The organism is Enterococcus sp. DIV2453a, assembly GCF_050533535.1.
Classification (GTDB): Bacteria; Bacillota; Bacilli; order Lactobacillales; family Enterococcaceae; genus Enterococcus; species Enterococcus faecalis.
The window spans coordinates 1,659,730-1,717,400 of record NZ_CP172899.1; the positions used below are offsets into that span (position 1 = coordinate 1,659,730).

The following is a 57,671-nucleotide window of genomic DNA, read 5'->3' on the forward strand; positions in this document are numbered from 1 at the left end:
TCGTTCACAATAGCGCTGAGCCATTTTGACAGCTGTGCCAATTTCACTGAATGTTTGGCCATTACTTAAAAAGTTCAGTCCAAACTCGCCTCCATATAAATGAGCGCCTTTGTACAATTCACCATTGCGAAAAATCGCTCCGCCAATTCCTGTCCCAATAACGACAAAAAGCACTTCTTTTTTTCCTTTCGCCGCGCCTTCATATATCTCAGCTAAACCAGCACAATTCGCATCATTTTCGATAGTCACTGGTAAGCCAAACAACGCTTCTAATTCTTCATAAATGTTAAAATGATGAATATATGGAATGGCAGAAATCCCTAAAATCTGTTGACTTTTTTCGTCAACTACTCCAGGTGAACTAAAAGCAACACCACTAATCGACTCATTTCTTTTGTCTGCATAAACCGAATATAAATGCGCTTTCATTTCTTCCCAAGAGCCAGGTGTTGGAAAGCTCCCTTGATTTGTTAATTCTTTGCCTGTCCAAACGCCGTATTTCACGGAAGAACCGCCAAGATCAAATGCTAAAATTGCCATATTTATCCATCCTTTTCTACTTCTGTTTTCTTATTTCTTCGATACGTATACGGTCCATGATAGGTCTCATCAGGATTTTTCGTCAAGCGAAATTTCAACGGAACATAGTCAATGCCGCCTTTAACAAAAGGATGACATCGTAAAATCCGTGCTACCCCCATCGTTGTTCCTTTGACACTTCCATGTGTATGAATTGCATCAATCATATATTGTGAACACGTTGGGTAATAGCGACAACGTGCAGGCAATCCTGGAGAAATAAATCGTTGATAAAAACGAACACCGCCGATTAACGGATTTTTCATAAAGTGCCTTCTTTCTAACTAATTCTTACTAAAGAATAGCTTGTTTTTTCATGTTTGGCAAGTCCTAGTTACGAGAAATCACACCAGGTGCACCTATGACGAATTCTTACATTTCTGTTGCTATCCAAATGAAAAAAAACGTGCTACACTATAAAAAAAGGAATGGAGGCTTAGTAAATGGGATTAAAATTTGAACGTTCCAATGACTTAGATAAACTCTTCGATTCTTTCGCCGTTGATCCATTAAAGAAAGAAGTACCTCTTGAAGAACTGGCAAAACAACGACAAGAAGCAAAAAAAGAAGAAGCAAAAAAACAAGCAAAAGAGTAATTTTGCTTGTTTTTTCTATAGAAACTTTTCAATTGCTGTCCAAGCTGCTTCTTTTCCTTCTTTTGTTTCAGAAGAGAAAATAATAAAGTCATCTTGTTTATCAAAATTCAAGGCTTTTTTGATGACACTCTCGTGTTTGTTCCATTTGCCCCGCGGAATTTTGTCTGCCTTAGTTGCCACAATAATAACTGGCAAATCATAGTATTTCAAAAATTCATACATTTGGATATCATCTTGGGTCGGTGGATGACGTAAATCAATTAAAGAAACGACTGCACGTAATTGCTCACGTTGCGTGATATACGTTTCAATCATTTTTCCCCACTTCGCACGTTCTGTTTTAGAAACTTTGGCATAACCATAGCCAGGAACATCCACAAAGTGTAAGGCATCCTCAATTAAATAAAAGTTTAGCGTTTGCGTTTTACCAGGTTTGCCTGAAGTTCTTGCTAAATTTTTACGATTAATCAAGGTATTAATAAAAGATGATTTCCCAACGTTCGAACGTCCAGCTAAAGCAATCTCCGGTAATTGAGATTCAGGATATTGTTTAGGGGATACCGCACTAATCACGATTTCTGCATTATGTACGTTCATTGTTTTCCTCCGTTCTTCTGTTCAGTCTTTCATTCAAAAGCTTAACAAAAACAGCTCTTTCGGAGATCCGCCGAAAGAGCTGTTTTCAGCTTCAATCTTATACAGCTTCTTTATCTTTTTTGTTATAAATAATTGTTGGTTTACCGGTACCTTCAGCGGCCATTTTAGTAATGATAACTTTTTCAATGCTTTCATCTGAAGGAACATCAAACATTACGTCCATCATAATTTCTTCAATGATTGAACGAAGTCCCCGTGCGCCAGTATTACGTTCAATGGCTTTGGCTGCGATGGCTTTTAATGCTTCTGGTTCAAATTCTAATTTAGTGTCATCAAGAGACAATAATTTTTGATATTGTTTCACCAAGGCATTCTTCGGTTCTGTTAAAATTCGAACCAAATCATCATTCGTTAATTTATCAAGCGCAGCCATTACAGGTAAGCGTCCAATAAATTCTGGAATTAAACCAAATTTCAATAAATCTTCTGGAATAATATGTTGCATGATGCTTTCTTCTTCATTTAAAGCAGAATTAGTTTTACCAAAACCAATAGTTTTTTCGCCTAAGCGGTTTTTAACAATGGTTTCAATTCCATCAAATGCTCCACCAACGATGAAGAGAACATTCGTTGTGTCAATTTGGATAAATTCTTGATGTGGATGTTTGCGGCCCCCTTGTGGTGGTACACTTGCAACTGTTCCTTCAAGAATTTTTAGTAAGGCTTGTTGAACACCCTCACCTGAAACATCTCGAGTAATCGAAACATTTTCACTCTTACGGGCAATTTTATCAATCTCATCAATATAGATAATGCCCTTTTCCGCGCGTTCAACATTATAGTCAGCAGATTGTAGTAATTTTAAAAGGATGTTTTCAACATCTTCCCCTACATAACCTGCTTCTGTTAAACTGGTCGCATCAGCGATTGCAAAAGGTACATTTAATGTTTTTGCTAACGTTTGAGCCAAGAAAGTTTTACCTGAACCTGTTGGTCCAATTAAACAAATGTTACTTTTTTGCAATTCAACGTCATCTTGAGTTGCAGCTGTTTCTGATTGATTTACACGTTTATAGTGATTGTAAACAGCAACAGAAAGTGTGCGTTTTGCACGTTCTTGTCCAATAACATATTCATTTAAAACATTTAAAATTTCTTGGGGTTTTGGCACATCCGTTAATTCTCGGACTGCTTCATCATAAAATTCTTCATCAATAATCTCTTTACATAGATCAATACATTCATTACAAATATAGACACCCGGACCAGCAACAATTTTTTTTACTTCTTCTTGTGTTTTCCCACAAAATGAACAACGAACGGTCCCGTTATTATCCGTATTGTCGTACATGTTCGTCACCCCTCTAAAAATCAAAAAATGACTGTCATCACAGTCTCTCATCATAATAGCACAAACCACTTTAAAATGCGAACATCTCAGATAGAAAGTTTTATTGTTCTTAGACTTCTTATGGTATACTACATTATATAAAAGCACTTTCATAAAAAGTGATTGTGTTGAAACAAATTGGAGGAATTGTGATGTTAGAACAAATTTTACTAGGTACCTATACTCGAAGAGCCAGCCAAGGCATTTATAAAATTGCATTAGATACGACACAAGGTCGTTTAACAGAAGCGACACTTTTGTTAGAAGAAACGAGTCCTACCTATCTTGCTCTGAGTCAAAAGGGCGAACTTTTTAGCGTCACTAGTGTTGACGGTGAAGGTGGCACTGCCGCTTATCAACCAGAAATGGACCATTTTAACTTATTGAATAAAGTAACTGAGGAAGGTGCGCCGCCATGTTATGTAGCTGTTGACGAAAACCGACAACTTGTCTATGCAGCAAATTATCACCAAGGTATCGTTCACGTGTATCGTATCTTAGAAGATGGTTCTTTGGAAGATGCTGACAAAGTGATTCATACAGAGCCAACTGGTCCTCATGAAAACCAAAACAATGCCCATGTTCATTACACAGATTTGACGCCTGATCAACGCTTAGTCGTCTGTGATCTAGGAACCGATCGTGTGTATACGTATAATGTTAGCTTAGATGGAAAGCTTTCTGAAATCGCTCAATTCGTGACTGAGCCAGGGACTGGTCCACGTCATTTAGTGTTCCACCCAACAAAATCATTGGCTTATTTATTTGGTGAATTAGATAGCACTGTTTCAGTTCTTTCATATGATGAAACAGATGGTTCTTTCACTGAATTACAAAAAGTTTCTACTTTACCTGCTGATTATGATGCGTTTAATGGTGGGGCTGCGATTCGTATTTCTTCTGATGGCCGTTTCCTTTATGCTTCAAACCGTGGCCATAACTCAATTGCTGTCTATGCTGTTTCAGAAAACGGCGAAGCGATTGAACGAATTCAATTAATTTCAACAGAAGGCGATATTCCGAGAGATTTTGATTTAGATCCTTCTGAAGATTTCATCGTTGTCGCTAATCAAGACTCTGATAACTTAACACTTTATCGTCGGAACCAAGAAACAGGCTTATTAGAAATGATTCAAAAAGATGTTGCCGTTCCCGAATGTGTTTGTGTTTTATTTGTATAATTAAGTTGACTATTTCCTTGGAAAATAACAGGAGGTCGGGACAGAAGCGTTTAACTCCGAGAAATAAGAAGGAATTTCCGAAAATTGTTCTTTAATTTTTGGAGAATTTCGGCTTATTTCCGAAGGAGTTGCTTTTGTTCCCGCCGTTTATCAGTTTTTGAGCGTGGAGCAAAAATCCAAAGTGATTTTTGTCCCACGCTCCCTGTTTTCTTATTTTAAACGATGGATTGCTTCTCTAATTCTTTAACGTATAGATAAAAAGAGCCAAAGTCTAAGCGATTCATTTGTAAAGATTCATGAATTTTTGTGAACCCTTTACTTTCGAAAAATCGAATCATTCTATAGTTAGTATGATTAGTTTGAGCATACATTTTACGTCTTCCTTCCCAGACTGCCCGTTTCTCCAATTCATGGAACAATAAACTGCCATAACCCTTGGCAATATAATTAGGCGAAGTTGCAAAGCGCTTTAGCCAAACAAAGTCTTGTTCCTGCTCCATACAGAACGTTGCCATTGAAAAAATCATTTCTTCGTGCACTAACAAATACAATCGTTTTTTTGTAATGTCTTCTTGGATATCTCCTTGAGAAGGATAGTCCTTTGTCCACTGTGTAATGCCCACAACGTCCATGTATGCCTTTACTTCTGTTAAAAATTGAAGAATCATCGGTAACTCTTTCTCATCAGCCACTCTAATTTTCATTGTTTATTCTCTTAATAAGGTAACAATAGAATCGACAAGACAATCACACTAATAATGCCAATGATGGTCGGTACACTCGTCCGTTTTAAAATTCTGATGGGACTAACTCCTACTGTTGATGCGACAATCATGACAACTGCTGCTACAGGAGAAATCGTTCTAGTTAAATTCGCGATCATCTGCATTGGCAAGGAAATTAAAATACCATCAATCCCAGCTTTTTCGGCAATCCCAGGGATTAGTTCGATAACCGCATAAAACATTGCCAGTCCACCACCGCTTAAAATTCCAAAAAGGGTCGTTGCACCGCTGAAAATTAAGGTCGTAACGATTCCTGCTGAACTTGACGCTTCGACAGATGCCATAATACTATCAATAATTCCTAACGTTTGAATCGCAGACGTGAACAATGAACCGCCTACGACAAGCATCACGACTTGACTAAACCCTTGCCCCATTCCTTTAAACATCTCGACAGCCGTATCTTGAACCTTTTTAAAAGATTTCAAGCGAAGCGTCTCAACCAATACCGCAATGAAGAAAGAAATAAATGTAAGAACAAAAATATCCATCGTTATTCCTTTAATAAACATTCCTGCGATTCCCACTCCAACAATTAATAATAGCGGTAATATTGGCAATATTGCATAAAATTTAGGAACATCAAATTCTTTTTGTTTGCTTAAGCCCTCTTCATTTAATGAAACATAGGCAGCCTCACCTTCTTTTTTATCGCAGTATTTTTGCCAGAAGTACTGTGCAACCGCAATGATTAATAACGATGGCAGCGAAATTTTGGCATTCCATACAACATAATTTAACACATCATAACCAAGGGTATTTGCGGCGATTACGTTATCCGCGCCTAAAGGTGTTGGCATGATAGTTGCCGTCATTGCAATCACACCTGCAGCAGTTAATGATGAAATCCCCATGCTGGCTAGCATCGGATATAATATAGACATTAAAATAATCGCTAAACTTGATGCACTAGGAACTACTAGTGACATTAAATTTCCAATCAAAAAGACCACAGGGACAAATAACGATTTACGTTTAATCTTCATTAATGGTTTCACCAAAAAGTTGACAGCCATCTGATTGGCCCCGATTGCATTCATATAGCCTGAATAACCAAAAAGAATCATAATTACAATTCCTGCTGAACTCACTTGTGCAATAATTGTATCTTTAAACTTCAAGAAAATATCAAATAATCCAAAACCGGTTCCTTCTCCTGCAGGATAAATGGGATGTCCTAACATCCATGCACATGCAAGTAGAACAAGCGCACCAATAATTAAACTGAGTGCGGGATGATAATTTTTTACAATCAAATAGGCTACAACAACTAAAACGACCAATACCAATAAACTTTCAATCATACTTATCCTCCTTCAGTTAATTAACCGCTTTCATTTTTTCAACAACCCATTTTTGAAAAGCTTCAACGTTTACATCTATACAGGCAACGGCATTCGTGTTTTTATGATACTTCATTTTTAAATCCGCAACAGTAGCTCCCGCAGCTGGACCTTCCAAAGCAACTTCAATGAACGTTTCAGTTGTCTCAAATAATTCTGGTGAAGTTAAATAGGCAATCGCACAGACATCATGCATTTTCAAACCTGTAGTTAAACTGCCGCCTCTATAATGACGGAAAAGACCATAAAACATTTCCCCAACTCTACCAAGCGCTCTGATGGCTGTTACTTCATGATTCGTTAACACAGCTTGACTTGTAACATCTAATCCTACCATTGTTAGCGGGACACCTGATTGGAAAACAATTTGTGCAGCGTGTGGATCGACATACGTATTAAATTCGGCACTTGTATTTGTATTTCCCCTTGCTAATGAGCCACCCATCATGACGATTTCTGCAATATTTTCTTTGACTTCTGGATAGAGGGTCAGTAACAAAGCAATATTCGTTAATGCAGCAATTGGAACAATGGTCAAAGGAACATCACTAGACAGAATTTCTTTTCGCATAGCTTCCACTGCATGAATATCTAAACACGTAGAGATAGGTTGCGGAAACTCAAAGCCATCCATGCCAGTCTCCCCATGAATCTCAGCAGAATCTTCCAATTGAATAAGTAACGGACAATTACACCCCTTGGCTACAGGAACCTTTTTCCCAAAAAAATCGACAAGTTTCAAGGCATTATTTGTTGTTTTTTCTACATCTACATTCCCTGCAACCGTCGTTATTAAGCGAACTTCTAGGTTAGGATGATTCAGTGCAATCGCTAAAGCTACAGCATCATCAATTCCTGGGTCCGTATCAATAATGATCGGTCTTTTCTTTGTATCCATTTTTCTTCCTCCATTCACATTTAGGAAAAACATTTCCGGAAACGTTTTCTTAACTTGAGATTAACAGCGCTTTCATTAAAAGTCAAGCAGAATTTCTAAATAATAAATAATTAGGCTTTTTCTTGACTTTCTGCTTTTAGAATGCTTACTATAAAAAAGAGTTCAGTGAAAGGACGAAAATGATGAATATTAAAGATATTGCAAAATTAGCTGGCGTTTCCGCTTCAACTGTATCCAAAATTATAAATAATAAAGATCAAACTATTAGTAAAGAAACCCGTGAGCGTGTCTTAAAAATCGTTCGAGATTACAACTACACACCTTACTCAGCAAATCTCGTCACAAATAGTACTACAAAAACCTTCGTGTTATTATTAAATAGCCATGAAACTTTTGAGGCTTGGGTTACGAGCTTTATTGATAAAGCTCAAGAAAATGGCTATAACTGCTTGATTTTAAATAGTCACGGTAGTTTAGAACAAGAACTGAAAAATATTACCTCGCCAACTTTAAAACAAGCCAGTGGCATTATTTGGGACCCAATCAATGAAAACAGTAAACAATACGCGAAATTTATAGAAGAATTAACGATTCCTTACTATTTCGTCAATCACTCAACTAACGAATTGCCTTCTCTAGCGGGGCTTTATGAAGAAGCTAGTTATGTTTTAACCCAAGAATTATTACAGAATAACCATAAAAAAATTAGTTATTTCGTCACTAACCAAAAATATAAAGAAGCAATTATTGCAGGCTATAAAAAAGCCTTGTTTGATGTCAATTTACCCTTTAATAAAGAAAATATTTTGACCACTATCCCTGCTGATTTCAGTAATCAGCTTATCACAGATGGGATTACGGGTATCCTTACCGATGACTATACCCAGGCTGTTTTTTTGGAACAGCTTTTAAAGCAGAGCGGTTTGCGAACCCCCGATAATTACTCTTTACTCGCAATTAAGCGAAAAATTGATCGTTCATTTTTACCTGATCATATTTCTTCCGTCTTATTAGATACAGAGACGTTTGGCAGCCAGTTAGCCTTATCATTGCTTAACAAACGCAAAGAAAAAACAGCCTTGATTAATGAGACTGAAAAATTGGTGCTAGATCACAAAAATACATTAGGCATGTCTAGTGTTAATCCACATAGCAAAATGATTGTAGTGGGTAGTTTAAACGTTGATAATTATCTGTATTCAACAAATTTACCACATAATGGTAAAACAAATTTTTTGTCTAGCTATGCTAAATTCCCCGGCGGAAAAGGATTAAATCAAGCTGTTGGCTTAACCAAACTGGGCCATCAGGCCACTTTAATTGGTTGTTTAGGCTCAGACACAGATGCGAATTACTTATATAAAGAATTAGAAAAATACCACGTTACGACAGATGGTATCACACGTATTCAAGATACTGAGACTGGTCAAGCATATATTTATGTTGAGACAAGCGGCGACTCCATGATTTCAATCTTACCTGGTGCAAACACAGCGCTTACGCCTAAAAAAATCGCACAGCAAAAACACCTATTTATGGATGCCAGTTTTTGTCTCATTCAAACAGAAATTCCTTTGTCTGCTGTAGAGAAAGCTTGTGAAATTGCCCAACATTCAGGCGTACCGATTATTTTAAAACCAGCTGCTATTCATCATATTCCAGTGAATATACTAGAAAAGGTTGATTTTTTCATTCCCAATGAAGATGAATTATTGGAACTTCAACCAGATACTGGTACATTAGAAGAGAAAGCGGCGTACTTCTTAGAAATGGGCGTAAAAAATGTCATTGTTACTTTAGGAAAAAAAGGCGTGTTATTAAAAACACCCCAAGTGTGCCACTATTTCCCTGGAACAGAAAATATAGCTGTGGATAGTACTGGTGCCAGTGACAGCTTTATCAGCGCGCTCGCCTCCTATCTTTCGAAAGGTTATCCGACTGAAGCAGCCATTCAGATAGCAATTCAGGCTGCAGGATTTTCAGTTTCTAAAGAAGGGGTGATTGATTCTTTAGTTGACCACGTCACTTTGGAAAATTATTTGATAAAAAAAGAACCCGCTCTTTTTGCTCATCGTAACACCTGTGTCGACTGACACAGGTGTTTTCCTGCTGAATATCTTGTTATTTTCTCATAAACCAATGAGAATTGTTCTTTTTTATTACAATTTATTAGGCGAACTATTATAATAAAAGAGAAGTTATTACTAAGGAGTGAGTCTCATCAAAACACAAGATGCCATAAAAACATTTTTACTTTCAAAGAAAACACAAAAAAAATTGGCTGTCTTTTTATACTTAGCAAAACAAACGAACCTTGATTTATCTAGTGTTGCCCGAAAATTCGATCTTTCTACTAAAAATTTATCAATTTATCTTCGTGAAATTCAAGAAGACTTAGCAACCCTTCCTGAAAATACCTTAGAGATTCAGATCCATCACGGAAAAATTTCATTACATACGACTTCCAATGATTTTCTTTCCCACTATTTTTTATTATTTAATTATTACTGTGTCCATTCTACTGACTTCATTCTTTTTCAAGCAATTATCAAAAAAGAAAACAATTCTGTCTGGAAAGTGAGTCAAGAAACTAATTTTAGCTCATCTTACATTTACAAACGGTTAAATAACATTAATAAACTATTTGGTTTGTATGGAATTTCCGTCCATTTTTCCCCCTTCGCGAGTAAAGTGATTACAGGTTCTGAATTTCAAGTCCTATATGCTTTTCTTGATGTCTACTGGACCATCTTTTTAAATACCTTAGCCTTACCACGTTATACCTCTACTTATTTTGAAGATATACTGACGCAACATATTAAACCAGAAATTCTTGAACGCTTGGAACACGCTTCTCTACTAAAATTAAATTTACTTTTACACATCGCAAAATATCGCTTTCCATATACTTGTGAAGATGATCTCCAAAAAGAATTTGAAGAACATCCTTATTTAAGGCTTTTCTCAGACTCAAAACAAACTATTTTTTGTTCCCAATCAAATTTTTCAGAAGATCAACAGCGGGTTGTAGATATCATTGCACCCATTGCCATTGATAATTTTGATTCAGCAAAACGAGCCAAAGATTTACTGACTGCTCTAAATGAAATTTCTTGCCCAGAATATTTCTACGTTGATTCTTTATTAACCAATTTTTGCGAAGTTTTTCAAATTCCAAAAATGCGTGAATTTGATCGTCATTACTTCTTACTTATTTTATTTAAAAATATTATCTATAACCAATTATTTATTTCACAGCAACCAAATACCGCGATTCTAGATTTTTTAGTCAATAAAAATAGTACTTATCAAAAAGATTTACAGAAAAAAATTTATGCTTTTTATCAAAACTTTTCAGCGCATTCCCCTTATCAGTTAAGATTTAAGGATCAGGAGAACCCAATTTGGACATGTGAATTGTTGTTACGAATTTATAAGCACTATAGTCCCCGCAAAAAAATTAAAATTGGTGTTGCATATTCTCGCGATTTTTACATTGCTAGCTTTATTATGATGAAAATCAAGCAAGCATTTAGTGAGGATATTATTTTTGAACGAACCGATTTTTCTAGTTGTGATATTGTGATTACTGACTATCCCTTATTTGATTTACCAAAAGAAATAGACCGAATTTACATTTTAGAAGAAGAATTAACCCGAGAAGATTGGGAACTAATTTTCAGTAAAATAAGTATCGCCATTTTTGATTTGCAATATTAAAACAAACATCAAGCGCCAACCTGTCTCACCAGCCATAATGAAAACAAGCGACCTACAAACCACTTCTGCCAGTTTTAGTCTGACAGAAAATAGTTTGTAGGTCACTTGTATATTGCTGTTCTTTTCTACGTTACCTTCAAAGACAATCTAGTAAGTGGGTACACGTCGTACTTCAGTCCTTAAAGTGCTACGCTTCCACCGCTGATCAGTTTTTAAGCCTGAGACGAAGATCCAAAGTGTTTTTTGTCTCAGGCTCTTACATTTTTTCAACAAAGGTATTGCTAGGCGCTACTTGAAGCTGAAAACTATTTTCTCTATCGAGATTCCTCATCAGTAGACTCAAATTTAAAACTTTTTTCTATAAAAGCGACTTCTTTTGCGTATGTTTTTACAAAAGAAGAATAGTCTTTGGGATCTTTGACCTTTTCCAATTGGTCAACAGAGACTTCTAATTCAAATCCTGTTCCATCTTTAAAGAGATAATATTTTGAGATGTCTGTATATCCTTGATTCCGTTTTAAAATATAGCCGGTTTGTACATCAGCAATTTTATCAATTGGATATGCTTTGATAAACTCTTTACTTGTATCCAAATAATCAGAAAGACTGTTGACAAGATTGCCAGAAAGGTACATACCTGCCGATGTATAATAGTCTCTTTTTTCATAAAAACTGATATTGCCTAGATATTTTGTATCTGGATACTCCTCTGTAGAAGGTAAAATTAAAAAGTTCTTTCCGCCACTGGTTTCAATATCGGCATCGCCGATAATTTCTATTTGGTAGCCTTGATTAAATAAAAGTTTATTTTGTTCTATTGTGACTTTTAGTGGTTTTTCTAAATCAACAGGTCCAGTTGTGGTAAGTCCAGCTTCTTTTAAAGGATAAACATCTTCTGATGAAGCGGAGTAATCCCAATAATCATCTTTCTCCGCAAGATCAATATATACTATAAAGCCAATTGCTACAGCAATGCCTATCCAAATAATTTTTTTGTTCTTTTTTTGTTTTTTCTTTTTTTTCGTCTGTGGTTTTACCACTTTTTTATTGGGGTTAGGAAGTTGCTTTACTGTGTCTGTTCTTGTGACAGGAAAAAACGACCATTTTGGCTTTTGAAAAAGTGCATCATATGTATCATAAAAATTCTTTTGTTTAGCCATTTTTTCTCTCCACTAATTTTTTTGATAAGGAAATTTCCTCAGATGCTTCGGAGACTAATCTTTCATAATCATCTGTGATACTTTCCGACAACACTCGTATGGTACTTAAGATACCATTAGTTGCAAGTGTTATTTCTTCTGTTGACAATTTATCTTCTTTAATGCTTAAAAACCGTTCTGATGCTCGTAAAATCTCTGGTACCTTATGATATAAAAAATCACTAAAATGAGTAATTGCTTCAGGATACTTCACTAAGTGTTTAAAGATGCCTTTAGCGGAAGCAACACCCAGTTCTACTTGTTCAATTTTTTTTAAATTTCGTGACTTATTCGTTAGTTCGTTTAAATAAATAATTTGTTTTTTTAATTCGTCCATAATTCTTTGGTACATCTCTAGGTCACTGTCCGTTAGATGGTGCGTCGTTTGATATTTTTTTAGATTTTTTTTATAACGGAAATACATACGACCATTTCTATAAATAACCCAACCAATGTACCCAGTCCCCACTAACAAAACCATTATCCCTTTCAAATCATTTACTCCTTTTTAAATTAGTATATATTACTGAATAACACACTGTCCAGCTTAAAATTGACAAATAAGTATGAAGTGTTACTCCCCCAATTACTTGTGCACTTTTATTGTATCATATAGAAAAATTGTTCTGTTCCGCATTTGGACAAATTGTCTAAATGTCTAACGAAATCTTTTTTTGTTTAATATGTAGCAAAAAACACTTGCAAGAATTGATTACTTCTCACAAGCGTTTTTTATTGTCTAAAACAACTATTTACATTTCATTTTATTAAATAGTGAATAAATAAATTACTGCAGCTAATGAAGCACCTAAGATAGGTCCCACAATTGGCACCCAAGAATAAGCCCAATCAGAATCACCTTTTGTTTTCACAGGAATAATTTGGTGCGCTAAACGAGGTCCTAAATCACGTGCAGGGTTAATTGCATAACCTGTAGGTCCGCCTAATGATAGACCTAGTCCTAAGACCAAAATCCCAACAAGCATTGGGTTAATGCCAGCCGCTAAGTCGTTTTGAGAAAAGGCTAGTAAGCCAAAAACCAAGACAAATGTGCCGATAATTTCTGTTAAAACATTGGCTGGATAGTTACGGACAGCTGGACCAGTGGCGAAGGTTCCTAAAATAGCACCTTTGTCTTCTGTAATGTTCCAATGGGGTAAATAAGCTAACCAGACAACTAAACCACCAATAAAACCGCCTAGGACTTGAGCTACGATATAAGGTAAAACCATGCCCCATTCAAAGTTTCCAGTAATTGCCATCGCAACTGTTACAGCAGGATTTAAATGCGCTGGACTCATATACCCAGACATGTAAACAGCTAATGTAACAGCAGCGCCCCAACCTAAAGCAATAACGACCCAACCAGAAGCAAAGGCTTTGCTTTTCTTCAAGTTAACTGCGGCACAGACGCCATCCCCTAGTAAAACTAAAATCATCGTTCCGAAAAATTCACCGAATAATTGTGTCATCATCGAAGTTCCCATTTTTTCTTCACCCTACTTTCAAATTTTTTAAATCTGATTCTTCAATTACTTTTTCTAATGTTTCAATGTGTCGTGCTCTTTCTTCCGCTGTCCATTGATAATGCTGTGCCATTTCTTCAATGACTCCCGCTTTCACTTGGTCCAAACGATCACGCATAAATAATAAGTGGTTGGTCCGTCGCAATAAAAAATCGACGGGTGTTAAAGCCATTTCTTCTTCCATCGCATAGTTTAAAGAGACAGTTTCTGTTAAGGTTAAACCAGGAATTACTTTGGCATCATCAATCATTTCAAAAACAGTTGGTACGTTGGAGCCATATAAATGAGCTAAGTATAATGCATCCTTTTCACTTAACCCTTTAGACACGCCATGTTTTGCCAACGCTTCTAATTCTTCGTCTACCGTTGCAGGGTTCAATTTTCCGCCTGAAACTGGATAGTTTTTAGAATCTATTAAGGTGAATTCTTTCTGGTATTCTTCTGCTAAGATGGTTTGAATCATTTTCATCGCACCTTCTGCCATTTTACGATAATCTGTTAATTTCCCACCAGCCAAAGTGAGCAAGCCATCCGCTGATCTTTCCAATGAGCTGCCTCGAGAGACAGCTGAAGGATTGACTTTATTTTCCACCAAACTGTCTTCCAGATGGTTTAGGACTTCTTCAATTTCTCGTTTATCTGTTTGGTTTTTTTGGTATCTGTCAACGACATCAATGACTTCATCAATACTTTTATCTGAAAGTTTGCCATTGTTTCCCCCGTTATAATCTGAGCCACCGTTAGCAGAAATTAAAGGTCGTAAGCCAGCCCAGCTGGCTTCAATATCATCAATTGTCAATTGTACCTCTGGATAACGATTATTGACTACTTCCAATAGGTAATCCACATCACTTTGTTCTACTGTTGGATGTTGAAAGTCTCCATGGTAATCTGTATCCGTCGTCCCAAAATATGTTTTTTCTTCTCTTGGAACAACGAAGACCATGCGGCCATCTTGTTTACCTGTATCAAAATACGTTGGTTGAGGAACATTTAAACGGCTTTTGTCGACAACTAAATGAACCCCTTTGGTTGGACGCATTTGTGGTGTAAATGAATCGTTTTTGTCTAAGCCTCTTAATTTATCTGACCAAGGACCAGTAGTATTAATCACAACATCTGCGTGAATCTCAAACTGTTCGTCAGTTAGTAGGTCCTTTGCTTGAATGCCAGTAATTTTACCTTCATCATTGTATAAAAAGCCCACCGCTTGAACCCGACTCACAGCATGTGCCCCGTCAGCTACTGCTTGTTTAATATTTTCAATAACTAAACGAGCATCATTATTTCGGTAATCTAAATAAACACCGCCACCTTGTAGACCTTCACTTTTTAGTTGTGGCTCACGTGCCAAAACCTCGTCTTTTGTTAACAGATAGTTGGCGTACTTGGTACCTGTTACATCAGCTAACTGATCATATAAATCCATTGCTATTTTGACAGAAAATAGATTAAATGTTGCATTTGGCTCATCATAAATCGGCAATAACATGGGATCCGCTTTAGGGATGTGTGGCGCAATGGATTGAACGACGGCTCGTTCTTTCACTGTATCTGCTACCACCTCCACGTCAAACGTTTTCAAATAGCGGATACCACCATGAACTAATTTGGTTGATCGTGAAGAGGTGCCCTCTGCGAAATCCTGCATTTCAATTAACCCTGTCTTCATTTTAGCGGCACTGGCTTGCAGGGCAACGCCTGCGCCAGTAATGCCACCACCAATAATTAAGACATCTAAGTGTTGTGTTTTTAAAGCGTCGATTGATTGTCGGCGTGTTTCTATTGAGAAAGTCATAGAAAATTCCCCTTTTCCATTTACTTATTTTTACGTTTGAATTGTTGGGTAGCTGCTACTGCTTGTTGCCAACCTTCATATAAATCTTCTCGTTCTTCTTCCGCCATAATGGGTTCAAATTGTTGTCCTTCTTCTTGGAATGCTTTGATTTCTTCTAAGTCTTTCCAGAAGCCAACCGCTAAGCCCGCCAAGAAAGCTGCGCCTAAGGCCGTTGTTTCTAAGTTATGGGCTCTTTGAACAGCAGTGTTTAAAATATCTGCTTGGAATTGCATCAAGAAATCATTGTTTGCTGCTCCACCGTCTACTTTTAAGACAGGAATGTCTATGCCTGTATCTTCTTTCATCGTGTCAATAATGTCACGAACTTGATACGCAACTGCTTGAAGTGTCGCTTTGACAAAATCTTCTCTCGTGGTACCGCGTGTCAATCCAAAGACAGCCCCACGCGCTTGTGAATCCCAATATGGTGCACCCAAACCAGTGAATGCAGGAACCACATAAACTTCATTGTGCCCTGTTGACGCTTTGGCTACTGCTTCAGATTCCGCAGCCGTTTGCAACATTTTTAAGCCATCTCGTAACCATTGAATCGCTGAACCAGCCACGAAGATACTTCCTTCCAAGGCATAATATACTTTGCCGTTAATGCCATAGCCAATAGTGGTAAGCAGATTATTTTTAGAAAGTTGAGGTTCTTCGCCAGTGTTCATGACAATAAATGAGCCTGTTCCATAGGTATTTTTAACCATCCCAGGTTCAAAGGCCATTTGACCAAATAAGGCGGCTTGTTGGTCACCAGCCATCCCAGCGATAGGAACTTCACTTCCGTAAAAATGGTAATTTTTTGTTAGTCCATACACTTCAGAGTTCGAAACGACTTTCGGTAACATCACTCGTGGGATATTTAAAAGATCCAAAATTTCTTGATCCCAATCTAAATCATGGATATTAAACAACATCGTCCGACTTGCATTTGAATAATCAGTGACATGAGTATCTCCCGTTAATTTCCAAACGAGCCAAGTGTCAATTGTTCCAAACATCAATTCTCCATTTTCTGCACGTTCTTGCGCACCTTCTACGTGATCTAAGATCCAACGAACCTTCGTTGCTGAGAAATAAGCATCAATGATTAACCCAGTTTTTTCATGAATCATTTCGCTGTAGCCATCTTCTTTTAGTTGATCGGCAATAGGTGTCGTTTGGCGTGATTGCCAAACAATTGCGTTATAAATGGGTAACCCAGTTGCTTTGTCCCAAACAACGGTTGTTTCCCGTTGGTTTGTAATCCCAATTCCAGCAATATCTGTAGGTTTCACTCCTGACTCAATTAAAGAACCTGCAATAACGGATTGAACAGAATTCCAAATTTCATTGGCATTATGTTCCACCCAACCTGCATTAGGAAAATATTGAGTAAATTCCTTTTGTGAACTACCAATTTTGTTTCCTTTTTTATCAAAAATAATTGCACGAGAACTAGTCGTTCCTTGATCAATCGCCATAATGTATTTTTCTTCTGCCATGATAATTCCTCCTAAACGTTTTTGAAATCGTTTTCTTTATGTCCCTATCTTACAAACAAAAGAATAACTAAACATGTCAAAAACTTTTTTTATTTTAAAAAAATTGAAAGGATTTCTACTAAAACCAACAAAGATAACGCTTTCAATAATACTTTTATTATCTCTAATTTTTCAATAAAAAGAAACATTTTTGTTTAAAAAAGCCTAATTTTCGACTTTTAGTTGTAAAAAGGCTGGTGCGAGGATCAGACAATTTCCGTCACACCAACCTTTTGTTTATTTCTCCCGCAAGGTGCGTATTTTCTTTTTTAATTGTTGCACATCATAGGTCGAACTTAATTCTGACAAAACATAGACTTCCGGTGTTCCTTGATAGCTCGTTTGCTGATAATTGGTCACAATTAAATCATATGTTTGTTCAGGCTGATACCTCTCCACCAGCGTGCCATTCATATTTTTAAGACTAAGCATTAATACTTGTGTTAACGCCGCTTGATAAAGAGCATCCATTGCTAAATGAATTCCAATTTTTATTTCACCAATCATTTTAAATTCAATTAATGCCAACACGCTTAAATATTTGACCAGAGAAAGTTCATGCAAACTATCTCCTGGTTGATACGTTTCATCAAAACAAGCTAAAGCTTTTTCTAATAACGTTGTTGAAAAAGAAGCTAATTCCCGACTAGATAATTGCTGTTCTTTTTCCCAGATATGGGCCCGATCAAAAACTTCCAATTCTCCTTTAAAAAAATAGAGTTTTCCATGAATTTGTGAAAAATAGTAAGCCATGGTTTTCTCAAGAGTAGGTTCAAATTTATGGGGCCGATAATACAAGACCACATTTTCCAAGATAAACGTATCAGCTAAAGAAACAGCGGAACGACGTCCCCGAATTAAGGAATATTCATCAAAAGCTGATTCTGGTAAGACCGACATTGTGATTAGAAAAACAAAATGAATCATGCTTTCTCCTTCGTCTAATTCTAATGAATAGCGACTAGAAAAACGGAAAAACAATTGTCGAACTTGCTTAAATAACGGATCTTCTTTAAAATCAATCATTTTCTTTCTCAATTGTTGATATTTTTTTGAAGTAACCGCTAGGCGCTTTTTCGTAATACTCAACCAAAGGCTAACTTTTAACGCATTATGTTCATTAAAAGTAAAACCTAAGCCAGTTTCAATCCCTTCAATTATCCGTTTATTTAACGGGGACATCGTTTTTTTCTGGTGTGTTTCATAGGGAGTAATATACCAATACAACTGAAAGTAAAAGTAACGAATCTGCAATTCTTCTCCCTGTAGTTGTCCATTTTTTATTTGCAAATCAAAGGCGGCTAACAATTGATTGAGTTCCTTAATCTTTCGAAATAAAGAAGACTCACTAATCATAAATTTAGTCGTTAATTGAACAATAGAAAACTCTTTATTACGATATAAATAATCTAAAAGTTGAAATTTAAGAGACTCTTTTACAAATGCTTCAATTAAATGATTCAACGAAAAAAAATCCGATAAGGTGATTGATAGCTGTTGGCCATCATAAGTAAGCTGACAATCCTGTCCAAAAGGTTTCAAAAAATAATGTAAATCCTCTAAGTCTTTTTCAAAGGAGGCTTTTGTGACCGCTAAAAATGCTGTTAAATCAGAGACTGAGCAGGTACCGCCTGCTAAGATGGTTTGTTGCACCGTTAATAATTGTCGCATCGCTTTCTTTTCCAATAACGTCTCAACTTTCATCGTTCTCTCTCCAATAAGCCGAAGCACCCATCAAATTTGTAATATCATAAATATTGGTTAAGGAAGGTTGATAAAAATAATCTTTTTGTAATAGGTCTGTCAGTGTCTGACCTGTTTGGATACTTAATGCTAACGTATTTATTTTTTCTAAACAATTGTTTTTTGAACAAAGCTGTGCCCCAAGGACCCGTTGTGTCACTTTATCATAGATTAATTTGCCTAAAATTTCTGTCCCATGTTGTAGAGGCGGCGCTGGCTGTCTAACAATTACGGAAGCAAGTGTTTGCGGAAAAAATAAACCTTCCGTTTCGGTTAGACCTGTACTAGCAAGGTAATAGTCCCCCACTTTTGTTCCCATTGTTCGCAAAGAGCCAATGAATCGGTGTGTTTTTTCTTCTAAATTGTTGGCGACTACTAAGCCAGTTCGTACCGCATTGTTCACTAACGGAGCATAAAAAGTTTCCGCGACTGGTTCATTCATAACTGAAATGCAATCTCCGATGGCAAAAACATTTGGCACTGAAGTTTGTAAATAAGCATCCACCGCGATTGTCTGATCCAGATTTCGTTGAATTTTTTTATCCAAATAGGCTAATTGAGGATGTAAGTTTAAAGCAAAAATCCCACTGTCACAAGAAATTTTCTGTTCGCTTGTTTCAAGAACAATACCATTTGCTGTTTCTTCAATTCCTAGGACCGTTTCTTCAAAATGGAAAATTACTGCTTGTTTTTCCAAAGATTTTTGAACATCTGCAACCATTTCTTTATCAAAATATTTAGGCAATAGATTTTCTAAACTTTCAAAGACATGGACCGTTTTCTTCATTTTCACAAGAAAATCAATAGCTTCCATTCCAATGGGTCCTGCACCAATGACGGCTACTGTCTGGCTCTTTTCCAGTAATGGAACAGCCGCTAAAGCACCTGATAAAAATTTATATTTGAGTAATTTTTCTGTTTGACTACCACGAATTTGCGTGGAAAATTGGCTCGCGCCTGTCGCTAAAATCAATTTATCATAAGAATACCACTGTTGTTCTTCCTTTTGCGCCCAAGCAATCAGTTGGTTCTCAACATCCATTGCCACGACTTCTCTATTTAAAAGCAACTGAATCTTTTGACGACGTAATTCCTCTTCCGTTATGTAACGTGCTTCGTGTAATTCATTGATGGTATGATTAAAATACGCACTTAAGCCACCAGATAAATACCCCACTGTTGCTTGTTTGTCAATTAAAGAAATTTCTGCTTGGGGATATTTTTTCCTTGAAGCAATTGCTGCGGAAATACCTGCGAATGATGCACCAATAATCACAATTTTCATTTGTTTCCTCCTCTGTCAGGACCTATTATACTTCTCTCAGTTTATCATGATTAAAAAGAATGCTAAAGCAACAACTATAGTTTTCCCTTAAAATAATTATTTTTGCTGAGCGCATTGCTTTTCAAGCACTTTCATTTTCATTTATAATAAATGTTACTACTGTTTGAGGAGGAGTTTTCATGTCTGCAACGAAAGAGCAATTGGAACTATTTTTATTTTATTTATCTGAAACCCATACAAAAAGTTTATCTTTACATGACTTAGTTACAAGTCGACCACGCCCAGAAGAAGCGCGTATTTTATTAAATATTAACGAGGTTTTCACTTACTACCATAGCGCTCGTGTTCTCTACACAAGTGTTCCTGCTCTTGAAAACAACAAGTCTGAGCCTTTTTTCCAAGCCTTCGAAAATTTTTATTTTGAATTAAAACAACATTTTTTCAATGAAGAAGATGAAACCAATCAATTGAATGAACGTCTAGAGGAAATGAAAATTGCCTTTGAACAATTGACGGATGACTACAATGTTCTATAATAGAAGAGAACAATTCGTTGAGAAGGGGTCCTTATGAAGCAAGAAGAAGTGATTGAACGTTTAAAAGAAGAACTAAATTTGCCATTTTTTAATGGTACGCTAGAAGAAAAGAACTATTCTGAAGCAGATTATCAACAAATCAAGAAAGAGTTAATTCAATACTTTGATGATTATGTGCGAAATGTTGAAAATTAACAAGCTAAAACAACCTTTGATTTTAATAAAATCAAAGGTTGTTTTATTATCAAAATAAAAAAAATAACAAAAAAACCACCGGCAGTTTTGCCGATGGAAAAGGAGTATTTACTCAATAAGAGTAAAATGAAAAATAAAAAGGTTGTTGTTGGTATGAATTAATAATACAATACACTTTCTCTTTTGTCCATAAAAAAGACATGAAAAAAATATTAAATTCGTTAGTTATTTTTATTAGTTTTTTATTTTTTCAAAAGAATGTTGCTCATTCGCGTAATGGCAAAGGTTAATTCATCCGTTGCTTGGTCTTGCTTTTCTTCTGAAGCGTTAAATAAATCTGCATCAATGCCTGTTTCTGGATCTGTTGCTAAAATCATTTCATTGCATCCTGCTACATATTCTGTATAAGCATGTTGAAATTTTTTGTGAATGCCAAGTACTTGTGGTGTTGGTTTTAATGTTCCGACTTTTTTGAGCATTAATTCATATTTTTCAGTACCTTCTTTAAATTTTGCTTGAATTTCTGCAATTCGTTCGGCTGTTAAATCATTCACTTTATTCTTATCGATCGCTTGACGAACTTCTTCGTAATATGGATTCATGACTTCGCCAATGTCTTCTGTTGTTTTAACGATATCATTAATTGTTTGAACGTAAAATCCTAAATTTGGTCTCATAACCATCCCTCTTTTCCCTTTTCTCTTTCACTCCATTTTACACTTTTTCTATTCCATCTGACAAGTGGCACTTTTTCAGTCTTCATTCTTTTGATTTTTAACAGAGAAAACATAGTGAGGCATCGTTTTGCCACGGTATGTTTTAATGTATCGATCCCTAACAAGCATCTGGTTTCGAATAGCGACATTCATAGAGGCTAAGTTCGTATCACGAATCGTTGAAATAACTTCTGGAAAATTTAATACATCGAATGCGTACTGTTTTGCCGCTGCGGCAGCTTCAATCGCATACCCTTTGTGCCATTCTTTCACACATAAATGATAACCAATTTCTGGATAGCTCTTACCTTTTACTAATTGATTGGTGAGACCACACTCGCCGATGACTTCGCCTGTTCGCTTCTTCTCTAACGCCCATAAGCCGTAGCCGTATTCTTGATAGGACTGTAAGTTCCACTTTAGCCAGTTTGCAACCTCTTCATCAGAAAAAGCGTGTTCATAGGCATACATCACATTTTCATCTTGCAAAAATTTTTTCAATTCCACTTCATCTTCCGACTGCCATTCTCTGACAATAAGTCGTTGTGTTTCGAAAATAATTTTCCGTTTCAAGCCCTTTCACTCCTTACATAAAGAAAAATTGACTGGTTTAAGTACCAGCCAATTTTCTTTTCTTATTTATTAAGCACCTTTACCTGCTTTACGTTGGAAGAACTTCACAATTTCCACAATTGGGATGATAGCAAAAGAAGTACCTGCTACAATTGCCCATTGATATGCATCTAAATGTGTAACGCTGAATAAATCATTAAATCCTGGAATAACAATCGTTGCAGCTAATAGCAAGAACGAAACAAGAATCCCATAGTTAAATGATTTGTTGCGGAATAAGCCAACTTTGAAAATTGATTGATAAATCGACTTCACATTAAAGGCATGGAACAATTGAATTAATCCCAAAGTAGCGAAGGCCATGGTTAAAGCATCGCCGTGTTGTAAATCATACAACGCTTGCGCCGATAAGTTTGTGTTAGCTGCGGTATGTGCTGGGAACATAATTGACATTTTGTACACAATCAAAGTCAATGCCCCTTGCGTAATCCCTTGGTAAACAACACTGCTTAAAACGCCGCCAGAGAAGAAGTTCGATTTTTTACCACGAGGTTCATGGCTCATCACATCACGTTCTGCTGGTTCCACACCTAACGCAATCGCTGGGAAAGTATCCGTTACTAAGTTAATCCACAATAAGTGAACAGGTAACAAGGTATCCCAATTGAGCATTGTTGCAATAAACAAGGTTAATACTTCCCCTAAGTTAGCTGAAAGTAAATATTGAATCGTTTTTTGGATATTTGAGAAAACTTTACGTCCTTCTTCTACTGCCACAATAATTGTTGAAAAGTTATCATCGGCAAGGACCATATCTGAAGCACCTTTTGATACTTCTGTTCCGGTAATCCCCATACCAATGCCGATGTCAGCAGCTTTTAAGGCTGGGGCATCATTTACGCCATCACCAGTCATCGCAACCACTTTTCCTTCTTGTTGCCACGCTTTAACAATCCGAACCTTGTGTTCTGGTGAAACACGAGCATAGACAGAGTAGTGTCCCACGACTTGTGCGAATTTTTCATCTGACAATTCATTTAATTCAGCGCCTGTAATGACTGCATCGTCGTCGCCTTCTTTGATGATGCCTAAACGTGCCGCAATTGCTTCTGCTGTATCACGGTGGTCACCCGTAATCATAATTGGACGAATACCCGCTTCTTTCGCGACTTTTACAGCATCTGCAGCTTCTTTTCTTTCTGGGTCAATCATACCGACTAAACCAGCAAATGTTAAATCTTTTTCCACAAGTTCAGAACTCATTTCGGCTGGAATCGTCTCAACATATTTATAAGCCATTCCTAAAACACGTAAGGCTTGTTTCGCTAATGAGGTGTTGGTTTTCAAAATTTCTTGACGTTTTGTTTCATCTAATGGACTTGTTTCTCCATTTGATAAGATTTCCGTACAACGTTTCAATAATTCATCTGGTGCACCTTTGACAGAAACTAGGAAGCCACCTGTTTTTAATTCATGAACAGTAGTCATTAATTTACGATCAGAGTCAAAAGGAATCTCTGCCACACGAGGTTCAGCTGCTACTTTTTCGGTTACGTTAAACGCATGATCTAAACCAAATTGTACTAAGGCAGTTTCTGTTGGGTCACCAATTAATGAACCATCTTGAGCGATTTTTGTATCATTCGTAAAGTTCATGATTTTTAAAGCCATATTATCGGTAGGGATTTCTGTGGAAGCAGATAAAACTTGACCATCTGTATACAACGCTTCAACGGTCATTTGATTTAAGGTTAGTGTACCTGTTTTATCTGAACAGATAATATCTGTACTTCCTAATGTTTCAACGGCTGGTAACTTACGGACAATCGCATTTTTCTTGGCCATTTTTTGGGTCCCTAAAGCCAAAATAATCGTGACAATCGCTGGTAATCCTTCTGGAATTGCCGCTACAGCTAACGAAATTGACGTTAATAACATGTCAATCCATGAACGACCATTCATCATTCCTACCACAAACATCACCGCTGCAATAACTAGAATGGCAATTGTTAACATTTTACCCAATTGGTTTAAGTTTTGTTTTAAAGGCGTTTCCGTTTCTTGTTCGCTTGCTAGCATGCCAGCAATTTTACCGACTTCTGTATTCATTCCTGTGCCAACCACAACGCCAAGACCACGTCCATACGTCACATTACTATTGGAATAAGCCATATTGATTCGGTCACCGATACCAATATCGGTACCCTCTAAGATGGTTACTTCTTTTTCAACTGGAACAGATTCACCGGTTAACGCTGCTTCTTCAATTTTTAAGCTATTCGCTTCCAATAAACGTAAATCGGCTGGAACGACATCCCCTGCTTCTAATAAAACAATGTCACCTGGCACTAATTCATCACTTTTAACAGTAATGACGTGTCCATCACGGCGAACATTCGCATTTGGTGAAGACATTTCTTTTAATGCTTCAATGGCTTGTTCCGCTTTAGCTTCTTGGATGACCCCAAAGATGGCGTTCAAGATAACAACCACTAAGATGATAATCGAGTCTACCACATCATGGGAAAAGACGGCTGAAATGACCGCTGCCGCTAATAAAACAATAATCATAAAATCTTTGAATTGCTCAAAGAATTTCACGGCAAGTGATTTTTTCTTCCCTTCATCTAGCACATTTTCCCCGTACGTTTCTAAACGCTTTTGAGCCTCCTGTGCACTTAATCCATCAGTTGTTGTGTTCATTTTCTCCAAAACAACTGTGTCGTCTTGTGCGTAAAATGCTTCAGACAATTGTGTTTTCTTTTCTTCTGACATGTTCTTCCTCCTCTATTTTTTGCAGCATCCTTCAAGTACTATTTTACATTTCATCAAAAATAAATGAAAAAAAATAGACTTGTGTATGCTACTTCGTCGAACATACATAAGTCTCACCGTTTAAGACAACACCAGAAATTGCTTTCGGAGTTGGTGATGTTGTCACAGCATAAATACTGTCAGTTACTCCCTCATGAAAAAACTATTTAACATTGATTGGAGAACCAATGTTATGAATAATTACTTAATTAGTATACCGTTTTCCACTCTTTTTTTCAAATAAAAGTTCTGCTCATTTGAAAAAAACTGAAATCCTTTCATTCGGATTCCAGTTTCTTGATTTGTATTCGTAAAATACGCTGTTGTCCCCGCTTTCTCGACCAACTAATAACCCAAGAAAGTAAGAAAAGACTAATCACGGTTCCTTCACGAACAAAAATCGGCAAATGATAACTAATGGACAATCCTAGTGCTAAACTGACACAAAAAATATCAACTAAATAACGATAAACCTGAAAACTATAGCGCGTTCTTTCAGAAATAAGTGTACAAAATTTTTCAATGGGAAATTGCAAAACACCTAGTGCAACTACCTGTCCTGTCCCAATTCCTGCTATGATTGTCCCTAAAATAAATAGAACAATTTTAACCAAATAATTTTGAAAAACAAGCGAACCAAATAATTGATATAAGAAAAAATTAATGACAAAACCAAAGCCAATTAACGCCACCAAAATAATCAAATAGTCCTGAATTTTACGCTGCTGATCTAACAACCAACACGTGCCTAAAAAAGCGAAATTAATAGCTGTGGTAACAGTTCCGACTTTTAAATGAGTAAGTGTTGCAAAGGTCACATTAAACGCATTAAAACTGCTAACCCCGATGCCTGCTTGAATTGTCAAACTGATGCCCAATGCACTAATTAAATAAAAAAGAAACGATAGTACAATTTTTTTCTTCCACATTATAAAAACTCCTCTACTCTTGATACGTCTATTATGTGCTACAATAGAAGAAACAAATAGGAGATATCTCCTATTATAAGGAGAAAAAATGCTTAAAACAGCCTACCAACGATCACCGAAACAAGAATTAGCTAAAAATACGCCTTTTTTTAATGAAACTGATTTAAAACACAGTTTTATTATCGATTTTGAAAATCAAGAATTCATTCATCACCAAGCAGAGCCATTAAATTATCTTTTTTATTTAATCAAAGGAAAAGCGAAAATTTTAAAAACAGAACGCAATGGCCGCCAATCCATTGTTCAGTTTTTAACGACAGGTGATTTAATTGGCGATTTAACATTAGTTCAAGCGGAAACGATAACCAAGGACGTTATCGCCTTAGGTGAAACCTGTTGTTTGGCTGTACCTTTAGCTTACGCAGAAACTGTTTTAAAAAACAAGGTGCTTTTTATGCAGCAACTCAGCCATTATCTAGGGAAAAAAATGCTCCAACGGGTGGACCACTTTACAACGAATCAGACCTATGAACTAAGTTATCGGCTAGCGGAATTGCTATTGGTTGCTGCTAATCACGAAGATGTTTATAAAGAAAAACATACTGAGATTGCCGAATACTTAGGGGTTAGTTATCGCCATCTTATTTATACCTTCAAACAATTTCGAGAGCGCGGCTTTATTCAAAAACAAGGAACTGCTTATCACATCAACCGCTTAGCGTTACATTCTTTTGTGCAAAAAATGAAGAGTTAAAGTGGTGGATTGTTGACAAATAGTGCGCTTCCCGCTACCCTATTCTTATTAATAAGAAAGAAGTGACAGCAATGGAGCAAGCAGCATTTACTGTATCTAGTTGGCAAGAACAACCGATTGACAATCTTAATGAAAATTTCCCAGTGAATCAAGCGACCGCTACTTATCAATTGTCAGGCGCCTTATCTGGGACAGCTTCTGTGGAATACTTAATGACTTATCAAGGCTCTTCAATGGCTGATGGGCTTGAAGCTGTGGCTCAAGTGGTCGGTTTCCTACATTTCGAAGGAACTTATTTAGGAAAAAAAGGCACCTTTACTGCTTGCGAAAAAGGGACGTTTACACAGGGTCTTTTAGACTGCCCAGGTGAACTATTTCAAGCATCAGGTGAGCTTGCCGGTTTATCCGGTCGCTACACTTATGAATTTAGTCAAGAAGAAGCGCTTCTTCATTTAGACTTTGTATAATAAAAAATTTCAAGGAAAGTTGGTGACATTATTTTACTTATTTTAAATTTGGCGGTTGTAAAAGACAATGGGTGTTTTTGATTAGATTAAACTTTTAAGGAGAAAAATCATGAAAAACACCCGAAACACCGTCCCATCATTACTAATTATTATTTTGCTTGTGGGATTTCCACAAATCAGCGAGTCGATTTTCACACCTATTTTACCAGCGCTGAGTTCTGCTTTTAACATTCACGATAGCGTGGCACAATTAACCATGAGTATTTATTTTGTTGCCTTTGCCGTTGGCGTTTTATTCTGGGGAATTCTATCCGATACGATTGGACGTCGCCCAGCTATGCTATTAGGAATTTTATGCTATTTAATTGGAAATATTGGCCTTTTTTTGAGTCCGACATTTCCTTGGCTGTTATTCTTCCGTTTAATTCAAGCATTTGGTGCAAGCGTTGGTTCTGTTATTACTCAATCGATGATGCGGGAAAGCTTTAACGATCTTCAAAGAGGGAAAATTTTTGCTCAAACAAGCGCTGCCCTATCGCTATCTCCTGCCATCGGACCCTTAGTCGGCGGACTTGTTCAAACCTATTTTGGCTATCAGCATGTCTTTAGCACCTTAATTGTCATGGCTGTTCTATTACTTTTCTATAGTTTTTATCGTTTACCAGAAACCTTTCACTTAGGAAATACCTTAACGAAAGCGCCTTTTTGGTCCGTGGCGAAACGCCTTTCCTTCGACTCGAAAGTTTGGTGCTACGGCTTATTGATTGGGGGCATTAATGGTTTATTGTTTAGCTACTATGCAGAAGCTCCGTTTATTTTCATCAATCACTTTGGCTTTAGCAGTGTCCAATATGGCTTTCTTGGTTTAGTTTTAGCTGTGTCTAGTATTCTTGCTGCGGTTCTTATCAATTGGTTGCTAGGATATTGGTCAGCGGAAAAAATTGCATTTGCTGGTTTGCTGCTAAGTATCTTTGCGGCTTGCTGTTTATTAATAATGACACAATTTGAAACAATCATTGGTCTTATTTTGTTTATTTTTCTCTTTTTCTTAGGGATTAATATTACTTTGCCCAATGCCTTAAGTATGGCCTTAAAAGGCTATGAATCTGTAATTGGTACTGCCAGTGGAATTTTTAGTTTTGTCTATTACTTGTTTGTTAGTTTCTTTACCTATTTGATTAGTTACTTTCACAATGGTACCATTTGGGTCTTACCGCTTTACTTTTTAAGTTTTGCTTGTCTGTTAGCTTTCAGCTATTATGTCATTGTTTATCGTAAAACTTTAAAATAAAAAATCAAGAAACACACGAATATTTCGTGTGTTTTTTTTAGCTAAAAAATTGATTTTCTAAACTATATTGCTTCCCTGAAACAATGTCATATTGAATCAGTCGGTATTCCTCATATAGTTGTTCTTGCTTTTTATTCATTTCTACTGTTTTTTTCCATTCCCCACCGAGATAGTAATTCCCCTTTTCAAAAGCAGGCAATTGTCCTTGTACCTCATTTAACATAGCGTAAAATCCCGATTGCGGTAAACCGCTTTGTTGGAAAAGTGAGGGAGCAAAATAAAATGGACTAATAGTTGCTTGATGCTGATTTTTTTCTGTTAACTGGTTCGCCGTATCATACATTAGAAATTCTGTCTGGTGAAGGGCTGCCCCTTCATTCAACGCTTGAATGTTTTCATCATAAATACTTGGTAAGTGATCTCCCCAAAAAACGACTAATGTGCGTTTGGGCATTTTTTCGATTTCTTGTAGGAAATTTTTCAAAGCTTCGCTACTGTAGGCAATATCTTGCAAGTAATTATTGAGCGCGACTTGATTGCCGTTTCCTTGAGAAAAATAATTGGACGTTGTGTATTTATTTTCATAGGGCATATGTGTTTGCATAGTAACTAAATGAATGAATTGCGGTTGCTCTTTTTCTTTAAGCAGTGTCGTCACTTCCTGATACGCTGCTTGATCTGAAATGTAAGGATTATTTTCTAGTTTATCCGTATAGTTCATTGTTTTTTCATTGATAAATTGATCAAAACCTAAAATTTTATACACATCTTTTCGTTTATACATAGATGTATTGTACGGATGAATAGCCGTTGTTTGGTACTTTTGTTCCTTAAGTAATGAAACAATGGAAGGCAATTCCGTCATCTTAGGAATCATCATCGTATAAGGTGTAGTCATTTGGGCATTCATTAATTCCATCGAAAAACTTGTTAGGGCTTCAAATTCAATATTCGCAGTTCCGCCCCCGTAGTTTTGTGAAAGCATCTGGCCACTGTAAGTTTTATCAGCGATTTGCTGATAATCAGCTAAAGGGTTACCAATAATGGACAAACCTTTCAGATGATCTGGATTTGAAAAACTTTCACTCATGACAAACACAATATTTGGTTGCTCATTGCTCGGCACTGTTTTCGCCTCGGCCAACTTTTGATATTTCTGAGTAATTTCTGAAATAGCTTCTTTTGAATAACCCTTTGGTTGGTCCATAGCCTCTACTTTTAAATTATATAGAAAACCACCAATAAATCCTGTATTGTAGTAATTCATTTTTTGGCTGTAAGGAATCCATAACGCGGTTTTATTATAGGCTTTACGTAACAAATTTTGCGGATTGTTAAAATCACCAATATATGAAAATAGACCAATCGAAAGAACAAGACTTAACACACGAATCGTTTGTTTTTTCTTCGATAAAAAGAAACTTTTATAAAAGGCTTTTCCTAAGAAAAAAAGTGCTACACAACCTAACGCTACCACAAAAACAAACGGCCATAAACCAACCATTTCTTTTAATAAACTAACTTCTGTGATCATTTTTAAGTCGTCTGGGTAAATAGGTTCGACACGATAAAACATCTTTTGATAGTCCGCAAATCCTAAAACACCTATTATGACACTATATAAAAGAGCGCCAACTCCTAATGAGCCTGCCAAACTACATAAAAAAAGTAAAAAAACGCTTAGCACAAAACAACCTAAGAAAAACTTTTCCGTATGCCACGAAAAAGCAAACTTGAAGGCTAAATCAACAGACAAGTTATTCTGACACCATTGCAAATATAAATTACTAAAAATAATTAATAAGATGAACCCGATTCCATACAAAAGGTAGCGGTAAGGCCATCGTCTAAATTTCTCAACTCTCTTTTTCACATCGATCTCCTATTCAAAAACTAGTAATGTATTTATTTTATGCTTCTTGAAAAAGAATGTAAAGAAGTAGCTAGCAAAGAAGTCTAAGGAATGGTAAAGAAAAAATGTTATTTGTTGCAAAAATAATTTTCCAGTGGTATAGTAACAATGGAATTTCGTTATCAGTTATCGTCGCCTTTTTAGAGTACTTTATGAAAGGAGAATAACTATGACTTACAAAGTAAAAAACATTCAATACCGTATTCAATTAGACACAGACAAAAATATTTTCATTGTTTTCGATGCAAAAAATGAAAGTAAAACAGCAACTGGTCACACAATTGAAGAAGCAATTGCACACTTAAAACAATTAAACTAAGGAGTGACAAACATTTCCATGCAAGACCCTTTAGGTAGTTATTTAAGCTAAAAGCCGTTTAGTAAAGAAAAAATACTAGACGGTTTTTTTGTATCCTCTTCGCCTTTTATTTTTTACATAGTATACTGAAACAAACGGAGGTGTTTTTAGATGACCATCATTGCAAACTATATACGCCAGCAATCCCAACATCAAACACAGTTAACAGAAATCTACCAAGCAATTTTAGCGGTTGTTCCTCAGGAGACTACTGAAAAAATTGCTTATGGAATGCCGACCTTTTACTTAAATGGCAATTTAGTGCATTTTGCGGCGGCCAAGCAACATTTAGGTTTCTATCCTACGCCATCAGCCATCCAACGTTTCAGCAAAGAATTACGCCCTTTTAAAACCTCGAAAGGTGCCATTCAATTTCCCTACACGCAAGAGTTACCTCTTTCGTTAATACAGGAAATAGTTAAATTCCGTGTACAAGAAAACATGAAGAGCGTGGGACAAAAATCACTTTGAATTTTTGTCCCACGCTCAAAAACTGATAAACGGCGGGAACAGAAGCAACTCCTTCGGAAATAAGCCGAAATTCTCCAAAAATTAAAGAACAATTTTTGGAAATTCCTTCTTATTGCTGAGAAACACTATTTGCAAAGCAAATAGATGTTAAACAGTACCTACTTGGTTCTCGGAGTTAAACACTTCTGTCCCGACCTCTTCATGTTCTTAAAATTTTTTCCATCGCTTTTCCCTTGGCCAACTCGTCGATTAACTTATCTAGGTAACGGATTTTTTGCATTAAAGGATCTTCAATTTCTTCCACGCGATAGCCACAAATTACGCCTTTGATCAATTGGGCGTTTTCATTAAAATTGGGTGCTTCTTCAAAAAATGTTTCCATCGTTACTTTTTGAGCCAATTGTTGTTGCAAGCCTTTTTCATCATAACCAGTTAACCAGTAAATAATTTCGTCAACCTCCGCTTGCGTTCGATTTTTACGTTCTGCTTTTTGGATATATAGCGGGTAAACACTGGCAAAGGTCATTGTATAGATTTTCGGTTTTGTCATTGGTTTTCCTACTTTCTGAAAAAATAACTCCTTCTCATTATACTATACTTCTCTTAAATTTAAACTTTAATACATGTTAAAAGAATAAGTGCCGTAAAAAATTTTTAAAAGCAGTAAAATTGACTCTTCTAGTAAAAATTTCTTTTGTTATTTTTCTTTATATAAGGAGCCCATTTTTTATGTTATTTAATCACAGGAACCTGATTCTATCATTGCAGAATAGGCTTTCATTCAGTATACTGTAAATAGAGGAACAAGAAACGAATTGGATAATTAGGCACTGAAAGAACGCACCACCGTTCTGAATGTTTCGAAACACACAACAGGTTATCGAAATGGCCATTGGAGAAAAATTCCTTTTTCTCCGAGGTTAGCGATTGTGACATGTTGCAATCGTTTTTTGTCCTTAAAATGTTGAGAAAAAGAAAAAAGGCACTTTGCATGTCAGCACCACCTGACAAACAAAGCCCTTCATAGACAGCACAACCTATCTATTCCAGTTGCCTTTTTTGCTAGTTACACTAGCTAATTTTAGTGTACCCGATTTTCAGTGAAATTACTAGCATCTTTAAAATTTTTACTGAAACGATCAGCCTGTGCACTGAACTAGTTTTCTTCAGCGGCGGCAACCGCTGAGAAGCTTTTTCTCAAATTTTAAGTGAATAATGTATCATAAACTTTTTTGGCATATCCATCCGTCATATTACATACAAAGTCCACCGCCATTTTCAAACGATAATAGTCTTTTTCTGCTTCTGTAGCGTTCTTTGCTTCTCTTCTATACAACGCTTTCGCGCTTTCCGAAATATTATTAAAGATTCGCTCCTCATACTTATTCATGGAAACTTTTTCGTATTTTAGTACGACTGGAACAAATTCATCTAGTAAACGATTGATGATATTGAAGCCCAATACCTCTTGATCCAAAATTGTTTTTGTTTGAAAAACATAGGCTCTAGAAAAGTTTTTTAATGCCTGAAAGCATTTCACTTCATCACAATCTTCAATGATAATTTCATTATGATAGATACCTCTCATAATTAAGTCATAATGATTAGCAAAATTTTTCGCTACGCTTTGACAAACAGCTCTTTGTGTCTTTCTCAAAAATTCTTGTAAGGTAGCTTCTTCTGTTTTATCTTTTTCTAACATTAAAAATTTTTTTGTTCCTGTTTGCCCATCAACAAACTGCTTTAAATCTTGATAGCTGTATAAACCATAATTATAGGCATCTTCGATATCTGAAAAAGTATAGGCGATATCATCTGAGGCTTCTAGCAAAAAGACTAATGGGTGTCGCTTATTTTGTGTTCCTGTCGCAAATTTAATGGCGTTAAACACTTGTTTTTCCGAGTAAAAATAGCCAACTTTTTTAGACAAAAGCTGTTGCTTATTTAATTGATCTGAAGATGCCGTATATTTGATAACTGTATCTAATGTCGTGGCAGTTAGTTTCATTCCTGCTTTAGAAGTCCCATTATCATGATGCAGTTTTGTTAAAAGTCGGATGGTTTGAGCGTTTCCTTCAAAGTTAAGAAAATCATTTTGTTGTTGCTCCGAAAAATCAGACCAACAAGCATACAAAGGACCATTTTTTTCAAACCAAATACGAATGGCTTCTTCCCCAAAATGTCCAAAAGGGGGATTGCCAATATCATGGATTAATGCAGCTGTTTCTAACAACCGATAGCATTCTGATAATTCCATAACCTCAATGTTTCGTTCGTTCAACTGTGAAATAACTAATCTAAGTATATCCCTGCTATGCATTGCCACTTCTAAGCTATGCGTTAAACGCGTTCTTACAAAATCATTACGTTCTAAAGGAAAAACTTGTGTTTTGTCTTGTAAACGTCTAAATGCATCACTTTTAATTACTCTACGATAGTCACTATCAAAAGATTTACGAAGTTCTGTGGCTAAATCAACTTGCTTATTTAACCAGTCATTTTGATATTGTTTACCATTATCAGAAATACGATATGTACCAACCAACTGACGCCAATTCATTTTCATTTATTACCTCCTCCAATTACTCTACCTTCTCTAAATAAGAGACGTAAATATTTTTACATTTACCAATATCACTGAATTCCCGATTGTTATACGCCTTATCCTTTTTCAATTTAAACCGCACTTTTTCGCCTTCTTGAAAAGTTCCCCACGTAAGAAAAAAGAATAGCCAATGGCTTTCATCCTCTGATAGCGTGTCTAAACCTAAACTTTTAGGCTCAATTAAGCTAGGTAATTTAAAACAGTCATACACCCCTTTTGCTGTGCCATACACAGGACGATGAGTGCTAAGAGTCGTTTCAAAATATCCCTTTTCATCAGGTTTTAAATAACTTGCTTGTCGAATCAGTTGTGTCAGTTTATTTTGGAATGGCTGAATATTTTTCTCAACGTTTAGTTCAAAATCTGGCTCAGCTTGTACATCTGTGTCATGAGATAACTTTTTTAATAAGCAGTTGATTTCATTAGTACTTGTCTTATCATTAAACGCAATCGCCAAACGCTCACTGCTAATAACACCTTTCATATCTTTCATAGAAAAATTATTTAACGCAATTGGATAGTGTTTATCTGATAGCATCCAAGAAGCACCCATTTCGTTTAAACATGGAATACTCTGATAATAATGATCAGATAAAAAATACAGCATGACAGGTTGATTGGTTAGCTCCCTTTTAATCGTGTCAAAAATTAATTCTCCTGGCTGTACACCTGTTTCAATAGCGGAACTATAAAAAATATCCTGTGTTCGAAACCCAAACTTTTTCAACAATTGGATAAACGCATCCACATATTCTTGATCCTTTGAACTATGACTAATAAAAATCTTTTTCCCGTTGCTCACTACTCAACATCCTCCAAGTTAAATTTGTATTTTCATTTTTTTGTGAAATTCTATACTATTTCTTTAAGCGTACAGCGTTATCTGAAACCAGTCAATACTAAAATTATAAAATAACAATTATTTTGTTTTATTAAATTTTTATATAATGTTGTTTTGTTAATGTTTTGTTATTTTTAAACAAGTGATTATAGAGCGATGTACGGTTGAAGTTATTTCTAATCTATTTTTTTCAATATTTTTATAAATATAAAAAAACACGCCTTTCTTTGCAGAAAGGCGTGTTTTTACGTCCGAGTATAAGGAGAATTGGTTCATTAACCAATTGTCCCTTTAAGCGTTATTCATTAAATGAATTATTTGTTTTTTAAGTTGTAGAAAGATTTTAAGCCTTTGTATTCAGCTACATCGCCTAATTGATCTTCAATACGTAATAATTGGTTGTATTTAGCAATACGGTCAGTACGGCTTAATGAACCAGTTTTGATTTGGCCAGCGTTTGTTGCAACAGCGATATCAGAGATTGTTGAATCTTCTGTTTCACCAGAACGGTGAGATACAACTGCAGTGTAGCCAGCTTCTTTAGCCATTTCGATTGCTTCAAATGTTTCAGTTAAAGTACCGATTTGGTTAACTTTGATTAGGATTGAATTAGCGATACCTTTTTCGATACCTTCAGCTAATTTAGTTGTGTTTGTTACGAATAAATCGTCACCAACTAATTGAACTTTGTCGCCTAATACTTCAGTTAATTTTTTGAATCCGTCCCAGTCGTTTTCGTCTAAGCCGTCTTCGATTGAAATGATTGGGTATTTAGAAACTAATTCTTCGTAGAACGCGATCATTTCTTCAGTTGTTTTTTCGCCTTCTCCTGAGTCAGCTAAAACGTAAACGCCTTTTTCTTTGTCGTAGAATTCTGAAGAAGCAGCATCCATAGCAAGAACAACGTCTTTACCAGGAACATAGCCAGCTTTTTCGATAGCTTCGATGATTACTTCGAAACCTTCTTCGTTTGAACCTAAGTTAGGAGCGAAACCACCTTCGTCACCTACTGAAGTAGCTAAGCCGCGACCTTTTAAGATTGAAGCTAATGCGTGGAATACTTCTGCACCCATACGTAAAGCTTCTTTGAATGTAGGCGCACCTACAGGCATGATCATGAATTCTTGGAAGTCAATACTGTTGTCAGCATGTGATCCACCGTTGATGATGTTCATCATTGGAGTTGGTAATACTTTTGTATTGAATCCGCCTAAGTAGTGATATAAAGGCACTTCTAGGTAATCAGCAGCAGCACGAGCTACGGCGATAGACACACCAAGAATAGCGTTAGCACCTAATTTACCTTTGTTAGGAGTTCCATCTAAATCGATCATTGCTTTATCGATAGCCATTTGATCGCGTACATCGTAACCGATGATTGCTTCAGCAATGATGTTGTTTACGTTATCTACAGCTTTAGTAACACCTTTACCTAAGTAACGAGCTTTGTCGCCATCACGTAATTCAACTGCTTCGTATTCACCAGTTGAAGCTCCTGAAGGAACCATTCCACGGCCGAAAGCTCCGCTTTCAGTGTAAACTTCTACTTCGATTGTTGGGTTACCGCGTGAGTCTAAGACTTCGCGTGCGTAAATATCAGTAATAATTGACATGTTTTGTCTCTCCTTTGAGTTTGTATTTATACTAAGGGGATTCCCTCATGTATGATTGTAGTTAATTCTCGCAAACTATGCAAACATTTTTTTGCAAAAGTCATTGAGAAAACGTTACCGTTAGTGATTTCTTATTTTACAGCATCTAATAAAGCTAGGAATGAGTCTGCTTCTAAGCTTGCGCCGCCGACTAAAGCACCGTCAACGTTTTCTTTTGCCATATATTCAGCGATGTTTTCTGGTTTAACAGAACCACCATATTGAATACGAACAGCTTCAGAAACTTCTTTGCCGTATAATTTTTCAACTGTTGAACGAACAACACCACAGATTTCATCTGCAATATTAGCATCTGCAGATTTACCAGTTCCGATTGCCCAGATTGGTTCGTAAGCGATAACCATTGAAGCAACTTGTTCGTTTGATAAACCAACTAAGCCGTTAGTGATTTGACCTTCGATCCATTCCGCTGTTTTACCAGCTTCATACGTTTCTAAAGTTTCACCACAACAGAAGATTGGTGTCATACCATTTGCAAAGATTGCTTTGGCTTTTTTATTGATATCTTCATCTGTTTCGTGGAAATATTCGCGACGTTCAGAGTGTCCGATAATCACATAGTTTACACCTAAATCGGCAATTGCAGCTGGTGAGTTTTCACCAGTGAAGGCACCAGCGTTTTCCCAGTAGCAGTTTTGTGCAGCTAATTTCACTTCAGAATCTTTTAGGTTCCAAGCTAAAGGAGCTAAGAATAATGCTGGAGATCCAATCACAGCGTCAACAACGTCGTTTGATGGAACAGCATTTTTTACTGCTTCTGCAAAGCTTTGTGCTTCGCTTAAAGTTTTGTTCATTTTCCAGTTACCAGCGATAATTGGTTTGCGCATGAAAAGCACATCCTTTTCTTTTTTTAAAAATATTGTCTTTTAAACTGATTATTTATCGTTAATAGAAGCTAAACCTGGTAAAGTTTTGCCTTCTAATAATTCTAAACTTGCTCCGCCACCTGTTGAGATGTGAGAGAATTTGTTTTCGTAGCCTAATTGAATTGCTGCAGCAGCAGAGTCCCCACCACCGATGATTGTTGTTGCGTCTTCTAAATTAGCAATCGCTTCACAAACACCAATTGTTCCTTTGGCAAAGTTACTCATTTCAAATACGCCCATTGGTCCATTCCAAACAACTGTTTTCGCACCTTGTAATTCGTTAGCGAATAATTCAATTGTTTTTTCACCGATATCCAAGCCTTCTTCATCATCTGGGATTTCAGTTGAAGGAACCGTGTGGAAAGGAGCGTCATTGCTGAACTCTTTAGAGACAACTGTATCAACCGGTAAAACTAATTTGTCGCCAGCTTTTTCCATTAAGCTTTTCGCTAAGTCCACTTTATCTTCTTCAAGTAAAGATAAACCAACACTATAGCCTTGTGCTTTCATGAATGTGTAAGCCATACCGCCACCGATTAAAATTTTATCGGCTTTTTCAATTAGATTTTCAATGACAGCGATTTTGTCAGAAACTTTTGCGCCACCCAAGATTGCTACGAATGGACGTTTTGGATTTTCAACAGCTTCGCCGATGAATTTAATTTCTTTTTCCATTAAGAAACCAGCAACTGTTGGGATACCAGTTGAAGCAATTCCAACGTTTGAGGCATGTGCACGGTGTGCAGTACCAAAAGCATCATTGACAAATACATCGCCTAAAGAAGCCCAGTATTTACCCAATTCAGCGTCATTGCCGCTTTCTTTTTTGCCGTCAACATCTTCAAAACGAGTGTTTTCAAATACTAAAACGTCGCCATCTTTCATATTGTTAACAGCGTCTTCTAATTCTTTACCACGTGTTTCTGGAACAAAAGTAACTGGTTGACCTAGTAATTCGCTTAAACGTTCAGCCACTGGTTTTAATGATTTGCCAGCTTTGTCTTCTTCTGTTTTTACACGACCTAAATGAGAGAAAAGAATTGCTTTTCCGCCATTTTCAATCACGTATTTGATTGTTGGTAAAGCCGCTACGATACGATTATCGTTTGTGATCACGCCATCTTTTAACGGAACGTTAAAGTCAACACGGACAAGGACTTTTTTGTCTTTTAAATCTACATCTTTAATTGTCTTTTTAGCCATGAGTAGACCTCCTGTATTGTCAATTTTAGGATTTTTCTTTTTTAAAAAAAGAAAGCGGAGAAGCGCGTTGCTTCCCCGCTTATTATTTCACAATTGTTCAAATTTCACTAATGATAAGAATGAATCTTATAAGTTAGCGAAGTATTCTAAAGTACGAACTAATTGAGCAGTGTATGACATTTCGTTGTCATACCAAGCAACAGTTTTAACTAATTGTTTGTCGCCAACTGTCATAACTTTTGTTTGAGTTGCATCGAATAATGAACCGTAAGTCATACCTACGATATCAGAAGAAACGATTTCGTCTGTGTTATAACCATAAGATTCGTTAGCAGCTTTTTCCATTACTGCATTTACTTCATCAACAGTAACTTCTTTGTCTAATACAGTAACTAATTCAGTTAATGAACCAGTAGCTACAGGAACACGTTGAGCAGCGCCATCTAATTTACCGTTCAATTCTGGGATTACTAAGCCGATTGCTTTAGCAGCACCAGTTGAGTTAGGTACGATGTTTGCAGCAGCAGCGCGCGCACGACGGAAGTCGCCTTTAGGATGTGGTCCGTCTAATGTCATTTGGTCACCTGTGTAAGCGTGGATAGTTGTCATTAAACCTTCAACAACACCAAAGTTGTCATGTAAAGCTTTAGCCATTGGAGCTAAGCAGTTTGTAGTACAAGAAGCGCCTGAAATTACAGTTTCTTCTCCAGTTAATGTTTCATGGTTTGTGTTGTAAACGATTGTTGGTACATCGTTACCACCAGGAGCTGAAATAACTACACGTTTTGCACCAGCAGTTAAATGTTTTTCAGCAGCTTCTTTAGAAGTAAAGAAACCTGTACATTCTAAAACGATGTCTACGCCTAATTCGCCCCATGGTAATTCTTCAGGGTTACGGTTAGCTAAAACTTTGATTTCTTTGCCGTTAACGTTGAATGAACCTTCGTGAACTTCAACTGTACCGTTGAAACGGCCTTGAGTTGTGTCATATTTTAACAAGTGTGCTAACATTTTAGCATCTGTTAAGTCGTTGATTGCAACTACTTCGATTCCTTCTACATCTTGGATACGACGGAAAGCTAAGCGTCCGATACGTCCAAATCCATTAATACCTACTTTAACTGTCATTAAAGATTTCCTCCTTATGAAAATCAAAAATTTTTTATTTTAAAGGGTTACCCCTTTTAAAATCTCGTTTGCAGCAGCTTCATCTGTGATGAGCCACGTTTGTTTTGGTGCATTTTTCATATATGCGCGAATGGCTTTGGCTTTCGTTTTGCCGCCCGCAATTGCGACGACATAGGGAATTTCTTGTAAGTTTTTTAATTGAAGACCAATTCGTGGAATTTTATAGACCACTTTTCCTTCTTCATCAAAGAAATAACCGAACGATTCTGCCACGGCATTTTTTTGTTTGAGCATAACCATTTCGTCATCAGACATTTTTCGGCGTGCCGCCATGTGCAACGCTCGACCAATACTGTGCACCACACAGTTGGCATGACTAATTAACGTAAGAACTTCTTGAATCGAGGGTTCTTGTAATAAACTATTATACGTTTCACGACTCAATTGTTCTGGGACATATAACGCCCGGTAGTTACCACCCGTTTTGTTGGCCATTACAGCACTAATTGAATTGGCTTGGACAGAAACTGCTTCACCAATCCCTCCTCTGGCTGGAACAAACAAATTATGACGTTTTTCAGTTTCTAGTGATCCCATATTTTCGGCCACCATGGCCATTGTTGTCCCACCCATAACCGCAATTGTATTCTCACCATTTGGTAAGAGTAAATTCAGCGTATTGGTTAAGACATCTCCAAAGTCCGAAAGAACTTTCTTTTGGATATCACTATCTCCTGCAACAACGATACAACGTTGAATGCCAAAGTACTGTGTCATTTCTTTTTCGATTTGGTGCATGCCAAGCAATTGATTCATGACTAATTCTAAGCCTTGGTAGACTTCCAAACCGCGTTCTGTTAATGTCATTCCGCTTTTTGAAGGTTCAATCAGGTTGAGCTGCTTCAAAACATCTGTTTCTGTACGCAAGACTCGCTCTGTAATTCCCATCGTTTCTGATAAACTTCTACGTCCAATAGGTTGCATCCAATAAATATTGCGAAGAATTTGGAATCTTTCTTGTAATACATCGAGCATATCTGGAGCAACTGCTTCAATCATTTTAAATTCTTTTAACATGATGCGCTCCTTTTGTGGGTCGAAATATGTCCAAGTAAGACTGAAAACGACCTATGAACTTTAAAAAAATAGAATTGATGTTCGTTTTTCCTACTATTTATTCATAACAGTATTAAAAGTACTTATCAATTACACACTTAGTGTACCAGTTTTTTTGGGTCTTTTCAATAAAAATGATTCTTTTTTCATCGTTTTCTTTCAAATCCAAACAAAGCATTCGTTTGCGAGAAACAATAGCGACTTATTTCCGAATAATTAGATTTAATTAAACCAAAAGCAAAGGATTTCACGAACGTCTTTCAATTAACTTCTTGTTTAAATGGGAATTTCAGGTCCTCACACAAAGCATTTTTTTACTTATTTTTCAAAAAAAGCAACGAAAGAATAGACACAGCCATTCTCTCGTTGCTTCATATCCTTTTATTTGTAATCTTCTTCGTAAAAACGTCCTAAAATTTTAACATTATCTGAGATGCTGACAAAGGCATTCGGATCACTTTCTTTCATGGCTGCTTCTAAACTTGGCAACTCAAAGCGTGTCACAATAGTTAGCAAAACAGTTTGGCGATCGTGGCGATACGCCCCTTCCGCTTCATGAATAATTGTAATACCGCGGCGCATTTTCTTTTGAATCTCATCCACGACTCGATCTGGGTTTTTAGTGACAATCATAACTTGCATTTTCTTTTGCTTAGTATAAACGGCATCTGTGACCTTCCCACTTACAAAAATTGATAACGCACTGTAGAACATGTACTGCCAGCCAAATAAATAACCTGCAACGAAGACAATTAGTGCGTTAAAATAAATTGAAATCGAGCCAACGGAACGCCCCGTTTTTTTCCGAATGGTAATGCTTAGAATATCTAAGCCCCCAGAAGAAACCCCGTTTTTTAAAACAAAACCAATTCCTGATCCAGAAATCGCCCCACCAAAAATAGCACAGATAATTGGATCTTGAGTCATCACCGTTTGCGGAACAATATGCATAAATAATGAAGTTAAAGTCACGGTAATGAAAGTAAAAATTGTAAACTTCTTACCTATTTTTTTCCACGCAATAAAGAATAACGGCACGTTTAAAAGATACAATGTAATGGAGACAGGCACATTAAAACCGACAATTTTTGTTGAGAGGGTTGTTAAAATTTGTGCCAAGCCTGTTAAGCCACTGGAATAAATATTTCCTGGTTGATAGAAAAAGTTCATGGCAATTGATGCAAGAATAGCATAGACAATCGACACGGAAAATTTTGTTGTATAGTCATGAACTGGCAGTCCGTCATAAATTTTTTTCATAAATAATAGCCTCGTTTCAGGTTTTCAATAAATTACATTTCTTTTCATATTATACGTGGTTTACCGAGAGAAAAAAAGAGATTCCTATAATAATTACGGAAGATTCATCAAATGTTTATAGAAATGAAAAAAGAACGAAATCTTAACGATTTCGTTCTTGGGTTGTTTCATAATGGGCTCTTGGTCCACCAATATATTTAGGACGAGAATATAATGCTGTAACATGGGCCGCACCTAACGTTCGAATGCTCAAGCGAAGAGGAACTTGCACATGTTTTACATGCATACCGATAGATGTATCGCCAATGTCAATCCCTGCTTGAGCAACAATATGCTCCACTTCCACAGGTTCATCAAATTTTTCAAAGGCAGCCACTGAACAAGAACCGCCAGCATGTAATTGTGGTACTACCGAGACAATTTCAAAGCCTTTTTCTTCAGCCACACGACGTTCCATCGCTAAAGCACGATTAATATGTTCGCATCCTTGGACAGCCAAAGAGATGCCTTTTTTATCTAATTGTTCAATTAAGGTTGAGACAATCCATTGTCCTACTTCGGCACTGGAATTTTTACCAATGACGCCACCTACTACCTCGCTAGTGGTACAACCTAAAACAAATAGGTCCCCTTTTTGTAAATTTCCTGCTGTAATGACTTCTTCTGTAATTGTCACTAACTGTTCTTTTAACATTTTTTCATCGATAGTCATTTGTTCATCCTTCTTTCTTCTAAACGACCATTTTTTGGTAACACACGTTTTAATGTTTGACTAAGAGGCAATGCTACAATCACCCCAAATAAGGATTGAATGATATTCCCTGGTAATGAGGCAATCCCCGCACCCACGCCATAAAGCCAGCTAGTCGCTAAAGCATACCCGCTAATCATGAGGAGACTGGCTAAAAGTAATCCTAGCGTTTGCATCTTTTTATTTTTATTAAAGAAGTGCCCTGCTAACCAACCTTGTCCGCCATGAATCAATAACGAAAAAACGAACCATTGTGGATAGCCTGACAATAAATCAATTAAACCACCGCTTAAAGCTCCGACTGTCAAGCCACCAATCGGACCAAAAAGTAAACTAGCAATGTAAATCCCTGCATCCGCCAATGTAACAAAGCCATTTGTTGCTGGGACGGGGATAATAAAGACCATTGACACAGCCACTGTTAAAGCGGTAATTACTGCATATAGACTAATTTTTCTTGTCATTATCCGCCACACCTCCTGCTAGTAATCCTTCATGCCACACACTTCCAAAAGCTGCATTTAGCTGGACCCCAGAAACAATGGCTTCATGAACGTATGTTTTTGCTAAATCAACTGCTTCAATTAACGGATATCCTTTAACTAAATTCGCACCAATTGCAGAGGCAAAGGAACAACCAGCGCCATCAATGGTGTGGGCCATTACTTTTTCTTTGACCAATTGAATATGTTGTTGTCCATCATAAAAAAAGTCACGTGCTTCTTGGCCAAGCCAACGATTACCACCTTTAATCACCACCGTTGCCGCTCCTAAAGAGTTTAACTCTTCCGCCGCTTGTTGAACTTCTTCGACGGTTGTTAATTTTCTGCCAATGAGTAATTCTGCTTCTTTTAAATTAGGCGTTATAATCGTTGCGAATGGAAAAAGTTTTTCAATCAATAACTGCATGTATCTTTTTTCATAAACTGAAGTCGTTTCTTTAAAAGCCAAGACAGGATCCAACACCACCGGCAGACCTGCGTGCTTTTTCAAAAAGGTTGCAATTTGTAGCATACTTTCTTCACTGTGAATCAAGCCAATCTTGATGCCGTCTAAACTCCCGGCAGGTATGGAAGCGAGTTGCTCTTTCACCAAAGAAGTCTCCAGGTCATGAATCTGAAAATGATTCTTGGGGGCTGTAGCAAGGCAAGTTAAAGTTGATAAGCCAAAGACTTGATGATTTTCAAACGTTTTTAAATCTGTTTGAATCCCGCCACCTGAAAAAGGATCGGAACCGCCAATTGTTAAAATTATTTTTGTCATTTGTTTCGCTCCTTTATACACTCAGTTATCATACAAAGTTTTCTAAAAAGAAAAAACAGCCAATTGGCAGATTTTTAGCTCAGCCACTTTTTATTTTGTTATCCTTTTCCTTCCCAAAGAAAGAGTGACCTCATCCGTCAATGAAGTCACTCTTTCTTTAGATTTAACATTTATTCGTCAATGGCTGTTACATCAATGTTTAATTCAAACAATTGTAATGGAGAAACTAAACTTGGTGCGTTGTTCATTGGGTCAATTGCTTTCCCGTTTTTAGGGAAGGCAATCACTTCACGAATATTTTCTTCCCCAGCCAATAGCATTGCTAAGCGGTCTAGCCCTAAAGCAATCCCTCCATGTGGCGGGAAGCCGTAATCTAATGCGTCTAGCAAGAAACCAAATTGGTCTTGTGCTTCTTCTTTTGTAAAACCTAACGTTTCAAACATTTTTTCTTGTAATTCTCGTGTATGGATCCGTAATGAGCCACCGCCTAATTCGTAGCCGTTTAAGACAACATCGTAAGCTTCAGCATACACAGAGGCTGGGTCTGTTGCTAAGCGGGCCACATCCTCTGCTTTTGGTTGTGTAAATGGATGATGAGCAGAAACATAGCGGCCAGCTTCTTCATCATATTCAAACAACGGCCAATCCACAATCCATAAGAAATTGAATTTCGATTCATCAATTAAACCTAATTCTTTACCTAAACGTGTACGTACCGCACCTAAAGCAGCGGCTACGATTTCAGGTTTATCGGCACCAAACATTAAAATATCACCGACTTCTGCATTGGTAGCAGCAATTAATTCATCACTAACTTCTGTTAAGAATTTAGCAATTGGTCCTTTTAAGCCATCTTCTTCAACTTTTAACCAAGCTAAGCCTTTTGCACCAAATTGACTCACATACTTACCTAAGTTATCCATATCTTTACGAGAATACTTATCTGCGGCGCCTTTTGCATTCAAAGCCTTCACATGTCCACCATTTTCCAACGCTGCTTGGAAAACTTTGAAGTCTACGTCTTTCACTACATCTGCAACATCAATTAATTCCATAGCAAAACGAGTGTCGGGTTTATCGCTACCATAGCGTGCCATCGCTTCGTCATAGCTCATTCGTGGAAACGGAACAGAAATCTCAATTCCTTTTGTCTCTTTCATCACTTCAGCCAACATATTTTCTGTATATGTTTGAATTTCTTCTGGTGTTAAAAAGGTCGTTTCGATATCGATTTGTGTAAATTCTGGTTGACGGTCGCCTCGTAAATCTTCATCACGGAAACAACGAACGATTTGGTAATAGCGATCGAAGCCTGCCCCCATTAATAATTGTTTAAAGAGTTGTGGTGATTGTGGCAAAGCATAAAAATGACCGGCATGGACACGAGAAGGAACCAAATAATCTCGAGCGCCTTCTGGTGTTGATTTGCCTAAATAAGGAGTTTCAATGTCTAAAAAGTCATGATTATCTAAATAGTGACGGATTGTTTTCGTTACTTGGTGACGTAATTTAATGTTGTTTGTCATTGATGGACGACGTAAATCTAAATAACGATATTTCATGCGCAATTCGTCATTAACGTTATTATCATCTTCAATGGTAAATGGCGTTGTTTTCGCAGTATTTAAAATCGTAATGTCAGTCGCCATCACTTCAAACTCGCCAGTTTTCATTTTGGGATTAATCGCTTCTTTATCACGATAAACGACTTGACCTTTAACTTCGATGACGTATTCACTACGACATTTATCAGCAATTTCCCATGCTTCTTTTGACTTTTCTGGGTTAAAGACCACTTGGACGATTCCTTCACGGTCACGTAAATCAATAAAGATAACGCCTCCTAAGTCACGACGTTTTTGAACCCATCCTTTTAATACAACTTCTTTTTCAATAAATTCGGCAGATACATTGCCGCAATAGGTTGTGCGTTTTGCCATTTCTCAATCTCTCCTTTTTATTCTTCAATCATTTTTGTCATCATTTCGTCATACACTTCATCAAATGAATCATGAATAGCACTTAACGGGAAGGCTTTTTCTTCGCGTGTTGCCATTGATTTTACGTTGACAATGCCTTCATTCAATTCATTTTCACCGATTGTTAAAACTAATTTTGCTTGTAATTTATCGGCCGTTTTAAATTGCGCTTTTGGTTTGCGATTCATGTAATCACGATCAGCTGAGAAACCAAAGTTACGAATGCTTTGAACAAGTTGCAAAGCTGCGACGTTGGTTTCTGAACCAATCCCAACCACATATGCGTCTAATTCAGATAACGCTGGAATCACAACTTCTTCAGCTTCCATTGTTAACAACACTCGCTCAATGCCCATACCAAAACCAAAACCTGGTGTGTCTGGGCCGCCTAATTCTTCAACTAAACCATTGTATCGGCCTCCTGCACAAATAGTTGATTGCGCACCCATTTTAGGCGCTTCACTCATAATTTCAAAAATTGTGTGTGTGTAATAATCCAGGCCGCGAACCATATTACTATCAATTTCATAAGGAATTTCTAGTAAATCTAACATATCAGTTACTGCTTCAAAATGTGCTTTAGATGGTTCATTTAAATAATCTAAAATGGAGGGCGCTTCTGCGACGATCACCTTGTCTTTTTTATCTTTGCTGTCTAACACCCGCAATGGATTTTCGTGTAAGCGACGTTGTGAATCCTCGCTTAATTCTGCCATATGGGGCTCTAAATAATCGATTAATGCTTGACGGTACGTAGCACGTGTTTCTTTATCCCCTAAGGAATTAATAACTAATTTGATTTGTTGGATGCCTAATTGTTTGAAGAAGTCCAAAGCCATAGCCATAATTTCAACATCCAATGCTGGGTTTTCACTACCAAATGCTTCCACACCAATTTGATGGAATTGACGCAAACGACCAGCTTGTGGGCGTTCATAGCGGAACATCGGCCCCATGTAATAGGTTTTATATGGTTTCGTATATTCCGGACCATATAATTTATTTTCAACGAAGGCCCGAACAATTGGCGCTGTCCCCTCAGGACGTAGCGTCACGTGACGGTCTCCTTTATCATAAAAATCATACATTTCTTTTGAAACAATATCTGTAGTATCGCCAACACTGCGAGATATCACTTCATAATGTTCAAAAATCGGGGTTCTGATTTCTTGGTATTGATAATCTTTAAAAATCAAACGAGCTGTTTCTTCCACAAATTGCCATTTTTCAGAAGTTCCTGGCAAAATATCGTTTGTTCCTTTTGGTTTTTGATAACTCATTGTCTTTCTCTCCTTCTATCATTCCACAAAAATGTGTGCGCCATTTTCTTTTTTCTAAAAATGAAAAAAGCCCTTGTATGTTGAACATACAAGGGCGTAAAAGTCTCTTTTACACGGTACCACCTAGTTTTGAAAGATTTGACTCTTTCCTCAACGATTAACGCTCGTAACGGGACGGCTTTTCTTCCGTCCATCTCCAGAATGTCTTTCACTTTCACTGTTGAAGTTGCTCTCAGCCACGGCAACTCTCTCTTCGCAGACAGATGAAACTTACTCGTTCCTTCGTAGATTTTTAATATTATCTATAAACTACTAAAGTTCTCTTAGAAAGTCAAGGGTTTCCGACAGGAAAATCAATTATTTTTCTCGTGTATCAATCACAATGGTCACTGGACCATCATTGGTCAACGACACTTGCATATCCGCGCCAAATTCTCCTGTGGCTACCGCTATTCCTTCTGCTTCTAATTGTTGATTAAATAATTCATACAAAGGAATCGCCACATCTGGACGAGCCGCTTCAATAAAACTGGGACGATTGCCTTTTTTAGTTTTTGCATAGAGGGTAAATTGAGAGATACTCAAAATTGATCCTTCAATCTCTTGAATACTGCGATTCATTTTTCCTTCGTCATCTTCAAAAACACGTAATTTACTGATTTTGCCAACAACATAAGCCACATCTTCTGGCGTGTCTTCTTGATGAATGCCCACCAGCACCATGAAGCCTTGTTTGATTTGTCCCACTATCTGCTCTTCTATCGCAACTTGTGCTTGACTGACTCTTTGAATAACTACTTTCATCTTTTTTGCCTCACTTTTAACACTTACCCATTGGTTCGACGAACACTATAAACATCTGGTACACTTTTAATTTTGTCAACGATGGTTTTTAAATGAGAAAGGTTTTGAATTTTCACAGTGACATGAATCTGGGCCATCTTATCTTTGGATGGACGAGCTTCAACGCCGACTAAATTTTTTGTCATCGAACTAATGACTTGTAAAACATCACTCAGTAAGCCACTACGATCATAGCCGTAAATCTCCAAATCGGCAGCGTATTCTTTGCGACTGTGCTCGGTATCTTCCCACTCAACTTCAATTAGACGTTGTGCTAATTCTTCTTGATGTTGTACGTTAGGACAGTCCGCACGATGAATTGAAACGCCCCGTCCTTTGGTAATGTAACCAACGATTTCATCACCAGGCACTGGATTACAACAGCGGCTTAAACGAATCAATAGGTTGTCCACCCCTTGAATCACGATGCCGCCTTCATGACGAACTTTCATTTTTTCTGATTCTTTTTTAGCTGGCTGATTTAACAACTCTTCTGCTTCTTGGCGTTGACGTTCCAACTCTTGTTCGCGGCGTTCTTTTTCTGTTAAACGATTGCACACTACTTGCGCACTTACTTCGCCATAACCTACTGCCGCAAATAAATCATCTTCCGTTTGAAATTTAAATTTATCTAGCACTTCCGCCATTTTATTCTTCGTTAAAAATTCTTTCGGTGTAAAGCCGATTTCTGTCATGTATTTAATGACAGCATCATGCCCTTTAATAATGTTATCTTCACGGTCTTGTTCTTTAAAGAAACGTTTGATTTTATTTTTGGCTTTACTTGTTTTAACCATTTTCAGCCAGTCGCGACTAGGTCCGAAAGAATTCGGTGATGTTAAGACTTCAATAATATCCCCATTTTTTAGGACATAGTCTAACTGTACCATTTTGCCGTTGACCTTCGCACCGGTTGTTTTATTTCCAATTTCAGTATGAATGCTGTAGGCAAAATCTAGTGGTCCGGAGCCTTTTGGCAGTTCGGTTACATCTCCACTTGGCGTAAAGACATAGACTTTGTCGCTAAAAATGTCTTCTTTCACACCTTGCATAAATTCAGAAGCATCATAGCTTTCATCTTGTAATTCAATAATTTCATGGAACCAATCGACTTGCTTCGTCAGTTCATCTGTTTCAATTTTTTCCGCTTTGCCTTCTTTATAGGCCCAATGAGCCGCCACCCCAAATTCGGCGATTTGGTGCATCTCATGGGTCCGAATTTGGACCTCTACTGGATTCCCTTTTGGTCCAATAACTGTCGTATGGATAGATTGATACATATTCGCTTTTGGCATAGCAATATAATCTTTAAAGCGACCTGGCATTGGTGTCCAACGTGTATGAATCGCACCTAACACGGCATAGCAATCTTTAATGGAATCGACAATAACACGAATGGCTAATAAGTCATAGATTTCATTAAACTGTTTCTTTTGGTCCTTCATTTTACGATAGATTGAATAAATATGTTTTGGTCGACCATATATTTCTGCGTAAATTTCTAAATCTTCCGTAGCTAAACGAATATCTTCGACTGCTTCTGCCACATAAGCTTCACGTTCATCGCGTTTGCTTTGCATCAAATTAACAATTCGATAGTATTGGTTGGGGTTAATATAACGTAAGGCCGTATCTTCTAATTCCCATTTAATTCGACTAATCCCTAAGCGATGTGCTAAAGGCGCATAAATTTCTAAAGTTTCTTGTGCAATCCGTCGTTGCTTATCTTCACGTAAATGTTTTAATGTGCGCATATTGTGCAAACGATCGGCTAGTTTCACCATAATAACCCGTAAATCTTGCGCCATTGCCAATAACATTTTTCGATGATTTTCAGCTAATTGTTCTTCATGAGATTTATATTTAATTTTTCCTAGTTTCGTTACGCCATCGACTAACATTGCGATGTCTTCGCCAAATTCTTCTTTTAAATCGTCCAGTGTTACGTCCGTATCTTCGACAACATCATGTAAAAATCCTGTTGCTACAGTATGGGGATCCATATGTAATTCAGCCAGAATGCCTGCCACTTGAATCGGATGGATGATGTAAGGTTCACCTGATTGTCGGACTTGACCTTCGTGTGCTTTTTCAGCATAAGTTAATGCTTTTTGAACCAACTCAACATGTTCTGGTCCCATATAGGTACTTACAATTTTGATGACCGCTGGGCCTGTCAGTATTTCTTCTTTTGGCATGGTATTCACTCCTCTATGAAGGTGACCTTTGGATAAAGAACACTTCGTTCACGTTTTATCTATTTTAATAAAAAAGAAAAGTACCACTTGAAACAGTAGCACTTTCAACAACTCTATTATACTAAATTTCCCTTAAATTTCAATCACTGTCGCTTTTTTACTCTCTGTTTATTCAAAGAGAATGCCTACAAGAATTTTACAGGCGGGCTTTCGTTTAATTTAAAAGTTCCATTTGGTAGCTAACCGCACTTAAAAGATACAACGGTGCTGTTTCTGCTCGTAAAATTCTCGGACCCAACCCGCAAAGTTTCGCCCCAGCCTGCAGAAATTGTTCAATTTCTTGCGGCGCAAAGCCACCTTCAGGTCCAAAGAGCACACACAAACGTGCGCCTGGCTGGCAAGTGGATAATACTTGTGCTAACTGACTTTTTTCTCCTTGTTTTGCTGATTCTTCATACGCAACCAAGACTGTGTCATATGAGTCAAATTGCGCAATGATTTCTTGTGTTTTTTCCACCAAAGAAACATTTGGTGTCTGCTGCCGATGCGATTGCTCCGCCGCTTCTGTGGCAATTTTTTGTAATCTTTTTTCTTTGGCTGCTCTTTTTTTGTGGTCCCATTTGACAACGGAAGTTTTCGCAGGAAAGCCGATAAACTGATTGCCACCTAGCTCCGTGCCTTTTTGAACAATCCATTCTAACTTGTCCCCTTTTGGTAACCCACACGCAATCGTCACTTCAATTGGCAATTCTTTGTCCATTTCTTCTTTACTAATTTCTTTAAAGTAAACAGACGTTGGATCAATTTCCACAATCTCAGCTAAAATGGCAGTTTTATTTTGAAATACTAAATAACAACGATCATTCGGCGTCATTCGCATAACTCGCACAATATGATGATAGTTTTCATCTGCGACTTTATACAAATCTTTTTCTTGATAATCTTCTTTCATGAAATACCGTTGCATTTTACTCTTCCTCTGGTTTCTTCAAGATAATCGCATACCAGTCGCCTTGATTAAAGAGTTGGTCCACCACAAAACCGACTTTCGTTAGTGCTTCTAAAACCATTGCTTTTTTATCTTCAATAATTCCAGAAATAATGAAGGTACCGTCTTGTTTTAGCAAACGCCAAGCATCTTCAATCATTAACACAATAATATCTGCCAAAATATTTGCGACGATTACATCAGCAGAATGGTCAATCCCTTTTAGTAAATCATTGGCTGACACATGAACATCGGCCGCAATGGGATTTAAATCCATATTTTCTTTTGCCGCTGCAACTGCTACTTCATCTAAATCATATGCGTAGACGTCTTTAGCCCCTAAATAGCGACTTGCAATACTCAAAACACCAGAACCCGTCCCTACATCTAGAACTGTTTCGCCACCACGTAAAACAGTTTCTAAAGCTTGCAAGGTTAAACGAGTCGTTGGATGCGTGCCTGTACCGAAAGCCATGCCCGGATCCAATGTGATAATTTTTTCTGCTTCATCTTGTGCATGATAGGCTTCCCAACTTGGCACAATCGTTAAGAATCGTGTGACACGGACAGGATGATAATATTTTTTCCAAGCAGTTGCCCAGTCGCTTTCTGCTACTTCACTAATTGTCATTTCGTTTTTACCAATGGATAAGCCGTACTCAGGCAAGCGTAAAATATTTTCTTTCATAAATGGTAAAATTTCTGGTAAGAAGGTTGTTTCAGGAAAATAAGCCATCACAATCGCCCCTTCTTTAATGTGGGTGAATTGCTCTTTATCTAAAATTTCCCCATACAGATCACTTTCAAAATTTTCAATGTCCAACGCATCTTCAATGGCCACGCCACTTGCGCCAGCTTCCATCATAATGTTTGAAATTGCTTCAACTGCTTCGCTAGCCGTTTCTACTTTTACTTCTGTCCACTTCATGTTCTCACCTCTAAATTAATAACTTGGATACGCAATCCATTGTTCTTTTTCTGTTTCTGCCACTTTTTTAATCATCGCTTCAAAATCTGCTGGCTCCCAATGCAATTCAAAAACTTCCGCTGTTTCATCTGATAAAAAGTCTAACAAATCACTTTGCCCTTCATCTAAAACCACTTTTAAATAGTGAATGAATCCGTCTAAAACTGCTTTGCGTAGCCCTTTTTTTCCTTCATAAGGAATTGTGACTAAATACTCTTCATCATCAACGACTGACTTTTGCGGATTATAAAATAACAAGCCATCTTCAAATTCAATGAATTCTTCTTCTGAAAGCGTACCGTCAACATCATCAATCGCCACTTGTTCATTGTTTTCTGCATATAAACGAACAATGACTTCGATGGTATGGTTTTTGCGATCCCAATCAAGGCCTACTTCGTAATCTGCTAAGTGTTTTTCAAGTTGTTCCTCTAAGTATGTGAGCATTGTTGCTTTTTTCATTTTCTTCATCCTTCCAGCCAAAATCTATTTGGTCTACTGCTGTTCTTTTTTGTTTAGAAATATATGGATTGCCAGCCACGACGTATCTTAAAGGCAACTCTGTCCAACGACCTTTATTGGGAATTCCAATTCGTGGTAGTGCCTCAATTTTTTTCGGAAATTTTCGTTTTTCTGGCACGAGCCGTAACGAACTAGAAAAAATCGACTGCCCATATAATTGCTTATCAATTCCTAAGGCTGCAACTAATTTACCTGGTCCATTGGTCAATTCCACGCCTTGACGTCCTTGGCGATTTTCAATCATTTTGTCGACACCTTCAACAGGTTCAATCGCGCGGATCATCACCCCTTGTGGTTTGCCTTGTTCTTGTGTCACCATATTTAAAATTAAATGCGTGTGCATAGTATATAAATAAATCGTGCCTGGTTTGTCATACATGGCTTGTAAGCGTGGCGTTTTTCTCAAGCCAAAGCTATGGGCCGCCTCATCATCAGGACCTAAATAAGCTTCTGCATCCACAATGTACCCACCTAAAACGCCTGTTGCTGTTTCGTGCTCTAAGTACATCCCTAACAAGTATTGTGCCACTTCTTCAGTTGTTTTTGTGTTAAAGATATTTATCGTTTCTTTCATTTCTTTCACCACTCCCTATCATACACGAAACCTTCCGCTATATCCATCTAAAACCCAAAAAACCACCAAAAAGCGAATGTACGTTCTTTATGTTATAATAAGATGATTATGAAAAAGGAGGTCCTTTTATGCAACAACCTTTAGCCTATCGAATGCGACCTCGTCACTTAGACGAAGTAGTTGGTCAACAACATTTAGTCGGCCCTGGTAAAATTATTCGTCGGATGGTCGAAGCCAAAATGCTTTCATCGATGATTCTTTATGGGCCGCCTGGCACTGGTAAAACCAGTATTGCCAGCGCAATCGCTGGTTCAACAAATTATGCCTTTCGCATGTTGAACGCGGCCACAGACACCAAAAAAGATTTACAAATCGTTGCTGAAGAAGCCAAAATGAGTGGCACAGTGATTTTACTGCTTGATGAAATTCACCGATTAGATAAAACAAAACAAGATTTTTTGCTCCCTCATTTAGAAAACGGACGAATTATTATGATTGGAGCCACTACCGAAAATCCATATATTACAATTAACCCTGCGATTCGTAGTCGCACGCAAATTTTTGAAGTAAAGCCCTTAACAGAAACAGACATTCAGCAAGCGATTCAAGAAGCCTTAACCGATAGCACACGTGGCTTAGGCGATTATCCCGTCCACTTAGAAGTAAAAGCATTACAACATTTGACACGCGCAACGAACGGTGACTTACGTAGTGCGCTAAATGGACTAGAATTAGCTGTTAAATCAACACCCAAAAATGAACAAGGCGAAATTAAGATCACCTTACCGATTATTGAAGAGTGCGTGCAACGAAAAGCCTTAACCCATGATAAAGATGGCGATGCCCATTATGATGTAATTTCCGCTTTCCAAAAGTCGATTCGAGGAAGCGATGTAGATGCTGCACTTCATTATTTAGGGCGCTTGGTTGAAGCAGGTGATTTACCGATTATTTGTCGTCGTTTAATGGTCATTGCTTACGAGGATATCGGTCTTGGGAATCCTGCGGCGGCCGCTCGGACGGTCACCGCTGTTCAAGCCGCCGAAAAGCTAGGGTTTCCAGAAGCTAGAATTCCTCTAGCCAGTGTCGTCATTGATTTATGTTTATCGCCAAAATCAAATTCTGCAGTCACAGCGATTGATGCTGCTTTGGCAGATATTCGACAAGGCTCTGTGGGAGACGTTCCTGATCATTTGCGTGATGCCCACTATGCTGGAGCCAAAGAATTAAACCGTGGTATTGGTTATCAATACCCACATAATTTTGAAAACGGTTGGGTCGATCAGCAATACTTACCTGACAAATTAAAAGAGGCACGTTATTACGAACCGATTGATATTGGTAAATATGAACAAGCCTTACATCAGCAACTCAAGCGTATCCAAGAATGGAAACAGAAAAAATAACAAAATAATACGCTTTCAAAAAAAGAAACAATCTCGTTGCCGATTTTGAGAGAGTATGCTATTATAAAGATGGTAAATCTGTGATGTACGCGTTGTCCTTTCACTGTGTTGACCGAACATTTTTATTGATATCTAGGGATCCTGCTTGTATCAAAGTTGGTAACATGCCTTTTCTTTTGGTAGTTCAATACTGCGATCGAGGAACCCACCTGCTTATCTTGCGGGTTCAATACTCTAGGACGATTACCGGCATCGACGGATTTTACCATTTTCATGAAGATTTCTAAACAATTTGCTCTGGCAAGTTGTTTTTTTTTGGAGGACAAGATGATTCGTATACTCGTACTATTACTCGCCGTTGTCACAGGCGTAGCCAGTTATTATTTGATGAAGAAAAGTGCAGCTTTTTTACCACTCTTAAAAAAAGAAACTGCAACAGAAAGTCAACAGTTTATCGAACGTTTTGGGCGTTATTACTTGATTATCGCCATTCTAGGTGTTCTAGCGGCTATTTTTAATCGCCCGTTATTGTCAATTGGTTTTATCTTTTTTGTTTTATTACTTTCAACGTTGTTTAGTTTAACTTTTGCAAAAAAAATGTCATAAAAGACGATGAATTTAAAGAGCGTGGGACAAAAATCACTTTGGATTTTTGCTCCATGCTCAAAAACTGATAAACGGCGGGAACAGAAGCAACTCCTTCGGAAATAAGCCGGAATTCTCCAAAAATTAAAGAACAATTTTCGGAAATCCCTTCTTATTTCTCGGAGTTAAACGCTTCTATCCCGACCTCTTTTTTTACAAAAAAATGCCAATATTCAGAAAAAAAGAAGCGGTTTCAGTTTCTTTTTTTCTTTGTTTGTTTTACAATTATTATAGAAACAATTAATGATTTTTTTTACGCTGAAAGGAGCGGTTATTATGTTACAACAATATCAAAAAATTATGATAGCAATCGATGGTTCTGACGAAGCAGACTTAGCCTTTAAAAAAGCGGTCAACGTCGCTAAACGAAACGATGCTGAATTACTATTAGCACATGTTGTTGATACGCGCTCTTTCCAATCAGTGTCCTCTTTTGATGGTGCGCTAGCAGAAGAAGCAATGTCAATGGCAAAAGAAACCTTAGACACCTACCAACAACAAGCGGTGGATATGGGACAAACAAAAGTCTCTAGCGTTCTAGCCTATGGTTCTCCTAAGAACATTATTGCCAAAGAATTACCAAAAGAATACAACATTGATTTAATTATGTTAGGAGCAACTGGATTAAATGCCGTTGAGCGTTTATTTATTGGCTCTGTCTCTGAATCAGTTATCCGTAACGCTAGCTGCGATGTTCTCGTTGTACGGACGGATTTAGACAACAAATTACCAAAAAATGAAGAAAAATAAAGAATAAAAAGAAACTGAGCCAACTATCACTTTTGATAGTTGGCTCAGTTTCTCTTTATTGACCTATTAAGCACACCTTGTGAGAGCGTCTCACAAGGTGTGTTCGTTTAATTATTTTAGACGTTCTACGTCACGGGCAATCATTAACTCTTCGTCAGTTGGTACTAATAGAAGCTTGATTTTTGAATCATCAGTTGAGATAACTGCTTCTTCACCGTGTACATTATTTTTGTCATCATCGATTTCACAACCAAACCAAGTCATGCCATCAATAATATCTTTACGAACGCCCACTGCATTTTCACCGATTCCAGCAGTAAAGACAATCGCATCAACGCCATTCATAACAGTGACATAGCTACCAATGTATTTACGAATACGATCGATAAAAATGTTGTATGCTGTTTGAACTTCAGGTTTATCTAAGTTTGATTGAATATCGCGCATGTCGCTTGATAAACCATTTGTTAAACCTAATAAACCAGATTTTTTGTTTAAAATATCAACCATGTCTTGTACATCAGTCAAGCCAAGTTTTGTCATTAAATAAGGCAATAGTGACGCATCAACATCCCCTGAACGAGTCCCCATTGTAACGCCAGCAAGAGGAGTGAAGCCCATCGATGTATCAACTGATTTACCACCATCAACTGCAGTGATTGAAGCACCATTTCCTAAGTGACAAGTGATAATTTTCAAGTCTTCAATTGGACGACCTAACATTTCTGCAGCACGTTGAGAGACATAACGATGACTTGTTCCATGTGCCCCATATTTACGTGCAGCAAATTTTTCATAGTATTCACGCGGTACACTATATAAATAGTTGTGTTCTGGCATTGTTGTGTGGAACGACGTATCAAAGACTGCCACGCTAATGATTTCTGGTAAGATATGTTTAAATGCTTTAATTCCCATTGCATTCGCTGGGTTGTGTAAAGGTGCTAATTCAGATAAAGCTTCAATTTTTTCTAATACTTCGTCTGTAATAACAACAGAATCTTTAAATTCTTCTCCACCAGCAACTACACGGTGACCAACACCAGTAATTTCATCATAAGAACCTAAAATGTTTAAGTCGATTAATTGGTCTAGTAACATTTTTACTGCCACTTCATGGTTATCAATATCAACAATTACTTCATATTTTTGTCCTTCACCATATTTAATTGTGAAGATAGAATCTTTTAAGCCAATACGTTCAACGATTCCTTTAGCGATCACTTCTTCATTTGGCATTTGGTATAATTGCCATTTTAAACTTGAACTACCTGCATTAATTGCAATTGTTTTAGACATAATTTTCTCCTCTTCGTTACTATTTTATTTTAAATTTGAAGCTTTCCAAGCTTCAAATTGTTTAAAGAACTCCGTTACTTTATTGATATCTTTCAAAGAGGCAAGTTTTGCTAACAAAACTTCCTTCACTTGCTCAGCATCTGCACCCTTGTTTTGAACAAGCAAGATACTTTTACGTGATTGTTCTGACTTAAACAATTCATCAGGTAACTGTATCATTCCTTGTAAATAGACATTTTTTGTCAACCAATTTTTAAAGAATTCACTTTGCTCAGTCTCTAAAATATTGGTCG

Annotated in this window: 57 protein-coding genes and 1 other RNA gene (2 of these 58 only partly in view); 15 read left to right on the forward strand and 43 right to left on the reverse strand. The window is 37.1% G+C overall.

The genetic code is table 11. The features are described from left to right. Both IGK03_RS08180 and yidD read right to left on the reverse strand, forming a co-directional pair. On the reverse strand, positions 1-540 hold the 5' portion of the coding sequence (locus IGK03_RS08180; RefSeq protein ID WP_002365792.1) for an ROK family protein. 342 nt of this gene lie to the left of the window's left edge; only the first 540 of its 882 coding nucleotides appear in the window; it begins with the start codon at positions 538-540; the stop codon falls past the left edge of the window. A gap of 2 nt (positions 541-542) precedes the next feature. Further along, positions 543-845 carry a membrane protein insertion efficiency factor YidD gene (gene yidD, locus IGK03_RS08185; protein ID WP_002357157.1) on the reverse strand — a complete coding sequence of 101 codons (303 nt, stop codon included), beginning with the start codon at positions 843-845 and terminating at the stop codon, positions 543-545. Positions 846-1,022: 177 nt separating this feature from the next. Here yidD and IGK03_RS08190 point away from each other — a divergent pair, with 177 nt between their 5' ends. Continuing rightward, a complete protein-coding gene (locus tag IGK03_RS08190) occupies positions 1,023-1,175 on the forward strand; it encodes an SPJ_0845 family protein (RefSeq protein ID WP_002362024.1) in 153 nt (50 codons plus the stop codon). Positions 1,176-1,190: 15 nt separating this feature from the next. Here IGK03_RS08190 and yihA read toward each other — a convergent pair whose 3' ends face one another. Then, positions 1,191-1,772, reverse strand: coding sequence for a ribosome biogenesis GTP-binding protein YihA/YsxC (gene yihA, locus IGK03_RS08195; protein WP_002357155.1), 582 nt, complete (start codon positions 1,770-1,772; stop codon positions 1,191-1,193). A gap of 97 nt (positions 1,773-1,869) precedes the next feature. Further along, complete coding sequence (gene clpX / locus IGK03_RS08200) at positions 1,870-3,123, reverse strand: ATP-dependent Clp protease ATP-binding subunit ClpX (protein WP_002357154.1); 1,254 nt, start codon at positions 3,121-3,123, stop codon at positions 1,870-1,872. Between the two features lie 191 nt (positions 3,124-3,314). Here clpX and IGK03_RS08205 point away from each other — a divergent pair, with 191 nt between their 5' ends. Beyond that, positions 3,315-4,343, forward strand: a complete 1,029-nt coding sequence (locus IGK03_RS08205) for a lactonase family protein (protein ID WP_002357153.1) — start codon at positions 3,315-3,317, stop codon at positions 4,341-4,343. A gap of 215 nt (positions 4,344-4,558) precedes the next feature. Here the strand turns inward: IGK03_RS08205 and IGK03_RS08210 are convergent, their stop codons facing one another. The 3 genes from IGK03_RS08210 to rihC are packed head-to-tail and all read right to left on the reverse strand — an operon-like array spanning position 4,559 to position 7,402. Then, the gene (locus IGK03_RS08210; protein ID WP_010816607.1) at positions 4,559-5,047 is read right to left on the reverse strand and encodes a GNAT family N-acetyltransferase; all 489 of its coding nucleotides are present in this window, start codon (positions 5,045-5,047) and stop codon (positions 4,559-4,561) included. 11 nt (positions 5,048-5,058) lie between these two features. Further along, complete coding sequence (dcuC, locus tag IGK03_RS08215) at positions 5,059-6,432, reverse strand: C4-dicarboxylate transporter DcuC (protein ID WP_002360057.1); 1,374 nt, start codon at positions 6,430-6,432, stop codon at positions 5,059-5,061. 16 nt (positions 6,433-6,448) lie between these two features. Continuing rightward, a complete protein-coding gene (gene rihC, locus IGK03_RS08220; RefSeq protein WP_002383111.1) occupies positions 6,449-7,402 on the reverse strand; it encodes a ribonucleoside hydrolase RihC in 954 nt (317 codons plus the stop codon). Positions 7,403-7,548: 146 nt separating this feature from the next. Here rihC and IGK03_RS08225 point away from each other — a divergent pair, with 146 nt between their 5' ends. Together IGK03_RS08225 and IGK03_RS08230 are read left to right on the forward strand one after the other, a co-directional pair. Continuing rightward, complete coding sequence (locus tag IGK03_RS08225; RefSeq protein ID WP_430602224.1) at positions 7,549-9,462, forward strand: PfkB family carbohydrate kinase; 1,914 nt, start codon at positions 7,549-7,551, stop codon at positions 9,460-9,462. Between the two features lie 118 nt (positions 9,463-9,580). Then, a complete protein-coding gene (locus IGK03_RS08230) occupies positions 9,581-11,089 on the forward strand; it encodes a helix-turn-helix domain-containing protein (RefSeq protein WP_430605036.1) in 1,509 nt (502 codons plus the stop codon). Positions 11,090-11,403: 314 nt separating this feature from the next. Here IGK03_RS08230 and IGK03_RS08235 read toward each other — a convergent pair whose 3' ends face one another. The 7 genes from IGK03_RS08235 to IGK03_RS08265 all read right to left on the reverse strand — a co-directional run bounded on the left by IGK03_RS08235 (position 11,404) and on the right by IGK03_RS08265 (position 20,205). Continuing rightward, positions 11,404-12,249, reverse strand: a complete 846-nt coding sequence (locus IGK03_RS08235; RefSeq protein WP_002365799.1) for a hypothetical protein — start codon at positions 12,247-12,249, stop codon at positions 11,404-11,406. Continuing rightward, entirely contained in the window at positions 12,242-12,769 is a 528-nt protein-coding gene (locus tag IGK03_RS08240) for a 5-bromo-4-chloroindolyl phosphate hydrolysis family protein (RefSeq protein ID WP_016616926.1), read from the reverse strand. The genes IGK03_RS08235 and IGK03_RS08240 overlap by 8 nt, the downstream gene beginning before the upstream one ends. Positions 12,770-13,055: 286 nt before the next feature. Beyond that, positions 13,056-13,775 carry an MIP/aquaporin family protein gene (locus IGK03_RS08245; protein WP_002357140.1) on the reverse strand — a complete coding sequence of 240 codons (720 nt, stop codon included), beginning with the start codon at positions 13,773-13,775 and terminating at the stop codon, positions 13,056-13,058. A 7-nt stretch (positions 13,776-13,782) separates the two neighbouring features. Beyond that, entirely contained in the window at positions 13,783-15,612 is a 1,830-nt protein-coding gene (gene glpO, locus IGK03_RS08250; protein WP_002379559.1) for a type 1 glycerol-3-phosphate oxidase, read from the reverse strand. A gap of 20 nt (positions 15,613-15,632) precedes the next feature. Next, on the reverse strand, positions 15,633-17,138 hold the full coding sequence (glpK, locus tag IGK03_RS08255; protein WP_002357138.1) for a glycerol kinase GlpK: 1,506 nt from the start codon (positions 17,136-17,138) through the stop codon (positions 15,633-15,635). A gap of 276 nt (positions 17,139-17,414) precedes the next feature. Next, positions 17,415-18,881 (reverse strand): helix-turn-helix domain-containing protein, encoded by a 1,467-nt coding sequence (locus IGK03_RS08260; protein ID WP_002385844.1) that lies wholly within the window; start codon positions 18,879-18,881, stop codon positions 17,415-17,417. Then, positions 18,871-20,205 carry an FAD-dependent oxidoreductase gene (locus tag IGK03_RS08265; RefSeq protein ID WP_002374545.1) on the reverse strand — a complete coding sequence of 445 codons (1,335 nt, stop codon included), beginning with the start codon at positions 20,203-20,205 and terminating at the stop codon, positions 18,871-18,873. Before IGK03_RS08265 ends, IGK03_RS08260 begins: the two co-directional genes overlap by 11 nt. A 179-nt stretch (positions 20,206-20,384) precedes the next feature. Here IGK03_RS08265 and IGK03_RS08270 point away from each other — a divergent pair, with 179 nt between their 5' ends. Next, positions 20,385-20,741 (forward strand): hypothetical protein, encoded by a 357-nt coding sequence (locus tag IGK03_RS08270; protein ID WP_002357135.1) that lies wholly within the window; start codon positions 20,385-20,387, stop codon positions 20,739-20,741. Between the two features lie 33 nt (positions 20,742-20,774). After that, complete coding sequence (locus IGK03_RS08275) at positions 20,775-20,936, forward strand: hypothetical protein (RefSeq protein WP_002357133.1); 162 nt, start codon at positions 20,775-20,777, stop codon at positions 20,934-20,936. A gap of 242 nt (positions 20,937-21,178) precedes the next feature. Here IGK03_RS08275 and IGK03_RS08280 read toward each other — a convergent pair whose 3' ends face one another. From IGK03_RS08280 to IGK03_RS08295, 4 genes are all read right to left on the reverse strand, one after another. Then, positions 21,179-21,619 (reverse strand): hypothetical protein, encoded by a 441-nt coding sequence (locus tag IGK03_RS08280; protein WP_002385841.1) that lies wholly within the window; start codon positions 21,617-21,619, stop codon positions 21,179-21,181. 69 nt (positions 21,620-21,688) lie between these two features. Next, positions 21,689-22,225, reverse strand: a complete 537-nt coding sequence (locus IGK03_RS08285; RefSeq protein WP_002364151.1) for a GNAT family N-acetyltransferase — start codon at positions 22,223-22,225, stop codon at positions 21,689-21,691. 69 nt (positions 22,226-22,294) lie between these two features. Continuing rightward, positions 22,295-25,000 carry a cation-translocating P-type ATPase gene (locus tag IGK03_RS08290; RefSeq protein WP_010707395.1) on the reverse strand — a complete coding sequence of 902 codons (2,706 nt, stop codon included), beginning with the start codon at positions 24,998-25,000 and terminating at the stop codon, positions 22,295-22,297. Positions 25,001-25,317: 317 nt separating this feature from the next. Then, entirely contained in the window at positions 25,318-25,968 is a 651-nt protein-coding gene (locus IGK03_RS08295) for a YczE/YyaS/YitT family protein (RefSeq protein ID WP_002366868.1), read from the reverse strand. A gap of 88 nt (positions 25,969-26,056) precedes the next feature. Between IGK03_RS08295 and yeiL the strand changes: the two genes are divergently transcribed. The 3 genes from yeiL to IGK03_RS08310 all read left to right on the forward strand — a co-directional run bounded on the left by yeiL (position 26,057) and on the right by IGK03_RS08310 (position 28,480). Next, positions 26,057-26,722 carry a transcriptional regulator YeiL gene (yeiL, locus tag IGK03_RS08300; protein ID WP_002362037.1) on the forward strand — a complete coding sequence of 222 codons (666 nt, stop codon included), beginning with the start codon at positions 26,057-26,059 and terminating at the stop codon, positions 26,720-26,722. A gap of 71 nt (positions 26,723-26,793) precedes the next feature. Continuing rightward, the gene (locus IGK03_RS08305; protein ID WP_104802070.1) at positions 26,794-27,189 is read left to right on the forward strand and encodes a DUF3224 domain-containing protein; all 396 of its coding nucleotides are present in this window, start codon (positions 26,794-26,796) and stop codon (positions 27,187-27,189) included. 109 nt (positions 27,190-27,298) lie between these two features. Continuing rightward, positions 27,299-28,480 carry a multidrug effflux MFS transporter gene (locus IGK03_RS08310; RefSeq protein WP_002365813.1) on the forward strand — a complete coding sequence of 394 codons (1,182 nt, stop codon included), beginning with the start codon at positions 27,299-27,301 and terminating at the stop codon, positions 28,478-28,480. Positions 28,481-28,517: 37 nt separating this feature from the next. Here the strand turns inward: IGK03_RS08310 and IGK03_RS08315 are convergent, their stop codons facing one another. Then, positions 28,518-30,353: an LTA synthase family protein gene (locus tag IGK03_RS08315; protein WP_104802069.1), complete on the reverse strand. Its 1,836-nt coding sequence runs from the start codon at positions 30,351-30,353 to the stop codon at positions 28,518-28,520. Positions 30,354-30,561: 208 nt separating this feature from the next. On the opposite strand from IGK03_RS08315, the gene IGK03_RS08320 reads away from it, so the two are divergent. Both IGK03_RS08320 and IGK03_RS08325 read left to right on the forward strand, forming a co-directional pair. After that, positions 30,562-30,711, forward strand: a complete 150-nt coding sequence (locus tag IGK03_RS08320; RefSeq protein ID WP_002357118.1) for a hypothetical protein — start codon at positions 30,562-30,564, stop codon at positions 30,709-30,711. Positions 30,712-30,861: 150 nt separating this feature from the next. Further along, entirely contained in the window at positions 30,862-31,221 is a 360-nt protein-coding gene (locus IGK03_RS08325; protein WP_002400669.1) for an iron chaperone, read from the forward strand. 199 nt (positions 31,222-31,420) lie between these two features. On the opposite strand, the gene IGK03_RS08330 is transcribed toward IGK03_RS08325, so the two are convergent. The 22 genes from IGK03_RS08330 to IGK03_RS08435 form a co-directional block, all read right to left on the reverse strand. Then, the gene (locus IGK03_RS08330) at positions 31,421-31,771 is read right to left on the reverse strand and encodes a DUF2200 domain-containing protein (RefSeq protein ID WP_002360043.1); all 351 of its coding nucleotides are present in this window, start codon (positions 31,769-31,771) and stop codon (positions 31,421-31,423) included. Between the two features lie 227 nt (positions 31,772-31,998). After that, positions 31,999-32,214 carry a hypothetical protein gene (locus tag IGK03_RS08335; RefSeq protein ID WP_002357102.1) on the reverse strand — a complete coding sequence of 72 codons (216 nt, stop codon included), beginning with the start codon at positions 32,212-32,214 and terminating at the stop codon, positions 31,999-32,001. Positions 32,215-32,425: 211 nt separating this feature from the next. After that, positions 32,426-33,787, reverse strand: coding sequence for a deoxyguanosinetriphosphate triphosphohydrolase (locus tag IGK03_RS08340; protein ID WP_002371997.1), 1,362 nt, complete (start codon positions 33,785-33,787; stop codon positions 32,426-32,428). A 16-nt stretch (positions 33,788-33,803) separates the two neighbouring features. Next, positions 33,804-34,628: a toll/interleukin-1 receptor domain-containing protein gene (locus IGK03_RS08345; protein WP_002400675.1), complete on the reverse strand. Its 825-nt coding sequence runs from the start codon at positions 34,626-34,628 to the stop codon at positions 33,804-33,806. Between the two features lie 353 nt (positions 34,629-34,981). Beyond that, on the reverse strand, positions 34,982-36,280 hold the full coding sequence (eno, locus tag IGK03_RS08350; protein WP_002357098.1) for a phosphopyruvate hydratase: 1,299 nt from the start codon (positions 36,278-36,280) through the stop codon (positions 34,982-34,984). A gap of 131 nt (positions 36,281-36,411) precedes the next feature. Continuing rightward, a complete protein-coding gene (gene tpiA, locus IGK03_RS08355) occupies positions 36,412-37,167 on the reverse strand; it encodes a triose-phosphate isomerase (protein WP_002362045.1) in 756 nt (251 codons plus the stop codon). A 48-nt stretch (positions 37,168-37,215) separates the two neighbouring features. Beyond that, positions 37,216-38,409, reverse strand: coding sequence for a phosphoglycerate kinase (locus IGK03_RS08360; protein ID WP_002357094.1), 1,194 nt, complete (start codon positions 38,407-38,409; stop codon positions 37,216-37,218). A 126-nt stretch (positions 38,410-38,535) separates the two neighbouring features. Then, positions 38,536-39,537, reverse strand: a complete 1,002-nt coding sequence (gene gap / locus IGK03_RS08365; protein ID WP_002357093.1) for a type I glyceraldehyde-3-phosphate dehydrogenase — start codon at positions 39,535-39,537, stop codon at positions 38,536-38,538. Positions 39,538-39,576: 39 nt separating this feature from the next. Then, the gene (locus IGK03_RS08370; protein WP_002357092.1) at positions 39,577-40,614 is read right to left on the reverse strand and encodes a sugar-binding transcriptional regulator; all 1,038 of its coding nucleotides are present in this window, start codon (positions 40,612-40,614) and stop codon (positions 39,577-39,579) included. A gap of 420 nt (positions 40,615-41,034) precedes the next feature. Beyond that, the gene (locus tag IGK03_RS08375) at positions 41,035-41,913 is read right to left on the reverse strand and encodes a YitT family protein (RefSeq protein WP_002357090.1); all 879 of its coding nucleotides are present in this window, start codon (positions 41,911-41,913) and stop codon (positions 41,035-41,037) included. 142 nt (positions 41,914-42,055) lie between these two features. After that, positions 42,056-42,625: a TIGR01440 family protein gene (locus tag IGK03_RS08380; RefSeq protein ID WP_002365825.1), complete on the reverse strand. Its 570-nt coding sequence runs from the start codon at positions 42,623-42,625 to the stop codon at positions 42,056-42,058. Beyond that, positions 42,622-43,128, reverse strand: a complete 507-nt coding sequence (locus tag IGK03_RS08385; RefSeq protein WP_002357086.1) for an ECF transporter S component — start codon at positions 43,126-43,128, stop codon at positions 42,622-42,624. Before IGK03_RS08385 ends, IGK03_RS08380 begins: the two co-directional genes overlap by 4 nt. Further along, positions 43,112-43,948 (reverse strand): bifunctional hydroxymethylpyrimidine kinase/phosphomethylpyrimidine kinase, encoded by an 837-nt coding sequence (locus IGK03_RS08390; RefSeq protein WP_002385835.1) that lies wholly within the window; start codon positions 43,946-43,948, stop codon positions 43,112-43,114. The genes IGK03_RS08385 and IGK03_RS08390 overlap by 17 nt, the downstream gene beginning before the upstream one ends. 149 nt (positions 43,949-44,097) lie before the next feature. Continuing rightward, complete coding sequence (gene aspS / locus IGK03_RS08395) at positions 44,098-45,867, reverse strand: aspartate--tRNA ligase (RefSeq protein WP_002360034.1); 1,770 nt, start codon at positions 45,865-45,867, stop codon at positions 44,098-44,100. Positions 45,868-45,884: 17 nt separating this feature from the next. Further along, positions 45,885-47,186, reverse strand: coding sequence for a histidine--tRNA ligase (gene hisS, locus IGK03_RS08400; protein ID WP_002362049.1), 1,302 nt, complete (start codon positions 47,184-47,186; stop codon positions 45,885-45,887). Next, positions 47,183-47,404, reverse strand: a complete 222-nt coding sequence (locus tag IGK03_RS08405) for a hypothetical protein (RefSeq protein WP_002383130.1) — start codon at positions 47,402-47,404, stop codon at positions 47,183-47,185. Before IGK03_RS08405 ends, hisS begins: the two co-directional genes overlap by 4 nt. Positions 47,405-47,543: 139 nt before the next feature. Further along, the gene (gene dtd / locus IGK03_RS08410) at positions 47,544-47,990 is read right to left on the reverse strand and encodes a D-aminoacyl-tRNA deacylase (RefSeq protein WP_002357080.1); all 447 of its coding nucleotides are present in this window, start codon (positions 47,988-47,990) and stop codon (positions 47,544-47,546) included. A gap of 23 nt (positions 47,991-48,013) precedes the next feature. Then, positions 48,014-50,227: a RelA/SpoT family protein gene (locus IGK03_RS08415; RefSeq protein ID WP_002357079.1), complete on the reverse strand. Its 2,214-nt coding sequence runs from the start codon at positions 50,225-50,227 to the stop codon at positions 48,014-48,016. A 214-nt stretch (positions 50,228-50,441) separates the two neighbouring features. Beyond that, the gene (locus tag IGK03_RS08420; RefSeq protein WP_010713279.1) at positions 50,442-51,194 is read right to left on the reverse strand and encodes a 16S rRNA (uracil(1498)-N(3))-methyltransferase; all 753 of its coding nucleotides are present in this window, start codon (positions 51,192-51,194) and stop codon (positions 50,442-50,444) included. Between the two features lies 1 nt (position 51,195). Beyond that, on the reverse strand, positions 51,196-52,143 hold the full coding sequence (gene prmA / locus IGK03_RS08425; RefSeq protein ID WP_002357075.1) for a 50S ribosomal protein L11 methyltransferase: 948 nt from the start codon (positions 52,141-52,143) through the stop codon (positions 51,196-51,198). A 15-nt stretch (positions 52,144-52,158) separates the two neighbouring features. Beyond that, complete coding sequence (locus tag IGK03_RS08430) at positions 52,159-52,644, reverse strand: DUF3013 family protein (RefSeq protein ID WP_010713278.1); 486 nt, start codon at positions 52,642-52,644, stop codon at positions 52,159-52,161. Beyond that, the gene (locus IGK03_RS08435) at positions 52,601-53,278 is read right to left on the reverse strand and encodes a DNA-3-methyladenine glycosylase (RefSeq protein WP_002364174.1); all 678 of its coding nucleotides are present in this window, start codon (positions 53,276-53,278) and stop codon (positions 52,601-52,603) included. Before IGK03_RS08435 ends, IGK03_RS08430 begins: the two co-directional genes overlap by 44 nt. Before the next feature lie 128 nt (positions 53,279-53,406). Between IGK03_RS08435 and IGK03_RS08440 the strand changes: the two genes are divergently transcribed. From IGK03_RS08440 to IGK03_RS08455, 4 genes are all read left to right on the forward strand, one after another. Then, a complete protein-coding gene (locus IGK03_RS08440; RefSeq protein ID WP_033625035.1) occupies positions 53,407-54,684 on the forward strand; it encodes a replication-associated recombination protein A in 1,278 nt (425 codons plus the stop codon). A 72-nt stretch (positions 54,685-54,756) separates the two neighbouring features. Beyond that, a non-coding RNA gene (gene ssrS / locus IGK03_RS08445) (6S RNA) lies at positions 54,757-54,950 on the forward strand. 7 nt (positions 54,951-54,957) lie between these two features. Then, entirely contained in the window at positions 54,958-55,290 is a 333-nt protein-coding gene (locus IGK03_RS08450) for a hypothetical protein (RefSeq protein ID WP_002357068.1), read from the forward strand. A 315-nt stretch (positions 55,291-55,605) separates the two neighbouring features. Continuing rightward, the gene (locus IGK03_RS08455; protein WP_002357065.1) at positions 55,606-56,079 is read left to right on the forward strand and encodes a universal stress protein; all 474 of its coding nucleotides are present in this window, start codon (positions 55,606-55,608) and stop codon (positions 56,077-56,079) included. A gap of 111 nt (positions 56,080-56,190) precedes the next feature. On the opposite strand, the gene IGK03_RS08460 is transcribed toward IGK03_RS08455, so the two are convergent. Both IGK03_RS08460 and IGK03_RS08465 read right to left on the reverse strand, forming a co-directional pair. Beyond that, complete coding sequence (locus tag IGK03_RS08460) at positions 56,191-57,378, reverse strand: acetate/propionate family kinase (protein WP_002357064.1); 1,188 nt, start codon at positions 57,376-57,378, stop codon at positions 56,191-56,193. A gap of 24 nt (positions 57,379-57,402) precedes the next feature. Further along, positions 57,403-57,671, reverse strand: partial view of a class I SAM-dependent methyltransferase gene (locus tag IGK03_RS08465; RefSeq protein WP_002357063.1) — the 3' portion only. The gene runs 739 nt beyond the window's last position; only the last 269 of its 1,008 coding nucleotides appear in the window; its start codon lies beyond the right edge, outside the window; its stop codon occupies positions 57,403-57,405.

What these genes read in the sequence shown, in the direction of transcription:
- yidD (WP_002357157.1), bottom strand. Translation starts at nt 845, where the DNA reads ATGAAAAATCCGTTAATCGGCGGTGTTCGTTTTTATCAACGATTTATT.
- IGK03_RS08190 (WP_002362024.1), top strand. Translation starts at nt 1,023, where the DNA reads ATGGGATTAAAATTTGAACGTTCCAATGACTTAGATAAACTCTTCGAT.
- yihA (WP_002357155.1), bottom strand. Translation starts at nt 1,772, where the DNA reads ATGAACGTACATAATGCAGAAATCGTGATTAGTGCGGTATCCCCTAAA.
- clpX (WP_002357154.1), bottom strand. Translation starts at nt 3,123, where the DNA reads ATGTACGACAATACGGATAATAACGGGACCGTTCGTTGTTCATTTTGT.
- IGK03_RS08205 (WP_002357153.1), top strand. Translation starts at nt 3,315, where the DNA reads ATGTTAGAACAAATTTTACTAGGTACCTATACTCGAAGAGCCAGCCAA.
- IGK03_RS08210 (WP_010816607.1), bottom strand. Translation starts at nt 5,047, where the DNA reads ATGAAAATTAGAGTGGCTGATGAGAAAGAGTTACCGATGATTCTTCAA.
- dcuC (WP_002360057.1), bottom strand. Translation starts at nt 6,432, where the DNA reads ATGATTGAAAGTTTATTGGTATTGGTCGTTTTAGTTGTTGTAGCCTAT.
- rihC (WP_002383111.1), bottom strand. Translation starts at nt 7,402, where the DNA reads ATGTTTTTCCTAAATGTGAATGGAGGAAGAAAAATGGATACAAAGAAA.
- IGK03_RS08225 (WP_430602224.1), top strand. Translation starts at nt 7,549, where the DNA reads ATGATGAATATTAAAGATATTGCAAAATTAGCTGGCGTTTCCGCTTCA.
- IGK03_RS08235 (WP_002365799.1), bottom strand. Translation starts at nt 12,249, where the DNA reads ATGGCTAAACAAAAGAATTTTTATGATACATATGATGCACTTTTTCAA.
- IGK03_RS08240 (WP_016616926.1), bottom strand. Translation starts at nt 12,769, where the DNA reads ATGGTTTTGTTAGTGGGGACTGGGTACATTGGTTGGGTTATTTATAGA.
- IGK03_RS08245 (WP_002357140.1), bottom strand. Translation starts at nt 13,775, where the DNA reads ATGGGAACTTCGATGATGACACAATTATTCGGTGAATTTTTCGGAACG.
- glpO (WP_002379559.1), bottom strand. Translation starts at nt 15,612, where the DNA reads ATGACTTTCTCAATAGAAACACGCCGACAATCAATCGACGCTTTAAAA.
- glpK (WP_002357138.1), bottom strand. Translation starts at nt 17,138, where the DNA reads ATGGCAGAAGAAAAATACATTATGGCGATTGATCAAGGAACGACTAGT.
- IGK03_RS08260 (WP_002385844.1), bottom strand. Translation starts at nt 18,881, where the DNA reads ATGAAAGTTGAGACGTTATTGGAAAAGAAAGCGATGCGACAATTATTA.
- IGK03_RS08265 (WP_002374545.1), bottom strand. Translation starts at nt 20,205, where the DNA reads ATGAAAATTGTGATTATTGGTGCATCATTCGCAGGTATTTCCGCAGCA.
- IGK03_RS08270 (WP_002357135.1), top strand. Translation starts at nt 20,385, where the DNA reads ATGTCTGCAACGAAAGAGCAATTGGAACTATTTTTATTTTATTTATCT.
- IGK03_RS08275 (WP_002357133.1), top strand. Translation starts at nt 20,775, where the DNA reads ATGAAGCAAGAAGAAGTGATTGAACGTTTAAAAGAAGAACTAAATTTG.
- IGK03_RS08280 (WP_002385841.1), bottom strand. Translation starts at nt 21,619, where the DNA reads ATGGTTATGAGACCAAATTTAGGATTTTACGTTCAAACAATTAATGAT.
- IGK03_RS08290 (WP_010707395.1), bottom strand. Translation starts at nt 25,000, where the DNA reads ATGTCAGAAGAAAAGAAAACACAATTGTCTGAAGCATTTTACGCACAA.
- IGK03_RS08295 (WP_002366868.1), bottom strand. Translation starts at nt 25,968, where the DNA reads ATGTGGAAGAAAAAAATTGTACTATCGTTTCTTTTTTATTTAATTAGT.
- yeiL (WP_002362037.1), top strand. Translation starts at nt 26,057, where the DNA reads ATGCTTAAAACAGCCTACCAACGATCACCGAAACAAGAATTAGCTAAA.
- IGK03_RS08305 (WP_104802070.1), top strand. Translation starts at nt 26,794, where the DNA reads ATGGAGCAAGCAGCATTTACTGTATCTAGTTGGCAAGAACAACCGATT.
- IGK03_RS08310 (WP_002365813.1), top strand. Translation starts at nt 27,299, where the DNA reads ATGAAAAACACCCGAAACACCGTCCCATCATTACTAATTATTATTTTG.
- IGK03_RS08320 (WP_002357118.1), top strand. Translation starts at nt 30,562, where the DNA reads ATGACTTACAAAGTAAAAAACATTCAATACCGTATTCAATTAGACACA.
- IGK03_RS08325 (WP_002400669.1), top strand. Translation starts at nt 30,862, where the DNA reads ATGACCATCATTGCAAACTATATACGCCAGCAATCCCAACATCAAACA.
- IGK03_RS08330 (WP_002360043.1), bottom strand. Translation starts at nt 31,771, where the DNA reads ATGACAAAACCGAAAATCTATACAATGACCTTTGCCAGTGTTTACCCG.
- IGK03_RS08335 (WP_002357102.1), bottom strand. Translation starts at nt 32,214, where the DNA reads ATGCAAAGTGCCTTTTTTCTTTTTCTCAACATTTTAAGGACAAAAAAC.
- IGK03_RS08340 (WP_002371997.1), bottom strand. Translation starts at nt 33,787, where the DNA reads ATGAAAATGAATTGGCGTCAGTTGGTTGGTACATATCGTATTTCTGAT.
- eno (WP_002357098.1), bottom strand. Translation starts at nt 36,280, where the DNA reads ATGTCAATTATTACTGATATTTACGCACGCGAAGTCTTAGACTCACGC.
- tpiA (WP_002362045.1), bottom strand. Translation starts at nt 37,167, where the DNA reads ATGCGCAAACCAATTATCGCTGGTAACTGGAAAATGAACAAAACTTTA.
- IGK03_RS08360 (WP_002357094.1), bottom strand. Translation starts at nt 38,409, where the DNA reads ATGGCTAAAAAGACAATTAAAGATGTAGATTTAAAAGACAAAAAAGTC.
- gap (WP_002357093.1), bottom strand. Translation starts at nt 39,537, where the DNA reads ATGACAGTTAAAGTAGGTATTAATGGATTTGGACGTATCGGACGCTTA.
- IGK03_RS08370 (WP_002357092.1), bottom strand. Translation starts at nt 40,614, where the DNA reads ATGTTAAAAGAATTTAAAATGATTGAAGCAGTTGCTCCAGATATGCTC.
- IGK03_RS08375 (WP_002357090.1), bottom strand. Translation starts at nt 41,913, where the DNA reads ATGAAAAAAATTTATGACGGACTGCCAGTTCATGACTATACAACAAAA.
- IGK03_RS08380 (WP_002365825.1), bottom strand. Translation starts at nt 42,625, where the DNA reads ATGACTATCGATGAAAAAATGTTAAAAGAACAGTTAGTGACAATTACA.
- IGK03_RS08385 (WP_002357086.1), bottom strand. Translation starts at nt 43,128, where the DNA reads ATGACAAGAAAAATTAGTCTATATGCAGTAATTACCGCTTTAACAGTG.
- aspS (WP_002360034.1), bottom strand. Translation starts at nt 45,867, where the DNA reads ATGGCAAAACGCACAACCTATTGCGGCAATGTATCTGCCGAATTTATT.
- hisS (WP_002362049.1), bottom strand. Translation starts at nt 47,186, where the DNA reads ATGAGTTATCAAAAACCAAAAGGAACAAACGATATTTTGCCAGGAACT.
- dtd (WP_002357080.1), bottom strand. Translation starts at nt 47,990, where the DNA reads ATGAAAGTAGTTATTCAAAGAGTCAGTCAAGCACAAGTTGCGATAGAA.
- IGK03_RS08415 (WP_002357079.1), bottom strand. Translation starts at nt 50,227, where the DNA reads ATGCCAAAAGAAGAAATACTGACAGGCCCAGCGGTCATCAAAATTGTA.
- IGK03_RS08420 (WP_010713279.1), bottom strand. Translation starts at nt 51,194, where the DNA reads ATGCAACGGTATTTCATGAAAGAAGATTATCAAGAAAAAGATTTGTAT.
- prmA (WP_002357075.1), bottom strand. Translation starts at nt 52,143, where the DNA reads ATGAAGTGGACAGAAGTAAAAGTAGAAACGGCTAGCGAAGCAGTTGAA.
- IGK03_RS08430 (WP_010713278.1), bottom strand. Translation starts at nt 52,644, where the DNA reads ATGAAAAAAGCAACAATGCTCACATACTTAGAGGAACAACTTGAAAAA.
- IGK03_RS08435 (WP_002364174.1), bottom strand. Translation starts at nt 53,278, where the DNA reads ATGAAAGAAACGATAAATATCTTTAACACAAAAACAACTGAAGAAGTG.
- IGK03_RS08440 (WP_033625035.1), top strand. Translation starts at nt 53,407, where the DNA reads ATGCAACAACCTTTAGCCTATCGAATGCGACCTCGTCACTTAGACGAA.
- IGK03_RS08450 (WP_002357068.1), top strand. Translation starts at nt 54,958, where the DNA reads ATGAAGATTTCTAAACAATTTGCTCTGGCAAGTTGTTTTTTTTTGGAG.
- IGK03_RS08455 (WP_002357065.1), top strand. Translation starts at nt 55,606, where the DNA reads ATGTTACAACAATATCAAAAAATTATGATAGCAATCGATGGTTCTGAC.
- IGK03_RS08460 (WP_002357064.1), bottom strand. Translation starts at nt 57,378, where the DNA reads ATGTCTAAAACAATTGCAATTAATGCAGGTAGTTCAAGTTTAAAATGG.